The following is a 41,472-nucleotide window of genomic DNA, read 5'->3' as shown; positions in this document are numbered from 1 at the left end:
ACCTCACGGCACGAGCTGACGACAACCATGCAGCACCTTCACAGATGTCCCGAAGGAAGTCACTATCTCTAGATCCGTCATCTGCAATTCAAGCCCGGGTAAGGTTCCTCGCGTATCATCGAATTAAACCACATGTTCCTCCGCTTGTGCGGGCCCCCGTCAATTCCTTTGAGTTTCACCGTTGCCGGCGTACTCCCCAGGTGGGATGCTTAACGCTTTCGCTTAGCCACTCACCCCGAAGGGCAAACAGCGGGCATCCATCGTTTACCGTGCGGACTACCAGGGTATCTAATCCTGTTCGATACCCGCACTTTCGAGCTTTAGCGTCAGTAACACTACAGCGAGCTGCCTTCGCAATTGGAGTTCTTCGTGATATCTAAGCATTTCACCGCTACACCACGAATTCCGCCCGCTTCCTGTGCACTCAAGTCTGACAGTTCGCGCTGCAGTGCCCAGGTTGAGCCCGGACATTTCACAACACGCTTACCAAACGGCCTGCGCTCCCTTTAAACCCAATAAATCCGGATAACGCCCGGACCTTCCGTATTACCGCGGCTGCTGGCACGGAATTAGCCGGTCCTTATTCGTAGGGTACATGCAAATAACCACACGTGGCTAACTTTATTCCCCTAAAAAAGCAGTTTACAACCCATAGGGCCGTCATCCTGCACGCTACTTGGCTGGTTCAGACTTTCGTCCATTGACCAATATTCCTCACTGCTGCCTCCCGTAGGAGTTTGGACCGTGTCTCAGTTCCAATGTGGGGGACCTTCCTCTCAGAACCCCTACTGATCGTCGGCTAGGTGGGCCGTTACCCCGCCTACTACCTAATCAGACGCATCCCCATCCATAAGCGATAAATCTTTATTCCATCTCAGATGTCTTTAATGGAAACCATAGGGCATTAATCTTACTTTCGCAAGGCTATTCCCTACTTATGGGCAGGTTGGATACGCGATACTCACCCGTGCGCCGGTCGTCATCAAAGAAAGCAAGCTTTCTTCATGTTACCCCTCGACTTGCATGTGTTAAGCCTGTAGCTAGCGTTCATCCTGAGCCAGGATCAAACTCTCCATTGTAAAATATCTTTGAATATCTAATTGAATAGATTATTTGTCTCTGTTTCAAGGACGCTTATCCTTTTATTGAAGTCGGTTTAAAGCCTGGACAAAAACTAAACTTGACGGTTCGTTTTTGTTACCCATTCACACATATCTATAATATGTGAACGCTTCTTGTACTACTTCTCTGTCTATGTAATCTTTTCAAAGAACTCTTTCTCTTAAGCCTCACAACCAACGTTATTTGGCTGCTTCCGTTTGTTTGAAAGCGAGTGCAAAGGTATACAAAATATCCATAACCTCCAAATGTTTTCAAGAAAAAATTGCAAAAAACTAAGATTTTGCGCGTTCTTTGACATTAGAAGCTCGCTCCCGTGGACGTACACATTATAATATATGAAATATGAGAATGAGTTTTAGACTTAAAGAAGGAAGATTAATTATAGGACTCCCCTACTCCCACAAATTATACGAGTATTTGTGGTTATACATTCATTGGTTGCTCTGGCCTTACATCCGTCACAATCAGCAATAGCATGACGAGTATTGGCAGACAGGCTTTCTCTGTTTGCTATGGCCTTACTTCCGTCACCATCGGCAATAACATGACGAAACTGGTTGACACCGCTTACTACACCTCCCAACATATTTTACAGTATCAGCCTACTTTTAACATTGTTAGATATATACCACTACGACATGTACAACAAAAGAGGGATTTTGAATTTTACGGACAAGAACCCTCATGAGGTTTGCGTATTTGAAATTGCGATGTAAGAATGCCTCAAATACGTGAATTTTGAAGAATTTTCATATCTACCTGAATATCAACACGTTACAGATTTTACGTATCACCGGTTAAAAAAAAGGGCGCCAAAACCCAAGCTCCTAGGGGTCAAAAGCTTAGGGTTGACGCGATAAGGTCATAGAGTTTAGCGAACAAAGTCTTAGGTTTCGACCCCCAGGAGCTGGGGTTTTGGCGGGAGAGAAAATCGAGGGGAAGAAAAAAGACCAAACAGGCTGATCAAAAGTTGAATATTTTGAGCTAGATGACGATTTTTGAAAGCACTGTTTTTTGATAAATTATTTGACAGTCAAACCATTACAGGCGGGAAAAAGTCAACAGACATTCCGATACTTATCGATGTGACAGAATTCTGTGTATCTATGGCATTTGTATACTCTATTCCGAAACTCTCATACAACTTGATAAATTAAGTTAAGCTATCAAATAGCAAGAATTCACATGGATTACATCCAATATTTATTAAGGGGGAAAACACCTTTTCACTATACTTTTGTTTCATACTTCCCCCTTTTATCGTATATTTGCACGAAACAATCATAAAGTATGAAGAGGATTTTTTTCTATATAGCAGGATTTTGTTGCATGTTTAATGCACATGCTCAAATGCATCAATACAATACGAACTTCACCTTATCAGAAAAGAATTTCGTCGATACAGTTGCCATTGAATACGAGAATGACCAAATCTACGTTCCGGTAATAATTCAGGGCAAAAAATATCGATTCAATCTAGATACAGGGTCAAGTCAAGGCTTGCTATATACAGACACCCAAATACCTAATCTCCAAGAATTAGGCAATGTGATATCACATGATGCCAATGGAGTAACAGATACAATAAAAGTTGTTCAACTTCCTAATTTGATGTTAGGGCATCAAAATATCAACGGCTATGTTGCTTCTATTGTTAAGAAACCAATAGGCAAGGTTAATTATGATGGCATTATCGGATTCGATATTTTTAATAAAGGCATAGGAGCAAAGATTGATCCAAAGAATAAAATAATGATACTCTCCGATCGTAAACATTATTTTGACCATGAAGCTGGACAAACTCTTAAATATAACTTAAAATGGTTTGTTCCATATATTATGGTTAGCCCATTCATGCGCCATACTGATGAAGTACTCTTCGACACTGGAGCTAAACAACTATACCAGATGAATCGAGAAAGTTTTATGGAACATCGTTACAAAAGTAAGCAAGTAAATGCCCAAGTTGAAGGAGAAGCAACAGGAAACTTTACGGTAGCAACCAACAGTACCGAAAAACAAGATAAAGTATATTTTCTGAATCTCAATCGATTAAAATGGAATGAATTCGCCTTTAAAAACGTTCGAACCATAACAACCCAAGGCGCATCGAGAATCGGAAGTCAACTTTTTAACTATGGAAGTATTGTTATTAACCCGAAAAAAAAGAGAATAACCTTTCAGCCATATAACAATAGCGACAGCGTAAACGTAAGCAATAAACAGTTTGGAGTAGCATTTATTGAAAAAGAAAACCAACCTTATATTGGACTAATTTGGCATAAAAGCGAAGCCTATAAGAACGGAATGCGCCAAGGAGATATCGTATTGAAGATTGACAATGAACCCATTAACTCATATCAAGAATTTATAGATTATCCTTTTACTACCGGCAAAAAATATAAATTTGTGTTACAAGACCCTAGAGGATTTAAGAAAGAAGTCTTCGTTACACACTAATAAAACGAACAGACGACCATTCTCCAATAGGAAATGGTCGTCTGTTCATTATTTTAAAAAGTCATTAAATCGAAGTATACCCACCATCAACAGGCAACATAATACCATTAACATAACTACTAGCAGGACTAGCCAAGAAGATAGCCGCTGTATCCAGTTCCCCCTCAACTCCATATCGCTCTTGAGGAATTGCCCCCTTAGCATATTCTCTAAACCATTCTGTGTTCAAGGTATCCCTAGTCAGAGGTGTTTCAAAATATCCAGGACAAATAGCATTAACATTAATATTATACTTAGCCCACTCCGCAGCAAGTGCACGGGTCAAATTAACGACGCCCCCCTTAGCAGCATGATAAGGAGAAGACGGTGCTATTTTATTTCCAACAAGGCCGTATATAGACGATATATTAATAATACGACCAAACTTAGCAGGAATCATGGCCTTCTTCGCTACAGAACGAGCCATTTTGAAAGTACCAAAAAGATCTATATTTATCTCATTAGCAAACTGTTCGTCAGTAATATCTTCTGCAGGAGCAACAGCACCTGTACCTGCATTATTAATCAAAATATCGATACGACCAAAATGAGCAAGAGCTGTATCTACAGCATTCTCCACCATTTCGGTATCACTTACATCACAACGTATTGGGAATGCTTCAACCCCGAATTCTTGTTCCAGCATTTTAGCAACCTCTTTAATTTTCCCTTCACGACGAGCAACAGGAATAATATTACATCCCTGATTAGCCAAAGCACGAGCCATTTGCACACCAAGTCCTGTAGAACAACCTGTAACCAAGGCTACTCTACCTGTGAGATCAAAATAATTCTTCTTCATTTGGTATTCACTTTTGTAAATTCATGAGTTTGTCACAAATTTAATAAAAAATATTTGGACAACAACGGTATCACATTCTTTTTTGTACCTTTGCACTCAAATTAATGAATCAATAGGTTATGGCAATTCGAGCTCTTTTTTTTGACATTGATGGAACTTTGGTTAGTTTCAAAACACATCGCATACCCCCATCAACAGTAGCTTCTCTTACAAAGGCAAAAGAAAAAGGTGTAAAAATATTTATTTCTACTGGACGTCCCACTCAGTTTATTACAAATCTCCAACAAATAGAACACCTTATCGATGGATGGGTTACTACTAATGGAGCAAACTGCTTTATTGGCACAGACACCGTTCACCGCAAAGCAATGAGTCGTGAAAATGTTGATCACATAATCGCCTTATCTGATAAATATCAAGTACCTGTTATTATTGTAGGCAGTCAAGATATAGCTGTACACAACTACAATCCTCAAGTAGATATACTCTTTCGCGAAGGTCTTGGTGTTGTAAATATAGATTTCACCAAACTCGACATCGAAGATCTGAAAGGTCAGGATATACTACAGATGACTCCTTTTTTTAATCAAGCCATGGAAGAAAAATTAATGCCACAACTAAGCAACTGTACAGCAGGGCGCTGGTGTGACGACTTTATCGACATTACAGCCTTAGGTGCTGATAAAGGTGAAGGTATAGAAGCGATAGCCCGACATCAGGGAATAACCATAGATGAAACCATGGCATTTGGTGATGGAGGAAATGACAACACGATGATTATCAAAGCTGGTATAGGTGTCGCCATGGGTAATGCCAATGAAGGTACCAAGAAAATTGCCGATTATATTACGACAGGCGTAGATGACGAAGGCATTCAACATGCCTTACAGTATTACCATATCATATAAAACAATATATATAAATAATCCCGAGCAACTATTATATGTTACTCGGGATTACTATTTACTAAAGCTTCGCTTGTGAATATCCTTTCATCATGCGGCATTTAAAATTACTATATCTTGCCCGTTGAACACACGACGCATTAGATCACACTTATGCTAAGCGTTTCTCAAGATGAGCACGTATTGCAGCTATGAAATCTGCAGAGTTGACAGCCTTAGCCTCAACACCCTCCATAAGATTAACAAGGTCTTTTGTTGCTACACCCTCATTCAACGTATCAAAACAAGCAGCTTCCAATTCATTACCAAAGTTCACAAGAGCACTGATGCCATCCAGTTCACCACGTTTGCGAAGTGCACCACTCCATGCAAAGATAGTAGCCATAGGGTTAGTACTTGTATCCTCACCCTTCAAGTAACGATAATAATGACGGGTCACAGTACCATGAGCTGCCTCATACTCATACTTTCCATCAGGAGATACCAACACGGAAGTCATCATAGCCAAAGATCCAAAAGCGGTACTGAGCATATCACTCATCACATCGCCATCATAGTTCTTACAAGCCCAAATGAAACCACCTTTGCTACGAATAACACGAGCAACAGCATCATCAATCAAAGTATAGAAATATTCAATACCAAGTTTTTCGAAAGTAGCTTTATATTCTTGCTCATATATATCTTCAAAAATCTGACGGAACTGTGCATCATAAGTTTTAGAGATAGTATCCTTTGTAGCAAACCACAGATCCTGTTTGGTATCAATAGCAAATTTGAAACAACTATGTGCAAAAGATTTGATACTCTTATCAGTATTATGCATACCCTGAATAATACCAGCACCATCAAAATTATGGATTTCGATTTCTTGACGTTTACCACTCTTACCTTCGAATACCAACTTAGCTGTACCTGGTTCATCTGCACGAAGCTCCACACTCTTGTATACATCACCATACGCATGACGAGCTATAGTAATAGGCTTCTCCCAGTTTTTTACGACAGGATGAATAGAAGGTATCGTTATAGGAGCACGGAAAACTGTACCATCCATAATAGAACGAATAGTACCATTAGGACTTTTCCACATCTTGTGCAGATGATATTCGTCCATACGTTTCGCATTAGGAGTAATGGTAGCACATTTTACAGCTACACCATATTTTTTTGCAGCCTCAGCAGAATCAATCGTAACCTGATCTTCTGTTTTATCACGATTAGGAAGGCCTAAGTCATAATATTCTGATTTCAGGTCAACAAATGGAAGGATGAGTTCATCCTTGATCATTTTCCATAAAATGCGGGTCATTTCATCACCATCCATCTCGACCAAAGGGGTCGTCATCTTAATTTTTTCCATAATTCTGTAAGTTCGTGTATCTATATTCTGTTAAATCTGCGGCAAAGGTAGTAAAAAAGATTCCAATTTGATTAATTCTACATCAAAAAAGTGACAAAAACTAAGAAAAATCAGTATTTAAGATACAATCCGTTTAAATGTTTCAAAAATATTGTCTTATCATCATTATACATTTTTACAAAGTCGCTAATCACTGCATTATTCATTCCAGGATAAGGCACACAATAATGCCCTTCTTTAGAATCACCATAGTTAGCTCCGAACATGATATACGACAAATGATACTTTTGAATAGCTGACAGAATTGTACCCGTAAAGTAAACACTATCAGGAATCCCCTCTATACCTGTAGTCAATCCTGGTACCATATATCTTTCCTGAGCTACTGATGTTAATACTTGTAACATCTCATGAAAGTTTTTCCGATAAGACTCGACATTTTTAGTTTTAGAAATCAAAGAATAGTTGATGACATCAATATCATCACTGATATATTGATTTATTTTTTCACGACTTATCATCTGCGAGAAAGAAAAACCATAAATGGCATTCGTAACTTCTGCTTTTTTGAGTTTATCTATAGTTTTATCACAAAGACTCTTATAGTCTCCTGCAGATAGTTGTGTATACCAAGATTTTCCATCTAAAGGATAAAGACACAATACGACAGGAGCTTTAATGCCATAACCATCTTGTAATGAATCAAGATACTTAGCCAACTGTTTAACATACTCATCGAGCATATCTTCATTTTCATTAAAATCAGGAGCCGTCCAAAAAAGAATAATGAGTCCACCTCGTTTAAAGAGTCTAAGAATATCTTTACGAATCACATCAAACCTCTCTCCATCCCTATTTACCTTACATCCTTTCTCTACACCCATCAGTTCATATCCACCAACAGCGGCATAATCATCACAAATACTAAACATATTGCTATGATGAGATTTATCTTTCCACCCTATACCTTTTAGGCTATCATATATTTGTCCTATCATTACACCTTTATTCATAAATGTGCGAAGATTGGTTTGAAGATTTTCTGTTCTTGTAGTTAGCCCATTACTCCCCATTTCATCATAAGACTTTCGTTCATGATGACGACAAGACACCATAAAGAATGCAACCACTAACAAGCAAAAGATAGATTTGATTTTCATGATTAACAATGTCAAAAAGCCCTCCCTAAAAAAGGAGGACTAAAAAAAGATTATTACATTAATTATTATAAGCTTCCTGCATGGCCTCAACCACAGTTGGCAGTGACCACTGAGGCTGTATACGGTCAGAGCCATCGAATATACTCATCCAGTAAAATGTAGCAGAATGATGATCTTTAGCCAGTTTTACCATATCAGCAGCCTGATCTGCAGCCAACTTAATTTTCTCTGCTGGAGAAGACTTTGATACCGATATATCAGACTCTCCATGAGTACCATATTCGCCTATAATATAAGGTATAGTCGTGAACTTCTTGGAAAGAGCTGAGAAGATTTCAGTTAAGGTATTATGACATTCACTATCCCACGTCGTTTTGGTATTGAAAAAATTCCAAGGATCATAGGAGTGAACTTGCACTATAAGATGGTTAGTTACTGCATCTGTAGGAAGCATAAAGTTATTAAGTACATTTTCCCCTTTAGCTGCAGCATAAGTATTTACAATTAAGTTACGAGTTGCATTATTACCCCCAGTCGCACGAACAGCATCTACAAAATCCTGAGCATAATTGTTTAATGCCTCATATCCAGAAGCCTTCTGTGGTTCATCCCAGGAATTATTACCATCAAGCATCTCATTATAACCTTCAAAAAGCAAATGCTGATCATAATCAGCCAAAGCATTCGCAATCTGAGTCCACAGTTTCTTGAATTTCTCCTTTGTTGCAGCATATACATCAGTATCCGCTTTTATCCATGCACCAGAACCAGCAGCTGTATCATGATGAACATTCACAATAGCATAAAGACCAGCATTCATTGCATATTCCACGATTGCTTTAACACGCATCATCCATGCCTCATCAACATTTCCCTCTGCATCCATATGCTCATACCAAGTAACCGGGATGCGGACAGCATTAAATCCATTTTGCGTTAGAAATGTCATCATATCTTGCGTGGTTTCGGGCTGTCCCCAAAAAGTTTCATAAGTAGCAACAGGCTTACCTGTACCACAACCATTTGCATCAAGGGTATTGCCCAGATTAAAACCTAAACCAAAGTTATCAACAGCACTCTGTGCAGATTCTTCCATATAAGTAGCGTTCTGATTGATTTCATCACGGGTAATCACAACGTTTTCGTTCATCACCTTAGTCCACCATTCATCTGATGGCATAGATTCACCATACCATGGCATAAAGTTCAACCATTTTGCTCCAGCATTCCAAGCTTGTTCAACATCAGCTGTAATAGTAGAACTATTAACACCACACTCTGCGAGAGCAATCATCTTAGATGGATAACGACCCTTAAGTTGACTATACTCAGAATACTGCTGAACAGCCGTAGTACCATAGAGATCACGACCGATAATATCTACATAAGCATCACCTGGATACCAGTCATCATCATTATTATATATATCAGAATCACCATTATAATTCTGAGAAGTCCACTCCCAAATCAAATTATGAATACCTTTATTGGAAAAGTAATTGAACATCGTGTGCCATAGTTGCTTATATACATCAGGACCATCTTCGCCCCACCAGAACCAAGCTTTTCCCCAGTTTGCACCAGACTTTAAAGTTGCATTACCGGCAGCTTCATGGAACGGACGCCAAAGAGCAACAATACCAGCATCTTGAAGTTTAAGTATAACGTTAGCCACATTTTCCATTTGTTCCATGAAAAATTTATTCTCCCAAGTACCAGAAACAAGAGCATGACTAGCCTTGAAAGTAGTTTGACTAGAGTTAATACCCTGTCCAGAACCATCTGCCCCAATAGTTGTATTTTCATTTTGAGGCACATTGAAATGCCACATCAGACTAACAATACCACCAGCATCAGCCCATTCAGTAACCGGAGTAATATCATTATAATTAATCCATCCATTAGAGCCCTGATTAGGTACAGCTATATGAATAAAATCATAGCAATTGATAGCAGGATATTTACCTGTAAGCACATGTATTTTATCGGCCTCATCATGATTCCAAGCTACATGAGCCATCATACCCGATAAGATCTTATTACCATAAACAAGCCGCAGATACTTATAGAGTTTCTTTGCTGCATCGTTAGCAGAAGCATCAGCCAAAAAAACACCAGAAACATCTACAGGATTAGAATGAGCGATATTAAAGGTTACACTCTTCACATCACTGATGTTCCAAACATTGATCTGACCGAAATCATCAAAGCCAGTCATATAATTGCCAAAGGTACCATCACCATTAAACTTAATATTTGGGAATTCCATCACCTTATAGGATTGCGAAGTCCCATCTGCCTTATTGACTACATAAGTATCATCTGCAGATTGTGCAAAAACTGAAAAAGAAATCAGAGTTGCTAAAAGAGAAAAGATAAACTTTTTCATTTCTTGGTTATTTTAACAGATTTACCATTTGTATTAATAACATATACTCCCTGAGGTAACGACTCCAAATTAAGAACTGTAAACGAACCTAATTGGGTACTATCCAAAGAAACACACATTCCATTGATAGAAAAAATACGAATCTGATTTGAAGAACCTGGAATTATCAGCGAATTGCCCTCAAAAGTCAATTTTTCATTTGTAACATCTTCAATTCCCGTACTTTCTCCAAATGTAAATGTTCTGACTTTATACAAATCATACTCTGCAGTTGTTAAACCTGCAACAATAGTCATCTTATCATTTTGCATTTTAATATTAGGAAGATCTGATAAGGCAAAAATCTGTGTGGTATTATCATTAAACGTAATAATCAATGACTTGTCTGCAGCTTTTGCTGCAAACACACAGATTGCAAAAATAAAAGCTAATATAAACTTCCTCATAATAAAAGTTTTAATCAAGTAAAATGTGGCGTAATATTAATATATCACGCCACCAATTTTATAAAAACATAGAGAATTACTTCAATGTAATCTTAGTGATTGTAACATCCTTTCCTGTAACAACGAGACCACCATTATTGACTAACTGATTAAGAGCTGTTTCTGTCAATGTATAAGTAGCAACCGTTGAAGATCCAGTCAAATCAATCTGTGCATTAGGTAAATTGTCCCATTTATCTCCCTGACGAACACTAATACATACCCAACTAGCACTTGTATCGTTTGCTGTAAAATAGAAAGTTAGTACTTGACCAGCTTTAACAGTAGACCAATCATATCCACCCCAAGCTAGATCTTGATTGCCTGCCCAATTTGCACAATCAAAGCTACCTGTCCAAATAGTCTTCTCTGCAGAATTTACAATGATCTTACCTACAGTAAATTTAGTTTCTTCTGGAGTAATAAAGATAAAATCATAAGTAGCAGGAGCTATAGAAGCTGGAATTTGGAATGTAATTTCACTGTCACTACGACTTCTAATCTTAGTAACCTTAGTTCCACCAATATAAATAGCCTCAACATTATTAAAGTTCTTTCCAGATACAGTTACATATTCACCAACAGTACCTTCAACTTCTGTACTATTAACCGCCGGTGTTGTAGAAGCATTAATGGTAAGACCTGATACCTTAACCGTTGTACCATTCATCAAGTTCAAAATAACACCTGAACCTGACGCTGCAACAGGAGTCGTTAAACCGATAGAGGTTTCTGACTGAGCAGCAAACTCTGTAATTTCGATATCAGCTTCTCCAGGGAAGGTAATAGACTTCACCAAGTCAAGATCAGTACCTGTTAGGACAACCCTATCACCCGCAGTCAATGTAGTAGGTATAAAATTTATTACAGTTGGTTTTACCAATGTATAAGCAACAGATACAGTCTTACCATTAGCCAGGCTCAAAGTGATATCCCCCTCCTGAGCAGTGACTGGAATTTTAGCTGTAATCTGAGTTGCAGATTGAGTTGCGATTGTAGCATCAGTAGCGTTAGGGAATGCGATACCTGTAATCAAGTCAAGATCCTTACCTGTAATCGTAATCGTCTTGCCATTTTTAACAGGAGAAGGAGAAACAGCCAAGTCTGTTGGAACAACCGTAGTAATACTACCAGCAGGAATCTCAACACCAGACTTCGTAACCAATGTTACTTCACCATCAGATGCTTTCACTGGAAGAGCAAAGCTAACCATAGTAGCAGTCTGAGCAATAAAATCGCTATCAGCAACAACTGCACCATTCAACTTGACACTGGCAATCTGCGTTAAGCTTGAACCCGTGACAGAGATTGTAGCACCAGCCTTAAGGGTTGTAGGCGTCAAATTCTGAACAGTAGGAAGAGTTACCGTCAGAGCATCCTCAGTACTGATTTCCGTTGGAGAAGAAGCCAAGTCTGTAAGCGTAATCTGTCCCGTCTTTGCTTCCTCAGGAATAGCTACCTGAATCGTATAACGATCATGAGCAATAAAAGCATCCTCCTTTACTGTATCATTATCTGCAAAAATTATTCCATGAAATAAATTCAAATAATCACCCTTAATCGTAACAATATCACCAACAGCACCAATCTTATTATTCTCTTGCCCAACATAGAAATCTGTTAATTTGATATCTTCACGATAGGTAACAGGAGATATTGTGCTAATGGTACCACCCTTAACAGTCTTCAAAACAACAATACCCGTATCACACTTTTCTGCAGGAACCTCTATTGAGATTTTACTATGAGAACCCGCAGTTAGCACTTGTATAGCAGTAATCGGATCAGCACCAGGAAGATCAATCTCACTAATCTGATCCAAATGACTACCATAGAAATAAAGCATACCTCCACGAAGTACAGGACAAGGACCAAACGAGTTGACAGCAATATCATTACCGTACTGATCAGTATTCAAATCGTCATCACTACTACAAGCGGTTACTGATAGCCCTACCAGGGCCACCAATAACATGACAAATATATTATTAAGTTTTATCATGACTTACATCCTTATTAAGATTTATTTATTAGGCACAACACGAATATTATCAATCTTGATAATTGGTGTACATTCCACTCCGTCAGGAAGAACAGACTTATCATTGTAAGCACCCTTAATCAGGAAAATATTCAAACTTGAAAAGTCATTAATACTAGAGAATGACTTAGTAGCCGAATTTCCATCAAATTCAAGATTAAAATCAGAAAGAGGAATTGTGACGGTAACCCACTTATCACCTGTATCATAAAGACTTGCACTAGAATTTGAATACCAAGGCATGTAAATGGCACGTCCCCAACCATTCTGAGCACGAAACCAGGTATTGTTACAACCAGCTAAGGTCACGCCGTTCACATCTACAACGCCAGCATTACCTAAACTGATCTGAGAAGGACTACCAAAAATAATCTGCATTGGACCTGCTCCCCAACCGGCATCAGCAGGAATCAACATTTCAAACTTCAAACTCTTGTTTGTCCAATCAGAGAAGTCTGCGACATCACAAAGGCGAGGATGAGATGCATAGGTCTCAGGATTAGCCCAATTACCAGCCCAGTATTCGAAAGAGAATTCATCATTCCATTTACCATTAGCAGCCATAGTAACACCAGTATTACCTATTTGCATATAATTACCACTGAGCGATGTATCATCACTCTGGATAATACGATCATGCCATCCAGAATTACCTAACACTTCATTCGTAACACTATTAGGTGTATCAAAGTCGAATAGCATACCACGATTATCCATATACTGGAATGGTGCATTGGTTGAACCATACTTATCAGAGACAACTATATCTTCATGCTGCGGCATATCCTCAGGCATGGTAAACGTAATCTTCGTTTTTTCGATACTCGTAATAGCCTCTCTTGGCAAAGTATAATCCTTACCAACTTTGATCTCTAAAGGATAGTTATCATAATCCAGGAAATAATCACCAGTAATAGTAACTTCCTCTCCTGCTTTAGCCCACTCGTTGCTCATGGAAACTACAGAAGGAGCAGAAATGGTAACCTGAAAATCATAAGGTATTGTATCATTACTAGCAGTAATCATATACATTTTATCTGTTACTACAGAAGGAATCTCGTTAGGAACAGAAACAATCAATGTATGATCAGTAATATAACTTGTATTTAATACAGCTGCCTGATCATTGAAAAGAATACCCTTGATACTTTTCAAATTATCACCTACTAAACAAATTGTAGATTGTAAAGACGCTGAAGTAAGCAACGAATCCTTGCTGGCTACATCTACCGGTCGAATATAATATACAGTAGGAGTTCCACTTGCCAGTTCAAATTTATCAGGCTGATCTGCACAGGATGTGAATCCCGAGCCAACTGCCGTTAGAGCAATCATGAAAGACCATGTTATATTTTTAATTTTCATAATTGTATTTTCTTAAAAGGTTAATAGCTATATGTATTACGCACATCTACATGAATGGATGCTGCACTTGTAGCAAGATTAGGATTCAATGCAACATCCTCAGTCGGGAACGGCAAAGAGAAACTTGCAGCTGTAACGTTAGGAGCTGCTGTAGCCTCATCATATTGGAATTCACCATCTTCCTCACTGTAAGACCAATTCGTTTTTCCAGATTCATAATATCTCTTATACACAATATTACATCCCCAAAGAGAATTACGTTTCTGGGCCGTAATTTCCTTAATGCAAGAATTTACATCATAATAACTTCTTCGAACAAAATCATACCATCGGTCACCTTCACCAGCCAATTCTAGACGACGTTCTTTCCATACTTCATCAAATGTTAATGATGACTTTTCTACATCAGAAGGAACTGCACGTTGATGAACTTGATTGAATGCATACAAAGCATCTGCATTTGTTGTTGAACCACCATCAAGAAGGGTATGTGCTTCAGCATTTACCAAGTACACATCAGCCAATCTTAAAATATGAGTAGAGAATGCATAAGCCATACGACCTGGAGTTAGACCTGTTTCTGCGATATGATCAGCATTATCACCATACAAATGCTTTACATTCGTACCACCGCAAGGAGCCTGACATTCACCAGTCGCAGCAGCATTATAAGTCTTATCATACCAAAAACGAAGGTAATCAAAGCCTTTCTTATTATTACCGAGATCATGATCTCTCCAGAAATAGTCATAAATATCACCAGCTAACATCACTGTTGCCTTACGACGGGAATCTTTATCAATACGCTTTGCAGGATCATCCTTTGGGGATACACCAAAAGCTTCTATCAAATCAAGTGAAGGGCCTCCCCAACCACCCCAACAGTCACCATTCTCATCAAATCCTTCAGGAGCAAGGTCACTTTGCAAGGTATTCTGACATGTCCAGTGTGAGCCTACTGTCCATTTCCACGCAAACAAACTTTCATCACTGTTATTATTGCTTCCACGGAAAATATCAGAATAATTGGTTAATAAAGCACGACCAGAGTTTTCTATAACATCTTTAGAATACTCTGCAGCTTTGGCCAAATCAGAACTATTTAAAGAACCGCTTACACCAGCCCTTGTAAGATAAACTTTAGCCAAAAGACCTTCTGCACAATAGTAATCAATACGCCCCGTTGTACTTTTTTCTTTAGGAAGAAGTTCCATTGCCTTTTCCAATGTCATAATAATATACTCATACACATCAGCTTTCTGTACCTTACTGAGAGTATTATAATCACCTGCTGCTAAGTTTTCAGAGTTATTATGTATAATAGGCACATCTCCAAAACTACGAACGAGGAAAAAATAAGCCATGGCCTTCCATGCCAGACACTCACCCAAACACTGATTCTTGGTAGCCTCAGAAGCTGTAGCACCCTTAATAGACTCATAAACAGTATTAGCATGACCGATTTCTGCCCAAAGCGAATAAGACATATTTACCAAATCCTGATCTGTACCGTTAACACTAAAATTCAGATATGGACTATTCCCCCAGTACATATTACCAGATAACACTTCACCTACCTTGATAAAACCACGTTGGAAATCATACCAAGGTGAATTATACAAGTAATTGACGCCTGAAATACAAGCAGCATCAGAGGTATAATAATTTTCTGTATTGTAGCTATCCTCTACCGGCTTATCCAAGAATGAGCTACAAGACGATAAACCTAAACCCAAAAGTAAGGTTACAGCAGTATACTTTATATATTTGCTTTTCATTGTGAAATCCTTTCTATCGTTAGAATGATAAATTCAGATTGAATGTTACTGTTGTTGGAGAAGGATAACGACCATTATCCAAATTGAATACATTAGCACTTGCTGTAGATGCACCAATTTCAGGATCATAACCATCATAACCTGTAATAGTAAATAGATTCGTTGCATTCAAAGATATACGAACACTATTCATACCAAGTTTTGAAACAAGCGGTCTTGGTAAAGTATATCCTAGCGTTATACTCTTCAGGCGAAGATAAGAACCACTCTCAATATAACGACTACTCCAAGCATCATTATCATTAGGGTCATTAATAGAAGCGCGAGGCAAGGTTGCATCAGGATTGCTCACTACCACATTAGCAATATTGTCATACCAAGCTCCTGTAGTATTGCCATCGGCAGCCGTCAATTGCGCTCTACCGGCAACATCCACCAACTGATTAGTCCAAACACTATTCATGTGTGTCAGCTTCATCTTCATATAGTTGCCTATCTTGCCTCCTACAGAACCATTGAGGAATATATTCAAATCAAAGTTCTTATAACGGAAACTATTGTTGAAGCCGAAAGTGAACTTTGGCCATGGAGAACCAATATTCGTCTTATCATTTTCATCAATAATACCATCATTATTGACATCCTTAAACTTCAAATCACCTACGTATGTCGTATTCGTTCGGCTATATTTTGAAGCATCTGTACTCCAAGACTTTGTACCATCGTCATTTGTAACAATAGGATTATTTTGCTGAAGTGTATTCACCGGAGAATTCAAGATGTCTTCAAAACTTGTATATACACCCTCAACTTGATAACCATAGAAAGAAAACAGAGACTCACCAGGAACTGTACGAGTAACAACATCAGTCCACTGACCATATCCTAGCAAGGCTGTACTGCCCGACAAACTCTTCAATTTGTTACTATTAAATGATATATTGAAATCAGAAGTCCAATCAAAATCCTTTGTTGCGATAGGTTTACCACTGATATCAAACTCAAAACCAGTATTTTCAATGTCACCATAGTTACCATAAGGAGCAGCAAGAGCAGATGAACTATTACCACTAGTACCCATAATAGAAGGGAGTATCAACTGCATCAACATGTCTTTTGATTCTTTCTTATAAGCGTCAAATGTAAAATTTAAACGATTATCAAAGAAGCCAAGATCAAGACCTATGTTCAGCTGTTCTTGGGTTTCCCACTTAATATCCAGATTCTTCAAGTTAGCTGGACGATAAGATACACCCAATGATGTTTCCATTACAGACATAGCAGAACCCCACTTGTAACTACCAATATTAGAGTTACCAGTCTGTCCCCATCCCATACGCAGTTTACCATTAGAAAGCCATTTACCCGCAATATCCCGAATAAATTTTTCATTAGAAAAACGCCATGCTAATGCAACAGAGTGGAAGCCAGCCCAACGCTTATTTGGACCAAAGTTTGAACTACCATCATAACGGAAGGTATATGTAGCTAAATAACGATCATCAAAATTATAAGTTTCACGAGTGAAGAAAGAAGCCATAGAGGAACTTCCCCATCCTGCACCTATCTGAGGATCACCCGTACCAAGAGCAGGGTTATGAACGATATCATTAGGAAGATTCGTATTATAAACGGAGGTATAATCGTATTTAGATTCCCAAGCTTCCTGACCTAGCATAGCCGAAACACTATGCTTGCCCCAATTATTATTGTAGCTAAGATAGTTACTCAACGACCAATAGGTATTACTGTTCTTTTGGATACGACTCTGATTCTGATCACGATTCCAAGTACCCAAGTTTACCTTAGGATTATAAGTAGAACCCTTAGATGCACCAACATTATAACCAAACTGAGCATGCCATGTAAAATGCTTAATAGGTGTGATATCTGCAAAGACACTACCATTCAAAGACTGTCTATCAAGCAAAATATCATCCATTAATGCCATAGCGATAGGGTTAGGATTGGTATAACCTTCCTTCGATACGCTTGAATAGTTACCATCTACATCATATATCTGAATATCAGGAGGAGTAGTCAAAGAATAGTTTATCAAGCCCTCATCACTATCAGCCAATTTCAAACTTTCACTAGTCTTACTATAAGTATTATTGGTACCAACCTTTAACCAATTTTTCAATTGAGCTTCTACATTCACACGAAAGCCATAGCGACTAAAATCACTACCGATAATTGTACCATTCTGCTTTTCATAGTTACCTGAAAGATAATATTTAATTTTATCAGTACCTCCTTCGGCACTAATCTGATGACTATTAGACCACGCTGTGCGGAAGATAGCATCCTGCCAATTGGTACCAATACCTAAAATAGAAGGATCGCTATAGACTGCATCGGGCTTAGAAATTTCACCCTGAGCTACCAAACTGTTATAGAACTCAGCATACTCACGGAGATTCATAATATCAAGCCGTTTATTTTGGCGAGAAGCCGAGACACTACCATTATAAGTAAATTTAGCTTCACCACTCTTACCCTGCTTCGTTGTAATAAGAATTACACCATTAGCACCCTGAGCACCATAAATAGCAGTTGCAGAAGCATCTTTGAGAACTTCCATGCTAACGATATCCGCAGGATTTAACAAAGAAAGAGGAGAAACTGCAGAATGTGTACCATTTCCTAAAGCATCACCTAAACCAAGATTTGCTCCACTATTAGAACCACCTTGCCAGATAACACCATCAACAACATATAATGGATCGGAATTAGCATTTATAGTAGCCTGACCACGAACACTTACAGACACAGCAGAACCTGGTGCGCCAGATGTTGTCATCGTAGTAACACCAGATACACGTCCCTGAAGGGCGTCATCTACATTCGTCATAGGAGCAGACTTCAAAGTCTTCTCATCCAATGATGTTGAAGCACCTGCCAAATCGCTTTTTTTCATTGTACCATAACCCACAACTACTACTTCGTTTAGATTCTGACTATCTTCTACAATGGTTACATCGATTGTACTCTGTGAACCAACTTTAATCTTTTTCTCAATATAACCTACATAGTTAACTGAGAGAGTAGCACCTGCCGGTACATTAAGTGTGTAACGACCATCAAAATCTGTTACAGTGGCAATTTTTGTACCTACTACACGAACTGTGGCACCGATAATAGGACCTTGTGCGTCTGTTACAGTACCTGAAATCTTTTTGGTTTGTTGCTGAACAACCATAGCAGCATTATCTGCTGCAAAGGTTTGAGGTAAATATCCTGCCCAAATGCAAGATACTAAACCTGCAAGCAATAACGGTCTTTGATTCTTTGGTTTCATATTGCTTAGTTCTGGTTTTTAATTATTAGCTTCATGATATTGGGATTAGCTATTATTTTAATATTAATTCTTCTGATTTTATCTTAGTAATTCATGGTACTCTTTAAATAAATGTTTTCGATATTACATATTGCAAAAATATAAAAAAAGGTGCCACATGAATAATACTATTTTGATAGAACATGATACTTTTACACCTATCTAATAATCTATATAATAAGTATTATTTTACACTTATTTTTACTTCATTTTAAAATCCTACAAAATTGTAAGTATCAGCTACTATTAACCATTGATAAAATTTTCAATAGAAATTATGAACTTTCAAAAAAATATTATCTCTACAATCCGCTTATTGAAAATCTACAAAAATAAGACAAAAAGTATCTGTTTAAATAAGTTTCATGCAAACACTTAATTTGTCTTATATTGCACTATTCAAGTAACGAAACACAAGAATAACAGATCAGATAATAATTTTAATTTTTTTATATTCTTCCCTGAATTTAGTAGGAGAACAGCCTTTTTTCCGTTTAAAAAGACGATTAAAATTACTTAAGTTATTATATCCACAAGCAAAACTGATTTCAGAAACACTTTCATTCGTATCTATCAACTTACGAGTAGCATATCCCATTCGAATATCAATAATATAATCACTTAGGGTTTTACCTGTATGAAGTTTAAAAAATCTACTAAAAGCACTATCGCTCATATTTGCAATATTCGCTATCGTGCTCAGTTTGATTTCCTCCATATAATGCTCGCTAATATAATTTTTTACTTTTAAGATTCTTCTACTATCATCTTCCACTTTTACTTTTGCATAGCTAGTAGTGGCCAAAGTATAGGCACCCTCGGATAAAGATAATATATTCAATATCTGTAGAAATTCTATCAATGCCGTAAAACGATCCTGAATCTGACTAAGACGATCCAATTTATCATATACCTTCATGATAGCATTAAGAGGGAAAGCAAGTCCTTTTCTTGCTTCATGCATCATATGACGAATACTGGAAAATGGATTTTTGGAAAAGAAATCATCACTATCCTCATTTACCATTCCAAAACAGAATTGTATCGTTATCTCACGCACATTTTCGCATTTACAACCATTTTGCTCCCATACGTGTTCCAGTTCAGGACTCGTAATCAAGACTAAGTCATAATCACCAATCACTTCACTACTGTCGCCCACTATACGACGAACACCAGCTCCATGCTCAACAAAATTTAGTTCATAAGCCTCATGATTATGGATAGGATATGCAAATTCCTTTTTATGGCGATCAGCAATATACAGAGCATCTTTATCCATCAAAGGAGTTATTTCATGTAATACTTCACTCATAAGCGTTCCAATATTTCTATACACATTCTACTGTTATGATACGGACATTTCCAGAAACCAGCATGATCGTCTTTACGATTAATATTACCTTCGGCATCACAAGACCAGTACCATTCGCCTAACGTATAGTCTATAAGATGATCTTTAATGTACTGCCAACCTCGTATAGCTTTATTCAATGCGGATTCTTCATGGAAATACTGAAAAATATTAACCCAACCTACAACATTTTCTGCTTGTACCCACCAGTGGCGATTAGCATCAACATAACCAGTATCAAGATTAGTTTCATGCGTCATCGAGCCATCTTCATTGAGCCCTTTCTCACTAGCCTGAGCGACCTTACGAACAATCGGTTCCACGAAGGCAAGAACCTTTTTATCATCTAAGATCAAAGCTGCTTCATGCATTAACCATGAACACTCAATATCATGACCATAACTCTCTAAATGGCCAGCACCACGTGTCCAATCCATACCAAAAAACAAATCAAGGTGGTAAGTCTGTGGATTAAGTATTTTATCTGTAAAGATAGTAATCAGATTACGTAGTGCTTTTTCTAATCTAATATCTTTCCAGATACGATAAAGATTAGTGTATGATTCGATGATATGAAGATGAGTATTTTGAGACTTTGGATAATTGGCGTCTAACTCAGAAAGGCGCATATCAGCTATTTCTTTCCAGTCACGGGTCTGAGCTTCAATATACCCATTGTTTACCGCATCAAAAGAATGTTCTTCTATACACTCGAACAACTGGATGGCATAATCTAAAGCCTCTTTACTTTGAGCTTCCATACCTGCTACATTTTGTGTAGCACGGGCATACTCAGAAAGCCCATATATCATAAAACCTATCGCATAAAATTGTTTTTTGGTATCAACAGGATTACCCAAATAATCTAACTCCCAATATGTACCACCAAACTCACGATCTATGAAATAGGTTAGGATATAATCTTTTGCACGGGTAGCAGCCTTCAAATATTCAGGAATCCCCAAAACACGATAAGCAGCAGAAAAAGACCATAGTATACGGGCATTTAAAATTCCTCCTTTATTAGCCGTAGTATTTAAAACACCTTCACCTGTCATCTGACCGTAAAAGCCTCCATATTCATAGTCTACCATTTTGTTTAACCAAAAAGGAAGGATATTACTCTGGAGCACATCCTTCACCTCTGATTTCATACGTAATATGACATCTTGTAACATACTTATTTATTAATAGGATACTTATAAGTTAAAAGAAGCATGATCACCACAATAGCAGCAGGGAACAGCGAAAATAAAGACCATATCATAGAGAGAACAGAGTCTGTAATAGAAGTAGGATCTACTATAGAGTTTCCCGTAGAATCAGTAATCATACTAGCACCAGCCAAACCTAAGAACAAAGCTACTAACGAACCCGAGATAGCTGTACCAAATTTTTGTGCCATCGTACCTGATGAAAATATTAACCCTGTAGACGATGTTCCGTTCTTTTCGGTTGCATAATCAGCAACATCAGCATACATAGACCATAACAATGGAGAATAAAGTCCTACACCTATAGAAGTCAATATAACAATACCTACCATTAACCAAATATAAGAAGAATGCATAGGTACAAAGAAAAATGCTACTGAAGTAACAGCACAAATAATAGCTGCCACAGTAAAAGCTTTTTTCTTAGATCCCACCCACTTGGTAAATATAGGAGATATACCACCAAAAACCATACAAGTTAGTTCACCAAAGGTCATAAATACCGTATAATTAATAATGAACCCACTTACCGTAACATCACCTTTCAAACAATATTCAAAAAGATAACCTGCCACAGCATAACGGAAACCATTAAAGAAATTGGTACAAATACCTATCAGTGTAAGATAGATCCATGGTTTGTTTCTAAACAAATCACCAAACTGCTTAAAAGAGAACTTTTCTGCACGTACAGGCTTCAGTCGCTCTTTAGTAAGCAGACCACATGTTAACGTACCAACAGCAGCTATAAAACCAAAGAAAACACCAAGCACTGCATATTGATGTTGGCTTGTTCCCCCAACAAATTTCTGAAGATAAGGAAAAGACAACAGAGTAACAAATCCCATGGCATAAGCACCTACCATACGAAAAGAAGAGAACTGATTTTTTTCATTATCATCATCGGTCATAACTCCTAAAAGAGAACCATAAGGAACATTAACTGCAGTATAAATGGCCATCATCAACAGATAGAAAGAATAAGCCCAAATACGTTTACCTACAGGGCCAAAGTCTGGTGTGTATAATAGAAGGGCAAAAATCAATCCGAAAGGAATTGCTCCAAATATAAGCCAGGGGCGATACGTTCCGAAACGAGACTGCGTGCGATCAGCCAAAGCCCCCATCAACGGGTCGGTAACCACATCAAACATACGAGCAACAAGCATAAGAGCTGCAGCATCTGCAAAAGTCAAACCATACACATTGGTAAAAAACAATGGGAATGCGATTGACATAATTTTCCAAGTAATGCCACCTGCGGCAGCATCGCCCAAAGCATAGCCTATTTTTTCTTTAAGACGAACCATAAAATGTTTTTCTTTTAGGTATTACTGATTAATAATCTTCTTATTCTTGACAACCAAAGCCTTGATATTTCCTACACTAGCAGCTGTAGTGAATCCGTCCTCTGGTGTATTCATGCAATAATCTATTAATTTTTCAACAGTAGATGTTGCAACATGCATACGCGTATCAGAACTAGCATAATAGATAAAAACCTTACCATCTTCGTCAGCAATCCAACCATTAGAGAATGTTACATTCATAACATCACCAATATACTCTTCCCCCTGAGGTACGATAAAATATCCACCAGGCTGAGCGATTACATGTGTAGGATCATCAAGGGCTGTCATATACATATAAAGTACATAACGCAAACCAGAAGCACAACCACGCACACCATGTGCCAAATGTAGCCATCCCTTAGGAGTCTTGATAGGTTGAGGTCCCTCGCCATTTTTCACCTCCATAATGGTATGATAATGGCGCATATTTATAATCTTTTCTTCTTTAATCTCAGCATGAGTAATATCATCAACAAGCGCCCACCCGATACCACCACCAGAGCCAGCATTAATAAAATCATCTTGTGGACGAGTATAGAAAGCATACATTCCATCTACAAACTCTGGATGAAGTACTACATTACGCTGCTGACTTTTTGCTTTCAAATCAGGAAGACGTTCCCAAGTTTTTAAATCCTTCGTACGAGCTATACCTGCAGTAGCGGTAGCTGCGCTCAAATCTTCCGGATGATTATCATCATGACGCTCAGCACAGAAAACACCATAAATCCAACCATCTTCATGAAGCGTTAGGCGCATATCATAAACATTTGTTGCAGGTATTACATCTTCTGGCATTGATATTGGCTCATCCCAAAATCTAAAGTTATCAACTCCGTTAGGACTCTCTGCAATAGCAAAGAAACTTTTTCGATCAGCACCTTCCACACGTACAACCAACAAATACTTTCCATTCCATTTAATGGCTCCACTATTAAGAGTAGCATTCATCATAATACGTTGCATCAGATATGGATTATCTTTCTTACTAAAATCATATCTCCATTCTAATGGAGTATGTTCTGCTGTAAGTATTGGATATCGATAGCGAGTATAAATTCCATTACCCCACCTCTCTGCTATATTTTTCCGAGTAAGTAACTCTTCATGATGCTGACGAAGAACGGCAATTTTTTCTGAAAATTGTTCCATACGCTATTTATTTTATTTTCTTTATATTTTTAACAAACAATGTTTTCTTTTCCTTAGCAAAATGCCTAAAATCAGAAGCTACAGCAAGGCCTGGTGCTGCAATATATAGTTCTTTTGGATTGTCCCACGCATTACGCCAAAACAACACATAACTAATTGGATATTCTTTGGCTACCGGCCAAAACACATGCGTAAACCATGTTGAGTCTGGTAATGTTTGGGCTCCTGTCTCTGTCAATGCGACCAACTTATTTTCCGTTATTGCTATATCTTTTAGTGCTTCCAAATCATGTTTGAGATTTTTAATATACACATCATTATCTTTATTGAAATCATACAGGTCGACACCTATTAAATCGACATATTGAGTTCCAGGATAATATTTCAAATAGTCTGCACCACCAGAATTTGGTGAATACCCCCACAAGAGTTGATCGCAGGCATACCGTTTTAATAGTTGATCATGCGTATATATATAGAGCTGCTTATACTCATCTACTGTAGTGCCCTTAGATCCCCACCAGAACCAAGTACCTTCCATTTCATGCCAAGGACGAAAAAGAATTGGAACTTTTTCACCATCAACTGTTTGAATAGAATTGAGAAAATCAGCAACAATCTTCAACCATTTATTAAATTTTTGATGCTGTGATCCTCCTGGAAGTATTTCTTTAACAGGATTTCCAGATGGGTCCCAAGCATTTTTTTCTGTAACCGGATTAAAAGGATGCCAACTTATCGTTGTAACACCTCCACGTTCATGCTGGGCTAAAATTTCTTCCCGCATTCTATCAAATGGTACGTTGTCGATATTAGCAGTTTCTCCTAATTCGATACCACCTAATTCGAATCCCATAATAGCTGGATAATCGCCACAAACCTCTTTGACATCAGAACGTCCTCTATCCCATTTCCAATTTCGTCCGTATACGGGATCATCCTGGTGGCCTATCATGATACCTTTTTTCTGAATTTTCTTCAGACGATTCAATAATCTATAGGCTGGCGAACATGGTTCACTGGCCATTATACCAAGGCTTAAAGCCAAGCCCAAAATACTTATTGCAATTTTTTTCATCATTCGTTCAACAAATGTTTACATAAATAATTTTGCCACTCATCCCACTGTTCTTGATACCAAAAATGACCGGTCATCTGATACACACTCACTTGTTTCTGGCCTGGATAAATATTATATAATCCATAAGAAGATGTTGGAGGAACAACCTCATCATTATAGCCAAAAGAAAACCAGCCAGGTACATGAATACGACGAGCAAAATTTACTCCATCGTAATAGCGTACACCATTCAGTTTTTGCAAACTTGGAGTTTTATCATATATAAAATAATGTGGCCAACCGCCTGCAACACCATTCAATTCAGACTCATAGTCACACATGGCATCATGTACTGCAGCCAAGAAAGTAACACGCTTATCCAAAGCTGCTACAGCCAAAGACAAGAAGCCTCCTTGACTTGCACCGGTTACACCTAGGGTTTTACCGTTCCATTCATCAAGAGATGCGATATAATCTACACCTCTCACAGCACCTGTTACAACGCGCTTATAATAGTTTTCGTTAGGATTATCAAGATTAGTAAAGCTATAATTACGAAGGGCTCCATATCCTAAGTCATCATATACTTTCTGATCCAAAGTTACGGGTATGCCATGAATACCTATTTCTAGGATTATAGCTTTACCAGGAGCCGTATAAGTATCACCTGTATAAGGACGAACTCCAGCACCCGGAACACGGAGTAAAGCTGGATATTTTCCTGGTTTTACTGGTACACTTAATATACCATATATTTTGCTGCTATAAGAATCATTAGAATAACTCACCTCATACACGTTCATATCTTTGGTACAACGTTCCGCCAACAATCGCTTGGTTGGATTCAGACGAATTAAGCGAGCATCAGCCAATGCTTTTCCCCAAAAAGCATCAAAATCTTTCGGGCAATGTGTGGCAGGTTGAATTTTTTCTGGTGAGAAAGCAGCCGTACATAATCCTTCATAAGTTTTACCATCTACATGAGCAGTAACCTTAAGACGATAAAAACCAGGAGTATTCATGCTTCCAGTCCATTTCATCTTACCTTCCTTGAGCTCCACTTTCTCTTTTGTTACTGTAGGAAACATAACAGGTCCTGCTTCATAACTGATAATAGCTCCAACCAAAGGAGTACCCGATTTTAGGACAGAAACTTCAAAAGAAGCTTTTTCTCCTATCTTATAATTCCAGTCTGCATGATTTGGCTGGACCTGCACCATTATATTTGTTCCACGAATTTGAGCCTGTATGCCCAAAACAGAAAATGCCAAGAAAAAAAATAAAAATATTTGTCTATACATGGTTAGATGACAAGATAATGTTAATAATTATATTATTATTAGGTTTCAGTCACTTGATATGGTAACTATGACTTTGCAAAGATAGCGTTTCTTTTGGCAAAACACTTATACTATTTTGACCATTCCTTATACTTTAACATCATTTGAATAAAAACTGCTTTCACATCGGAAACATACTATTTAAAACACAATTAAATCATTTTGCTTAGACTCATCAAAAATGAAAAAGAGTATAAGTGATACTTTACATTTTCCACATCTATTTTTAGCAAGAAAGTATAAACGAAAGTCAATAAAGTATGCACTATATATCTAAAATATATCTATATTTGCAACATTATATACTTTAAACCTAACATTACAACTCATTAATTACTAACAAATGTTCAAAAAATTATTTCTATTTGCCGTAACAGCATTTTGCTTCTATCAGACACAGGCTAAAGTCAAACTTCCCCACATGATTTGTGACAATATGGTTCTCCAACAACAAACTGAAGCCCGATTGTGGGGATGGAGCAAACCTAACAAAGAAATTAAAGTCAGTGTATCATGGTCTAACGACATTTATACGACCCTAGCTAACAAGAATGGAAAATGGCTACTCAAGGTAAATACACCCGCAGCCAGCTACACTCCACTATCCATTACTTTTGATGACGGTGAACAAACAACTATCAAGAATATTCTCTCGGGAGAAGTTTGGGTTTGCGCTGGCCAAAGTAATATGGAATTTCCTATTAAAGGCTTTTGGAATTGTCCACTAGAAGGATATAACGAAACAGTGTCAGATGCCTCATCGGCCAAAGGAATTCATTATGTGAAAATTCCGAGCACTATGCGTATGGAACCACAGGAGGATGCCGATTGCAAATGGGAATCTATCAATATCAATACCATCAACGAATGTAGTGCTGTTGGATATTTCTTTGCTCGTGTCATGAAACGCACTTTAGATATACCAGTAGGACTTATACTTGCCAACAAAGGTGGTTCACGCGTCGAGAGTTGGTTGGATAAAGAGAATCTAAAAAAATATACCAAAGAGCCTTTAGATTCAACTAACATCATCAAGAAGTATTCTACTTATGATTACCTCAGACCATTAGTTTGGGGTAATGGAACTTTCCATCCCATCTTAAACTACACCATAAAAGGCATTTTATTTTATCAAGGTTGCTCTAATGTAGGTGACCCTGGAAATAAATATTCTGATAACCTTAAATTATTAGTAGAACAATGGCGTCGTGATTTCAAGTTGGGTGAAATACCCTTTTATTTTGTACAAATAGCACCTTATTATCAAGATGCAGAAGGGAAAAATGGTATTTCTGGTGCTCTACTTCGTGAACAACAGATACGTGCAGCCGATATTATTCCCAACAGCGATATTGTTTGCACGAACGACTTGGTATATCCCTTCGAATGGTCACAGATTCATCCTCGCAACAAAAAAACTGTTGGCGAACGACTCGCTTACATCGCTCTCAATCATAATTATGGTATAAAAAATCTATGGTGTGAAAGCATGCGCTATCAAGACATGACGATTTCTAATGACACTTGTTACGTTCGCTTAACTAATAATTATGGAGGAGTATCACGATTTGAAAATATTGAAGGATTTGAGGTTGCCGGTGCTGACAGAGTATTCCATAAAGCGACAGCCCAACATTACTGGAAAGCGGGCAACGATCCTAAAAACGAAACCATCGCAGTTTACTCTTCAGAAGTTAAAAATCCAGTCGCTGTACGCTATTGTTTTCGCAATTTTCAACTAGGTAATCTGAAAAACTGTGCGATGCTTCCACTCCTACCTTTCCGAACTGACAACTGGTAAAAACCAATAACACCTTAATTACAAATATATGAAAAAAATACTATTCAGCGCTTTATCCTTATGTTTTACAGGAATGCCTGCAATGGCTGAAAATATCACGATTCAGTCTAAAAACATATCACTCATTCTTGATATCGAAAAAGGGCAGCAACCTAAATATGTCTATTTCGGTCAAAAAATAAATCTTGGCGAACTTCAGTCACCTCAAGGTGGAAGAATGGAAGCCTATCCTGCCTACGGTTTAAATACTCCATCTGAATCGGCATTAGCCATACGACATGCAGATGGTAATATGTCTACAGAACTACAAATTACAGGTTATGACACCCAACAAAAAGGAAATACGACTATTACCACCATTCACATGAAAGACCCTATCTATGCACTTCAAGTAGATTTGAAATATCGTGCATATACAGATGTCGATATGATGGAAGTGTGGAGTGAGATTACTCATCAAGAAAAAGGTACCATTACTCTTACTCAATTTGCTTCAGGGATGTTACCTATTCGCCGAGGAAACGTATGGATATCACATCTTTACGGATCTTGGGCTAACGAAGCACAAGTAGTCGAAGAGCCCATACAACCTGGAGAACTTGTTATTCGCAATAAAGATGGTGTAAGAAACAGCCATACAGATCATGCCGAAGTTATGCTATCGCTTGATGGAAAAGCGCAAGAAAACACGGGCGACATTATTGGAGCAGCACTCTGCTACAGTGGCAACTATAAACTTAAAATGGTTACCGATGATACCGAATATCATTATCTTTTTGCTGGTATCAATGAAGATAACTCTGAATATCAACTGAAAAAAGGTGAGAAATTCATTACTCCTACATTAGCGTTTACCTTTTCAGATAAGGGACTGAGTGGAGCAAGTAGAAATTTTCACAAATGGGGACGTGATTATATGCTTAGTCATGGTAACCAAGAACGCATGATTCTACTCAATAGCTGGGAAGGAGTATACTTTGATATTAACCAAAAAGGTATGGATCAGATGATGGGTGACATCGCAGATATGGGAGGAGAACTATTTGTCATGGACGATGGATGGTTTGGAGGAAAATATCCTCGACTTACTGACAACTGTGCTTTAGGAGATTGGGTGGTAGACAAGAAAAAATTACCAGAAGGGATAGAAGGCTTACTCCGCGATGCCAAAAAGCATGGTATAAAATTTGGTATTTGGCTTGAACCGGAAATGACGAATACAGCCAGTGAACTTTACGAGAAACATCCAGACTGGGTGGTTAAAGCTCCGAAACGCAATGCCGTAAAAGGTCGTGGAGGTACCCAATTAGTTCTAGATATGGGCAACCCGAAAGTTCAACAATTTGTTTTCAATACCATCGACAATCTTCTGACGAAGTATCCTGATATAGCCTATATTAAATGGGATGCTAATATGTCTATACTTAATCACGGCAGTCAATATCTAGGCATGAACGAACAGAGTCATCTTTATATTAATTATCATCAAGGATTCAACAACGTCATGGAACGTATCCGCGCCAAATATCCTGATGTTATTATTCAAGCCTGTGCCAGCGGTGGTGGTAGAGCCAACTGGGGGGTACTACCTTATTTTGATGAATTTTGGGTTAGTGATAATACAGATGCATTACAACGTATCTATATGCAATGGGGAACGAGCTATTTCTTCCCAGCGATTGCTATGGCAAGCCACATATCAGCTGTACCAAACCACACCGTTTTCCGCACAACTGCTCTCAAATACCGTATTGATGTTGCCATGAGCGGACGTCTGGGCATGGAAATTCAACCTAAAAATATGACTGATGAAGAAAAGTCTCTCTGTAAAAAAGCAATTGCAGAATACAAAACTATTCGACCTGTCGTACAGTTTGGTAACATCTATCGTCTTCAGAGTCCATTTGATCACAAGGGCGTAGCATCACTTATGTATGTCAGTGATGCTAAGGATAAGGCTGTATTCTATTGGTGGAAAACAGAAACCTTTCAAAACCAACACTTGCCTCGCATCAAAATGGCAGGCTTAGATGCCAACAAAATGTATACTGTACACGAACTGAATCGCATAGATAATAAGGAATTAGACTGTGAAGGCAAAAGCTATAGCGGTGCATACTTGATGAATCATGGACTCGACATGCCATTAACCCATCATGTAGATTGGGATAAAAAAGACAGTTGGTCAAGTAGAGTTTTATACTTAACAGCTCAATAAACAGATTTCATTGCTAAAATGAAAAGAGGATATGCTTCAATAACATATCCTCTTTTCGTTTTTATATGATCCTATACAAAGATTATTTATTTCTTCTCAATAAGTTAAGCGTATGCTGTGGCTTCATGGCCTCACTGACCTTCTCTGTATATTCCACCAAACGAAGTTTAGCTGTACCAACCATATGAGCAGCATTATCACCTACCATAAATACATACTCACCAGCATCACCTTTCCACTGACTGTTAGCCTCATCAAAGCTCGTTAAGTCACGACGGTCTATTGTCATTGTTAAAATCTGGCTCTGACCTGGAGCTAATTCCTGAGTTTTAGCAAAAGATTTCAATTCCTTGACAGGTTTTTCATAATTACCTTTTGGAGCTTGAACATAGATCTGTGCCACCTGCTTGCCACTTGTTTTACCCGTATTCTTGACTGTAACCTTCACCTGTACCTTATCTTTTATTTGTTTAACAGCAAAGTTACTCATACTGAAAGTTGTATAACTCAAACCATAACCGAAAGGATAAGCTACCGGCTTATCAAAAGCATCGAAATAACGATATCCTACATAAATATCTTCATCATGATTAGTATAGTTTACACCTGCAAGATTATTAGCATAAAGTTTTTCTGTAAGATTATAATAATCAGGCTGCTGAGGGAAATTAGCTGTAGAAGGATGATCTACCGCAGCTATAGGCCATGTCATCGTAAGTCTTCCCGAAGGATTTGCTTTACCTGTTAATACATCTACTACAGAGTTACCACCTTCTTCACCAGGTTGCCATGCTACAAGAATAGCATCTACTAAATCACGCCAACTTGCAGTTTCCATAACACTACCAGAATTAATTACAACAATAACCGGTTTACCTTGATTATGGAAAACAGCACTGACGTTTGATATCATATCCTTTTCTTGAGCAGAAAGATTAAATTCACCTTCTATCTTACGATCAAGACCTTCACCAGCCTGTCTACCGATTGTAATAATAGCAGCCTGAGCCTCCGACACTTCATGTTCAACACAACGACGAGAAATTTCAATTTCATCTAGTTTAGGCTGTCCCTGATCCAAGAACCACATTTCAGGATTCTTATCTGCTTTCAACTTTGACTTGGCATAAGCTACGTACTTTTCATAAATGTCAGTCAACTGTGCTGTTGTACTGATACCAGCATTTTTCAATCCTTGAACCATATCTACCACATAAGGAACATTAACACAGCCAGAACCGAGACCACCACTCATAAAGTCATAGCTATTTACACCAAAGAGGGCGACCTTACTCATCTGCTTCATCGGCAAAATATGCTGACCATTCAGTTTACCATTCTTCAGTAAGACCATACCTTCAGTAGAAGACTGTCTAGTTATAGCAGCATGTGCTTTTAAATTTGGTGTATTCGAGAATTTATAACCCTTAAAACGAGGCGTTTTCACGATATATTCCAACATATTACGCACATTACGGTCTACATCTTTTATATCTATTTTTCCACTTTTCACTCCCTCAATGATATGATTTACTTGAGTAGGGAAACCAGGCATCAACAAATCATTACCAGCTTTGACAACATCACTTATAGGTAAATCAGCACGTTCACCTATCCAATCGGTCATAACGATACCCTTAAATCCCCAGTCTTGTCGAAGCACTTTAGTCAACAAATCATAATTGCCCTGAGAATATACTCCATTAATACGATTATAAGAAGACATGAGAGTCCACGGAGCACTCTTACGAACCATTATCTCAAAACCCTTGAGATAAAGTTCTCGCAAAGCACGCTGACTGACACGTTCATCTACACGTGTACGATCAGACTCTTGCGAGTTTACAGCAAAATGCTTAGCAGATACACCTACCCCCTGACTTTGGATTCCTTTTACCATAGCAGCACCTATCAATCCCGTAACAATAGGATCTTCACTATAATATTCGAAATTACGGCCACAAAGCGGGTTACGATGCAGATTCATACCTGGACCTAAAATGGCATCACATCCATATTCCAAAGTTTCATTACCAATAGCCTTACCTACTTTTTCTACCAAATCTAAATTCCAGGTTGAAGCCAAACAAGTACCTATAGGGAAACCTGTAGCAAAGAAAGTTTGATTTGTACCCTTACGATATGCATCAATATGAACTCCAGCAGGACCATCGGCAACAACCGTCTGTGGTATACCCAAACGTGGGATTCCTGCAGTAACACCCGCAGCACCCGCCACCAACTTCGTTTGATGCCCCATAGCAGCTCCACTTCCTGGGAATCCAGCATTACCACAACCTGTTAAGAGTTGGGCTTTCTCTTCCAACGTCATAGCAGCAATAATCTCGTCAATATTGTCAGCTCGTAACTGAGGAGCCTGTGCCATTGATGCTCCAGACAAACAAATTCCTAACGCAAAAACACCAATTTTTTTATTCATTCTGTTGATAAATAGTTAGATTATAGATTATTCTATTCGTGATTATCGAATAGAAGATAAGATTTTACAATACTTTTTGACTATAGCCAATGTAGACTTATCTGTTACAAAAACGGAATTTAGCCCTTGCGCTTCTTGTGCAGGATCACCCGTATAGTCATCACCTACCTGCCACTGTTCATGTTTCGGTTTGGCTTCACCACCCCATCCCCAGAAGTTACATCCGGCAAAGAGCCCGCCTTTCGTAGCATTTTCAGCAACCAGCCCAAATACATACTGATAATAGCTGTCACGAGCATGGGTAGATGCCTCAAGATCAAATTTGAATCCGTCACGTGGGTATCCATATTCTTCCATAACAAGAGGTTTTTGCAATCGCTTACAGATAATCAAATGATGATCTATATACTCTTTCGTATTTTTTTTGGCCCGAGGCAAATTTTCTATCAAGGAGTCAGCCTTAGCCCAACTCCAATTATAAGGCCATAAATGAACATTACAGTAATCGATATTTTTATCAGCACAAATCTGCTCATATACTTTTTCATCATTCTCGCATCCCCAAGAACCTTCACTACCGATAGAAATCAGATGATTAGGGTCTAGCTTGCGAATCAGTGCAGAAGCTTCAGATAACCATTGTGCAAATGCAGGAAGAACTTTCTTGCTGAAAGCACGAGGTTCATTACCTATCTGCCATGACATAATGGTCGGATCATCGATATAACGTTTACCTGTATAACGATTTGTACGGCTCAAAATAAATTTCACATAATCATAAAAGAGTTGATGTGCTTTTTTATTGGTAGCAAACTTGGATACAAAATTCATGAAAGCAGGATATCCATCTTCATTTGGCCGCGGAGCTTTGCCTTCGCCAGCATGTTCTAGATAAAAGCCATATCCACCACTCCACTCCCATGAATTATTAAGATAGAGAACAGCTACCATGTTACGCTTTCCCATTTCTGCCAGCAAATAATCCAAACCTGCCATAATTGTATCATTATATACTCCCGGAGCAACTTGTAAAGTAGGTTCAACTTTGGTTTTTACACCTCGTAAGCCATCAGATCCGACCAAAATACGAAGATTATTGATTCCCAAACGCTGCATATGATTAAGCTCCCTTTTCAAACGAGCGCGATTACCTCCCTGGCCTTCCGAACCAAGTATTGCACCATACCAGAAATTGGTTCCGACATAATAATACGGTTGATTTCCTCGCCAAAATTTACCATCATGGCAAGAAATGATCTGGGCTTGTAAAGTAATTCCGTAAAGAAAAAGAATTATTAAGGTAATAATTGTTCTAAATAATGTTTTCATATTGCAAATATAAAACAAAATAATGAAAGATGATGATATTATTTTTGCTAAAATTTGCCTTTATTTTATATTTGCCTTTGAAAATCAAGCACCAAAAAAGGCATGTCCCCATAAGGGACACACCTTTTCTATGAATATTATAATTTTCTAATTACTTCTGAGCATCATTTGGAGCTTTGTCTATCAAATCCATAAACTGATCTAACTTAGGAGTAATGATAATCTGAGTACGACGGTTACGCTGCTTACCAAGTTCTGTATCATTTGTAGCGATAGGATTATACTCACCACGACCACCTGCAGTCAAACGCTTAGGATTGATACCATAGTGATCCTGAAGATACTGTACTACAGAAGAAGCACGGAGTGCGGAAAGGTCCCAGTTATTGCGGATGTTCTTCATAGAAACCGCCTTAGTATTTACAGGAACATTATCTGTATTACCCTCGATAAGAACATCATAATCCTTATAGTCCTTAATAATCTTAGCAATCTTGCTCAAAGTCTGTTCTGCACGATCATTAACCTCGTAAGAACCACTCTTATACAACATATTATCAGCTAAAGAGATGTAAACTACACCTTTCAGAACCTGAACATCTACTTCCTTCATTTCATCCTTACTCAAAGAGCGAGTAAGATTGTTGGTCAATACCATATTCAAAGAGTCGCTCTTGCTCTTCACCTCTACAAGATGACGAATATACTGGTTACTCTCATTGATCTGGTCTACCAACTTAGAAATGTTGATATTATTAGAATTGGCATTTGTCAAACTCTTATCCAATGAAGACTGCAATGAAGCATAGTCTTTCTTAGACTGAGCCAACTGATCTTCAAGAGATGTAACACGAGCGTTTGCAGCTGCCAATTGCTCCTTAGCATTCTGATAGTTGCCTGTCAGCTCTCTATTTTCGTTCTGGCAGTTTTCCAACTCTTTTTTGCTAGCACAGCTAGAAACTACTAAAGCGCCAGCCATTAATGTCATCACTAATAATTTACTTTTTTTCATATAGTATTGGAATTTTATTTTTGTTTATTTATGTGCAAAGTTATCAATAAGACGTACTTTACCAAGAAAAGTATAATTCCTTTAAAATATTTTAACCCCATAACCGTCAAAATGACACGATTTTAACAATTTAACTATAAAAAACACAGACTATTACGAAACGATTTGCCAACAAACTGATTATATTTTTCATATTCGCCAGTACGACTCACTCATTTTTTAATTAATAAAAAAAACAGTCATGTTAATAAATAACTATAAATCAACAATTTACGAAATCAAGAAAAATGTGCGATTTTTAAGATGTTTGATATATTTCCAACTATATCCCCCCATACAAACATAATCCTCCACCCATTTCTCACGAAATAGATGGAGGTCTGAGATAACTTATAAAATTGGTTTTATATTTGGATGAAATTAATTATTTCTTCTTATTTCCAGGACCACGTTGTGGTTCAAGTTTTTCATAAGCACTATACTGGCTATCATTTAGGATAGATTTCAACTCATTCAAATACTTTTTATGCTGAGCCATTCTTTTATCCATATCTTCTTTAGATGGACGTTCACCTTTTTCACCAGGTTTACCTGGAGCTTTAAAGAGATCTGCATATTTACTTCTCAACTTAGAGAATTTCGCAGCTGTTTTCTTATCCAGATTTAATTTATCAACAATCTGTTCAGTAGTATAATGCTTAGGGCGCTGATGACCTGGCTCTTGTGCCAATGCAACAGTCATAGACAATGCTGCAACTAATGTTAACATAACTTTCTTCATAACTCTTCTAATTCAATTTAAAATCCAATTGCAAATGTATAGTAATTGATTGTCACGAAGAAAAGATTTCAGTAAAAAGCTTTTTTTTTTAAGCGAACCGGTCAAGAATAGTTATTCTTTTATTTTGATATGTCTACTTTTTGCAGTACCTTTGCACCCAAGATTATAACACCTGAATTTTTAAAGTATGATTCTTTTTTTTAGAACTCAATCTAAGAGTGTAGTTGCGACTGAAATTGATCATCAGCCGGAACAGAATGAAATCAATGAACTTTGTTGGCTTTATGGCGATGCAACCCTTGAGGATGCCCAGGAACTTAAAGGCTTCTTCATTGGCCCACGTCGTGAAATGATCACTCCTTGGAGTACAAATGCCGTTGAGATTACCCAGAATATGAGTCTTAACGGCATTTCGCGCATAGAGGAGTATTTCCCTGTTGAGTCAAAAGACGCTGAGCACGATCCTATGCTTCAGCGTATGTATGATGGTATTGACCAGACGATTTTTACCGTTAATCACGAGCCAGAACCAATCAAGTACGTTGATAACCTAGAAAAGTATAACGAAGAAGAAGGTTTGGCACTCAGTGTAGACGAAATAGCTTATCTACATAAGCTTGAAAAAGAAAATGGTCGTCCACTGACAGACTCAGAAATCTTCGGTTTCGCCCAAATCAATTCAGAGCACTGCCGTCATAAGATTTTTGGTGGTCAATTTATTATTGACGGACAAGAAAAGGAGTCTTCTCTTTTCAATTTGATTAAGAAGACTACTCAAGAAAATCCACATGAGATTCTTTCTGCCTATAAAGATAATGTAGCATTCTCTCAAGGTCCAGTTGTTGAGCAATTTGCACCACAAGATCAGAGCACTGCAGATTATTTCCAAATTAAGGATATCGAGAGTGTTATTTCTCTCAAGGCTGAGACACACAATTTCCCTACCACTGTAGAACCTTTCAATGGTGCAGCAACAGGTACTGGTGGTGAGATTCGCGACCGTATGGGTGGCGGTGTAGGATCTTGGCCAATCGCAGGTACAGCATGCTACATGACTTCTTATCCTCGTTTGAAGGATGACAACGGCAAGAGCGATATTGAGCGCGACTGGGAGGATATTCTTCCTGTTCGTAACTGGCTATATCAGACTCCTGAGCAGATTTTGATTAAGGCATCTAATGGTGCCAGCGACTTCGGTAATAAATTTGGTCAGCCACTGATTACCGGTTCTCTTCTGACTTTCGAACATCAAGAAAATAACGAGAAGTACGCTTACGACAAAGTCATCATGCTTGCTGGTGGTGTAGGTTATGGCAAGAAGCGCGACTGCTTGAAGAAGGAACCTCGTACAGGCAACAAAGTTGTACTTGTTGGTGGTGATAACTATCGCATCGGTCTTGGTGGTGGTAGTGTTAGTTCTGTTGATACAGGCCGCTATAGCAATGGTATTGAGCTTAACGCTATCCAGCGTGCTAACCCTGAAATGCAGAAACGCGACTACAACTTGGTTCGTGCTCTTGTTGAAGAAGATTCAAACCCTGTTGTTTCTATCCACGACCACGGTAGTGCAGGTCACCTGAACTGTTTGTCAGAGTTGGTTGAAGAATGTGGTGGTGAAATCGATATGACCAAATTGCCTATCGGTGATAAGACTTTGAGCGCTAAGGAAATTATCGCCAATGAGAGCCAGGAACGTATGGGTCTGTTGATTGATGAGAAATATCTCGAGCACGTACAGAAGATTGCAGATCGTGAACGCGCTCCTATGTATGTAGTAGGTGAAACTACCGGTGATGCACACTTCAGTTTCAAACAGGCTGATGGTATTAAGCCATTTGATCTTGATGTAGCTCAGATGTTTGGTCATACACCAAAGACTATTATGGTGGATGAAACTGTTGAAAGAAAATATGAGGATGTTACCTATTCAGCAGACAAACTCGATGAATATATTAATCGCGTACTTCAGCTCGAAGCTGTTGCTTGTAAAGACTGGTTGACGAATAAGGTAGACCGTTCGGTTACAGGTAAGGTAGCTCGCCAGCAGGGTCAAGGCCAAATTCAATTACCATTAAGCGACTGTGGTGTTGTTGCTCTCGACTACCGTGGCAATGCAGGTATTGCAACCGCACTCGGTCATGCTCCTCAGGCAGGTTTAGCAGATCCAAAGGCTGGTTCTGTACTTTCAGTTGCAGAATCTCTTACCAACTTGGTATGGGCTCCATTAGGCCGCAAGGGAGATGAAGAAAAGCAACCTCTAGACTACGTAAGTCTGTCTGCTAACTGGATGTGGCCTTGCCGTAGCCAAAAGGGTGAAGATGCTCGTCTTTATGAAGGTGTTCAGGCATTGAGCGATTTCTGCTGTGCTATCCATGTCAACGTACCTACTGGTAAAGACTCACTCTCTCTAACCCAGCAATATCCTAATGGTGATAAGATTATCTCTCCGGGTACTGTTATCGTCAGTGCAGGTGGTGAAGTCTACGATATCAAGAAGACCGTTAGCCCTGTTCTTGTAAACGACAAGAATTCAAGTTTGTATCATATCGACTTCAGTTTTGACGACCAGCACTTAGGCGGATCTGCTTTTGCACAAAGTCTCGATAAAGTTGGTAGCGATGTTCCTACTGTAAAGAACCCAGATTACTTCGTTGACTGTTTCAATGCTGTTCAGGAACTCATTAAGAAGGGATGGATCATGGCTGGTCATGATATCTCAGCAGGTGGTATGCTGACAACTCTTCTCGAAATGACCTTCGCAAATACAGAAGGTGGTATTCATATCAACTTGCATGATATCGCTTGTGATGATATTGTAAAGACTCTCTTTGCAGAAAACCCAGGTGTCATCATTCAGGTAAGCGATGAACACAAGCAAGAACTCAGAAAGTATCTTGAAGACAATGGTATTGGCTTTGCTAAGATTGGCTATCCAACTCCAAACAATCGCAAGTTGATTATCAAGAAAGAAGGTTTCGAGCATGAATTTGACATCGACATTCTTCGCGATGCATGGTACAAGACTTCATACTTACTCGATCGCAAGCAGAGTATGGGTGGTATGGCTAAGAAACGTTACACCAACTATAAGAAGCAGCCTATCGAGATGAAGTTTAATGAGAACTTCGACGGCTCATTAGCTAGCTATGGTATCAGTGCAGATCGCAGAAAGCCATCTGGCATCAAAGCTGCGATTATCCGTGAGAAAGGTACTAATGGTGAGCGCGAAATGGCTTACACAATGTATTTAGCCGGGTTCGATGTTAAAGATGTTATGATGACTGACTTAATTAGTGGTCGCGAAACACTTGAGGACGTAAACTTCATCGTATACTGTGGTGGTTTCTCTAACTCTGACGTACTCGGAAGTGCAAAGGGTTGGGCTGGAGCATTCCTTTACAATCCAAAGGCAAAAGAAGCACTCGACAAGTTCTATGCTCGTGAAGATACACTTTCTCTAGGTATCTGTAATGGTTGTCAATTAATGGTTGAGCTCAATCTCATCAACCCTGAACATAAACATCGTGCACATCTCTGCCACAACAATAGCAAGAAGTTCGAAAGTTCATTCTTAGGGCTCACCATTCCACAGAATAACAGTGTTATGCTTGGCAGTCTGTCTGGCAACAAACTCGGAATTTGGGTAGCTCACGGAGAAGGTCGTTTCTATCTTCCAGAACCTGAGGATCACTACAATGTAATTGCTAAATACAACTACGCAGAGTATCCAGGTAACCCTAATGGAAGTGACTACAATGTTGCAGGTATCTGTTCTGCAGATGGTCGTCATCTTGCAATGATGCCACACCCTGAGCGTGCTATCTTCCCATGGCAAAACGCTTGGTATCCAGCAGACCATCGCAACGATGATGTTACTCCATGGATGGAGGCCTTTGTCAATGCCCGTAAGTGGATTGAAGAGCGCATAAAATAATAATTTGTAAATGACAGAACAAAAGAAAGACAGTATATACTGGAAGTCTTTTAAGACATTCTTTAAGATTGGCGCAGTCACCTTTGGAGGTGGCTACGCCATGATTCCTATTATAGAAGAAGAAGTTGTAAACAAGAATAAATGGATAAGTAAAGAAGAATTTCTTGACTTGATAGCAATAGCCCAAAGCTGCCCCGGTGTATTTGCTGCCAATATCAGCATCTTCATTGGTTATAAACTGAAAGGAACAACTGGAGCTATCGCAACATGCTTGGGGACTTGCTTACCTTCGTTTTTGATTATTCTTGCTATCGCCATGTTCTTCCATGAATTTCAAGATAACAAAATAATAGCAGCAATATTTGCAGGCATACGTCCAGCTGTAGTTGCCCTTATTGCCGCACCAACATTTAATTTAGCCAAAAGTGCACATATCAATCTTACCAATTGCTGGATTCCTATAATTAGTACTTTATTCATTTGGATACTTCAAGTAAATCCAATTTGGGTTATTATAGCAGCAGGCTTCAGTGGTTACTTATATGGTCAATTTATTAAACCAACAGAATAATGATATTTTTGCAGCTTTTTATTACTTTCTTTGAAATTGGTCTTTTTGGCTTTGGTGGCGGTTATGCTATGATTTCACTGATTCAAGGTCAGGTTGTAACTCGTTATCATTGGATGTCAATGAGTGAATTTACAAATGTCATTGCAATCTCGCAAATGACACCAGGTCCTATAGGCATCAACTCAGCTACCTATTCTGGGTATACAGCTATTCATAATGCAGGTCATGGTGCGTTTCTTTCTGTTTTAGGAAGTGCAATTTCTACTTTTGCACTGATATTGCCATCGCTCATCCTCATGATACTTATCTGCAAACTATTTATGAAGTACATGCATACGAATGCCGTACAAAGCATATTTGCAGGCTTACGTCCTACAGTTGTAGGCCTTTTAGCTGCAGCCACGATGTTATTAGTAAATCCTGAGAATTTTTCAACACCAACAGAAAATCCATGGACTTTCTATATCAGTGTATACCTATTCTTATTTACTTTCGTTGGCACTATGTATATGAAAATTAATCCAATCCGCTTGATTGGATATGCAGGTATTGCCGGTCTTCTCCTTCTATATTAGCGTATTACACACTACTTCTTTGTAACATAAGTATTTGTACAAAGTAAAACTTTATTTAACGTAATAAACTTGTAAATTTTGTAGAATATT

At 38.3% G+C, this 41,472-nt stretch carries 27 protein-coding genes and 1 rRNA gene (1 of these 28 cut by a window edge); 8 read left to right on the top strand and 20 right to left on the bottom strand.

Annotation, left to right across the window (positions count from 1 at the left end):
* Positions 1-1,079 (bottom strand): 16S ribosomal RNA (locus L6471_RS05635) (it extends 451 nt beyond the left edge of the window).
* A gap of 458 nt (positions 1,080-1,537) precedes the next feature.
* On the opposite strand from L6471_RS05635, the gene L6471_RS14255 reads away from it, so the two are divergent.
* Together L6471_RS14255 and L6471_RS05625 are read left to right on the top strand one after the other, a co-directional pair.
* The gene (locus tag L6471_RS14255) at positions 1,538-1,810 is read left to right on the top strand and encodes a leucine-rich repeat protein (protein WP_094448369.1); all 273 of its coding nucleotides are present in this window, start codon (positions 1,538-1,540) and stop codon (positions 1,808-1,810) included.
* A 602-nt stretch (positions 1,811-2,412) separates the two neighbouring features.
* Positions 2,413-3,582: an aspartyl protease family protein gene (locus tag L6471_RS05625; RefSeq protein ID WP_094448368.1), complete on the top strand. Its 1,170-nt coding sequence runs from the start codon at positions 2,413-2,415 to the stop codon at positions 3,580-3,582.
* 64 nt (positions 3,583-3,646) lie between these two features.
* On the opposite strand, the gene L6471_RS05620 is transcribed toward L6471_RS05625, so the two are convergent.
* Positions 3,647-4,423, bottom strand: a complete 777-nt coding sequence (locus L6471_RS05620) for an SDR family oxidoreductase (protein ID WP_006282919.1) — start codon at positions 4,421-4,423, stop codon at positions 3,647-3,649.
* Between the two features lie 119 nt (positions 4,424-4,542).
* Between L6471_RS05620 and L6471_RS05615 the strand changes: the two genes are divergently transcribed.
* A complete protein-coding gene (locus L6471_RS05615) occupies positions 4,543-5,331 on the top strand; it encodes a Cof-type HAD-IIB family hydrolase (protein ID WP_006282918.1) in 789 nt (262 codons plus the stop codon).
* A gap of 148 nt (positions 5,332-5,479) precedes the next feature.
* Here the strand turns inward: L6471_RS05615 and L6471_RS05610 are convergent, their stop codons facing one another.
* From L6471_RS05610 to L6471_RS05545, 14 genes are all read right to left on the bottom strand, one after another.
* Positions 5,480-6,691: an NADP-dependent isocitrate dehydrogenase gene (locus L6471_RS05610; RefSeq protein WP_074550305.1), complete on the bottom strand. Its 1,212-nt coding sequence runs from the start codon at positions 6,689-6,691 to the stop codon at positions 5,480-5,482.
* Between the two features lie 110 nt (positions 6,692-6,801).
* A complete protein-coding gene (locus L6471_RS05605; RefSeq protein WP_074614366.1) occupies positions 6,802-7,851 on the bottom strand; it encodes a hypothetical protein in 1,050 nt (349 codons plus the stop codon).
* A gap of 58 nt (positions 7,852-7,909) precedes the next feature.
* Positions 7,910-10,240 carry a cellulase family glycosylhydrolase gene (locus tag L6471_RS05600; RefSeq protein WP_094448367.1) on the bottom strand — a complete coding sequence of 777 codons (2,331 nt, stop codon included), beginning with the start codon at positions 10,238-10,240 and terminating at the stop codon, positions 7,910-7,912.
* Entirely contained in the window at positions 10,237-10,686 is a 450-nt protein-coding gene (locus tag L6471_RS05595; RefSeq protein ID WP_074614364.1) for a T9SS type A sorting domain-containing protein, read from the bottom strand. Before L6471_RS05595 ends, L6471_RS05600 begins: the two co-directional genes overlap by 4 nt.
* Before the next feature lie 76 nt (positions 10,687-10,762).
* Positions 10,763-12,727, bottom strand: coding sequence for an IPT/TIG domain-containing protein (locus L6471_RS05590; RefSeq protein ID WP_006282912.1), 1,965 nt, complete (start codon positions 12,725-12,727; stop codon positions 10,763-10,765).
* 21 nt (positions 12,728-12,748) lie between these two features.
* Positions 12,749-14,131, bottom strand: a complete 1,383-nt coding sequence (locus L6471_RS05585) for a glycan-binding surface protein (protein WP_094448366.1) — start codon at positions 14,129-14,131, stop codon at positions 12,749-12,751.
* 20 nt (positions 14,132-14,151) lie between these two features.
* Positions 14,152-15,909 carry a RagB/SusD family nutrient uptake outer membrane protein gene (locus L6471_RS05580; protein WP_094448365.1) on the bottom strand — a complete coding sequence of 586 codons (1,758 nt, stop codon included), beginning with the start codon at positions 15,907-15,909 and terminating at the stop codon, positions 14,152-14,154.
* A 19-nt stretch (positions 15,910-15,928) separates the two neighbouring features.
* Entirely contained in the window at positions 15,929-19,210 is a 3,282-nt protein-coding gene (locus tag L6471_RS05575; RefSeq protein ID WP_094448364.1) for a SusC/RagA family TonB-linked outer membrane protein, read from the bottom strand.
* A 466-nt stretch (positions 19,211-19,676) separates the two neighbouring features.
* On the bottom strand, positions 19,677-20,564 hold the full coding sequence (locus tag L6471_RS05570; protein ID WP_027453059.1) for an AraC family transcriptional regulator: 888 nt from the start codon (positions 20,562-20,564) through the stop codon (positions 19,677-19,679).
* A complete protein-coding gene (locus tag L6471_RS05565; RefSeq protein WP_237797542.1) occupies positions 20,561-21,781 on the bottom strand; it encodes an AGE family epimerase/isomerase in 1,221 nt (406 codons plus the stop codon). Before L6471_RS05565 ends, L6471_RS05570 begins: the two co-directional genes overlap by 4 nt.
* 2 nt (positions 21,782-21,783) lie before the next feature.
* Entirely contained in the window at positions 21,784-23,127 is a 1,344-nt protein-coding gene (locus tag L6471_RS05560; RefSeq protein WP_094448362.1) for an MFS transporter, read from the bottom strand.
* Positions 23,128-23,148: 21 nt separating this feature from the next.
* Positions 23,149-24,321 (bottom strand): glycoside hydrolase family 130 protein, encoded by a 1,173-nt coding sequence (locus tag L6471_RS05555; RefSeq protein WP_006282903.1) that lies wholly within the window; start codon positions 24,319-24,321, stop codon positions 23,149-23,151.
* A 7-nt stretch (positions 24,322-24,328) separates the two neighbouring features.
* Positions 24,329-25,402 (bottom strand): glycoside hydrolase family 26 protein, encoded by a 1,074-nt coding sequence (locus L6471_RS05550; protein ID WP_094448361.1) that lies wholly within the window; start codon positions 25,400-25,402, stop codon positions 24,329-24,331.
* Positions 25,399-26,682, bottom strand: a complete 1,284-nt coding sequence (locus tag L6471_RS05545; RefSeq protein ID WP_094448360.1) for an acetylxylan esterase — start codon at positions 26,680-26,682, stop codon at positions 25,399-25,401. The genes L6471_RS05550 and L6471_RS05545 overlap by 4 nt, the downstream gene beginning before the upstream one ends.
* 382 nt (positions 26,683-27,064) lie before the next feature.
* On the opposite strand from L6471_RS05545, the gene L6471_RS05540 reads away from it, so the two are divergent.
* Entirely contained in the window at positions 27,065-28,522 is a 1,458-nt protein-coding gene (locus L6471_RS05540) for a sialate O-acetylesterase (protein ID WP_006282900.1), read from the top strand.
* A gap of 28 nt (positions 28,523-28,550) precedes the next feature.
* A complete protein-coding gene (locus L6471_RS05535; protein WP_237797540.1) occupies positions 28,551-30,740 on the top strand; it encodes an alpha-galactosidase in 2,190 nt (729 codons plus the stop codon).
* Positions 30,741-30,822: 82 nt separating this feature from the next.
* Here L6471_RS05535 and L6471_RS05530 read toward each other — a convergent pair whose 3' ends face one another.
* The 4 genes from L6471_RS05530 to L6471_RS05515 all read right to left on the bottom strand — a co-directional run bounded on the left by L6471_RS05530 (position 30,823) and on the right by L6471_RS05515 (position 36,302).
* Positions 30,823-33,180: a glycoside hydrolase family 3 C-terminal domain-containing protein gene (locus L6471_RS05530; protein ID WP_006282898.1), complete on the bottom strand. Its 2,358-nt coding sequence runs from the start codon at positions 33,178-33,180 to the stop codon at positions 30,823-30,825.
* Between the two features lie 42 nt (positions 33,181-33,222).
* Entirely contained in the window at positions 33,223-34,509 is a 1,287-nt protein-coding gene (locus L6471_RS05525; protein WP_006282897.1) for a glycoside hydrolase 5 family protein, read from the bottom strand.
* Positions 34,510-34,660: 151 nt separating this feature from the next.
* Positions 34,661-35,521 (bottom strand): OmpA/MotB family protein, encoded by an 861-nt coding sequence (locus L6471_RS05520; RefSeq protein WP_006282896.1) that lies wholly within the window; start codon positions 35,519-35,521, stop codon positions 34,661-34,663.
* Positions 35,522-35,945: 424 nt separating this feature from the next.
* Entirely contained in the window at positions 35,946-36,302 is a 357-nt protein-coding gene (locus tag L6471_RS05515; protein ID WP_027453065.1) for a hypothetical protein, read from the bottom strand.
* Between the two features lie 187 nt (positions 36,303-36,489).
* On the opposite strand from L6471_RS05515, the gene purL reads away from it, so the two are divergent.
* From purL to L6471_RS05500, 3 genes are read left to right on the top strand one after another with little or no spacing between them, the layout of a single operon-like run.
* Entirely contained in the window at positions 36,490-40,236 is a 3,747-nt protein-coding gene (gene purL / locus L6471_RS05510) for a phosphoribosylformylglycinamidine synthase (protein WP_237797539.1), read from the top strand.
* Between the two features lie 10 nt (positions 40,237-40,246).
* Positions 40,247-40,807 (top strand): chromate transporter, encoded by a 561-nt coding sequence (locus L6471_RS05505; RefSeq protein WP_006282893.1) that lies wholly within the window; start codon positions 40,247-40,249, stop codon positions 40,805-40,807.
* On the top strand, positions 40,807-41,382 hold the full coding sequence (locus L6471_RS05500) for a chromate transporter (protein WP_006282892.1): 576 nt from the start codon (positions 40,807-40,809) through the stop codon (positions 41,380-41,382). The genes L6471_RS05505 and L6471_RS05500 overlap by 1 nt, the downstream gene beginning before the upstream one ends.
* Positions 41,383-41,472 lie beyond the last annotated feature (90 nt).

It is taken from the genome of Segatella bryantii (assembly GCF_022024215.1).
GTDB lineage: Bacteria > Bacteroidota > Bacteroidia > Bacteroidales > Bacteroidaceae > Prevotella > Prevotella bryantii.
The sequence above is the reverse complement of the archived record's forward strand: the minus strand, read 5'-3'. Positions and strand labels throughout refer to the sequence as shown.

Coding starts and splice junctions, on each gene's coding strand:
- L6471_RS05500 (WP_006282892.1), top strand. CDS start 40,807: ATGATATTTTTGCAGCTTTTTATTACTTTCTTTGAAATTGGTCTTTTT.
- L6471_RS05515 (WP_027453065.1), bottom strand. CDS start 36,302: ATGAAGAAAGTTATGTTAACATTAGTTGCAGCATTGTCTATGACTGTT.
- L6471_RS05600 (WP_094448367.1), bottom strand. CDS start 10,240: ATGAAAAAGTTTATCTTTTCTCTTTTAGCAACTCTGATTTCTTTTTCA.
- L6471_RS05535 (WP_237797540.1), top strand. CDS start 28,551: ATGAAAAAAATACTATTCAGCGCTTTATCCTTATGTTTTACAGGAATG.
- L6471_RS05595 (WP_074614364.1), bottom strand. CDS start 10,686: ATGAGGAAGTTTATATTAGCTTTTATTTTTGCAATCTGTGTGTTTGCA.
- L6471_RS05550 (WP_094448361.1), bottom strand. CDS start 25,402: ATGATGAAAAAAATTGCAATAAGTATTTTGGGCTTGGCTTTAAGCCTT.
- L6471_RS05525 (WP_006282897.1), bottom strand. CDS start 34,509: ATGAAAACATTATTTAGAACAATTATTACCTTAATAATTCTTTTTCTT.
- L6471_RS05570 (WP_027453059.1), bottom strand. CDS start 20,564: ATGAGTGAAGTATTACATGAAATAACTCCTTTGATGGATAAAGATGCT.
- L6471_RS05625 (WP_094448368.1), top strand. CDS start 2,413: ATGAAGAGGATTTTTTTCTATATAGCAGGATTTTGTTGCATGTTTAAT.
- L6471_RS05575 (WP_094448364.1), bottom strand. CDS start 19,210: ATGAAACCAAAGAATCAAAGACCGTTATTGCTTGCAGGTTTAGTATCT.
- purL (WP_237797539.1), top strand. CDS start 36,490: ATGATTCTTTTTTTTAGAACTCAATCTAAGAGTGTAGTTGCGACTGAA.
- L6471_RS05585 (WP_094448366.1), bottom strand. CDS start 14,131: ATGAAAATTAAAAATATAACATGGTCTTTCATGATTGCTCTAACGGCA.
- L6471_RS05520 (WP_006282896.1), bottom strand. CDS start 35,521: ATGAAAAAAAGTAAATTATTAGTGATGACATTAATGGCTGGCGCTTTA.
- L6471_RS05620 (WP_006282919.1), bottom strand. CDS start 4,423: ATGAAGAAGAATTATTTTGATCTCACAGGTAGAGTAGCCTTGGTTACA.
- L6471_RS05610 (WP_074550305.1), bottom strand. CDS start 6,691: ATGGAAAAAATTAAGATGACGACCCCTTTGGTCGAGATGGATGGTGAT.
- L6471_RS05605 (WP_074614366.1), bottom strand. CDS start 7,851: ATGAAAATCAAATCTATCTTTTGCTTGTTAGTGGTTGCATTCTTTATG.
- L6471_RS05505 (WP_006282893.1), top strand. CDS start 40,247: ATGACAGAACAAAAGAAAGACAGTATATACTGGAAGTCTTTTAAGACA.
- L6471_RS05615 (WP_006282918.1), top strand. CDS start 4,543: ATGGCAATTCGAGCTCTTTTTTTTGACATTGATGGAACTTTGGTTAGT.
- L6471_RS05530 (WP_006282898.1), bottom strand. CDS start 33,180: ATGAATAAAAAAATTGGTGTTTTTGCGTTAGGAATTTGTTTGTCTGGA.
- L6471_RS05580 (WP_094448365.1), bottom strand. CDS start 15,909: ATGAAAAGCAAATATATAAAGTATACTGCTGTAACCTTACTTTTGGGT.
- L6471_RS05540 (WP_006282900.1), top strand. CDS start 27,065: ATGTTCAAAAAATTATTTCTATTTGCCGTAACAGCATTTTGCTTCTAT.
- L6471_RS05565 (WP_237797542.1), bottom strand. CDS start 21,781: ATGTTACAAGATGTCATATTACGTATGAAATCAGAGGTGAAGGATGTG.
- L6471_RS05560 (WP_094448362.1), bottom strand. CDS start 23,127: ATGGTTCGTCTTAAAGAAAAAATAGGCTATGCTTTGGGCGATGCTGCC.
- L6471_RS05590 (WP_006282912.1), bottom strand. CDS start 12,727: ATGATAAAACTTAATAATATATTTGTCATGTTATTGGTGGCCCTGGTA.
- L6471_RS05555 (WP_006282903.1), bottom strand. CDS start 24,321: ATGGAACAATTTTCAGAAAAAATTGCCGTTCTTCGTCAGCATCATGAA.
- L6471_RS05545 (WP_094448360.1), bottom strand. CDS start 26,682: ATGTATAGACAAATATTTTTATTTTTTTTCTTGGCATTTTCTGTTTTG.